55 protein-coding genes, 1 tRNA gene and 3 pseudogenes (1 of these 59 only partly in view) are annotated in these 55,962 nt (G+C 57.1%); 37 read left to right on the forward strand and 22 right to left on the reverse strand.

Features of this window, described 5'->3' with window-relative positions:
• The 5 genes from J122_RS13220 to J122_RS13240 form a co-directional block, all read left to right on the forward strand.
• Positions 1-224: helix-turn-helix domain-containing protein (locus J122_RS13220; RefSeq protein WP_061332716.1), on the forward strand; the 224-nt coding region annotated here is incomplete at its 5' end.
• Between the two features lie 130 nt (positions 225-354).
• A complete protein-coding gene (locus J122_RS13225) occupies positions 355-612 on the forward strand; it encodes a type II toxin-antitoxin system Phd/YefM family antitoxin (RefSeq protein WP_022992576.1) in 258 nt (85 codons plus the stop codon).
• Entirely contained in the window at positions 600-902 is a 303-nt protein-coding gene (locus tag J122_RS13230; protein ID WP_061332717.1) for a type II toxin-antitoxin system RelE/ParE family toxin, read from the forward strand. The genes J122_RS13225 and J122_RS13230 overlap by 13 nt, the downstream gene beginning before the upstream one ends.
• A 112-nt stretch (positions 903-1,014) precedes the next feature.
• Positions 1,015-1,293: a type II toxin-antitoxin system RelE/ParE family toxin gene (locus J122_RS13235; RefSeq protein WP_061332718.1), complete on the forward strand. Its 279-nt coding sequence runs from the start codon at positions 1,015-1,017 to the stop codon at positions 1,291-1,293.
• Complete coding sequence (locus J122_RS13240) at positions 1,293-1,586, forward strand: HigA family addiction module antitoxin (RefSeq protein ID WP_061332719.1); 294 nt, start codon at positions 1,293-1,295, stop codon at positions 1,584-1,586. Before J122_RS13235 ends, J122_RS13240 begins: the two co-directional genes overlap by 1 nt.
• A gap of 67 nt (positions 1,587-1,653) precedes the next feature.
• On the opposite strand, the gene J122_RS13245 is transcribed toward J122_RS13240, so the two are convergent.
• The 3 genes from J122_RS13245 to J122_RS13255 are packed head-to-tail and all read right to left on the reverse strand — an operon-like array spanning position 1,654 to position 2,498.
• Complete coding sequence (locus J122_RS13245; protein ID WP_061332720.1) at positions 1,654-1,854, reverse strand: BrnA antitoxin family protein; 201 nt, start codon at positions 1,852-1,854, stop codon at positions 1,654-1,656.
• A gap of 51 nt (positions 1,855-1,905) precedes the next feature.
• A complete protein-coding gene (locus tag J122_RS13250; RefSeq protein WP_061332721.1) occupies positions 1,906-2,307 on the reverse strand; it encodes a PIN domain nuclease in 402 nt (133 codons plus the stop codon).
• A complete protein-coding gene (locus tag J122_RS13255; RefSeq protein ID WP_061332722.1) occupies positions 2,304-2,498 on the reverse strand; it encodes a type II toxin-antitoxin system VapB family antitoxin in 195 nt (64 codons plus the stop codon). Before J122_RS13255 ends, J122_RS13250 begins: the two co-directional genes overlap by 4 nt.
• A 207-nt stretch (positions 2,499-2,705) precedes the next feature.
• Between J122_RS13255 and J122_RS13260 the strand changes: the two genes are divergently transcribed.
• The 3 genes and pseudogenes from J122_RS13260 (at position 2,706) to J122_RS13265 (ending at position 3,773) form a co-directional block, all read left to right on the forward strand.
• Positions 2,706-2,948 (forward strand): type II toxin-antitoxin system Phd/YefM family antitoxin, encoded by a 243-nt coding sequence (locus J122_RS13260; protein WP_061332723.1) that lies wholly within the window; start codon positions 2,706-2,708, stop codon positions 2,946-2,948.
• Positions 2,944-3,060: pseudogene (locus tag J122_RS21190) on the forward strand (type II toxin-antitoxin system YoeB family toxin); the annotation flags it as partial. The gene J122_RS13260 and the pseudogene J122_RS21190, both read left to right, overlap by 5 nt.
• 107 nt (positions 3,061-3,167) lie before the next feature.
• Positions 3,168-3,773, forward strand: coding sequence for a hypothetical protein (locus J122_RS13265; protein WP_061332724.1), 606 nt, complete (start codon positions 3,168-3,170; stop codon positions 3,771-3,773).
• Positions 3,774-3,816: 43 nt separating this feature from the next.
• Here the strand turns inward: J122_RS13265 and J122_RS13270 are convergent, their stop codons facing one another.
• The 4 genes from J122_RS13270 to J122_RS13285 form a co-directional block, all read right to left on the reverse strand.
• Positions 3,817-5,127: a methyl-accepting chemotaxis protein gene (locus J122_RS13270; protein ID WP_061332725.1), complete on the reverse strand. Its 1,311-nt coding sequence runs from the start codon at positions 5,125-5,127 to the stop codon at positions 3,817-3,819.
• Between the two features lie 131 nt (positions 5,128-5,258).
• Positions 5,259-6,467 carry an efflux RND transporter periplasmic adaptor subunit gene (locus J122_RS13275; RefSeq protein WP_061332726.1) on the reverse strand — a complete coding sequence of 403 codons (1,209 nt, stop codon included), beginning with the start codon at positions 6,465-6,467 and terminating at the stop codon, positions 5,259-5,261.
• 23 nt (positions 6,468-6,490) lie between these two features.
• Positions 6,491-8,869 carry an ABC transporter permease gene (locus tag J122_RS13280; RefSeq protein WP_061332727.1) on the reverse strand — a complete coding sequence of 793 codons (2,379 nt, stop codon included), beginning with the start codon at positions 8,867-8,869 and terminating at the stop codon, positions 6,491-6,493.
• Between the two features lie 4 nt (positions 8,870-8,873).
• On the reverse strand, positions 8,874-9,599 hold the full coding sequence (locus J122_RS13285; protein ID WP_061332728.1) for an ABC transporter ATP-binding protein: 726 nt from the start codon (positions 9,597-9,599) through the stop codon (positions 8,874-8,876).
• Positions 9,600-9,760: 161 nt separating this feature from the next.
• Between J122_RS13285 and yghU (J122_RS13290) the strand changes: the two genes are divergently transcribed.
• From yghU (J122_RS13290) to J122_RS13315, 7 genes and pseudogenes are all read left to right on the forward strand, one after another.
• On the forward strand, positions 9,761-10,633 hold the full coding sequence (gene yghU, locus J122_RS13290; protein WP_061332729.1) for a glutathione-dependent disulfide-bond oxidoreductase: 873 nt from the start codon (positions 9,761-9,763) through the stop codon (positions 10,631-10,633).
• A 159-nt stretch (positions 10,634-10,792) separates the two neighbouring features.
• Positions 10,793-10,993: pseudogene (locus J122_RS27005) on the forward strand (Lon-like protease helical domain-containing protein); the annotation flags it as partial.
• A 515-nt stretch (positions 10,994-11,508) separates the two neighbouring features.
• Positions 11,509-11,646 carry a helix-turn-helix domain-containing protein gene (locus J122_RS22520; protein WP_413772206.1) on the forward strand — a complete coding sequence of 46 codons (138 nt, stop codon included), beginning with the start codon at positions 11,509-11,511 and terminating at the stop codon, positions 11,644-11,646.
• Between the two features lie 130 nt (positions 11,647-11,776).
• Positions 11,777-12,034, forward strand: coding sequence for a type II toxin-antitoxin system Phd/YefM family antitoxin (locus tag J122_RS13300; RefSeq protein ID WP_022992576.1), 258 nt, complete (start codon positions 11,777-11,779; stop codon positions 12,032-12,034).
• Positions 12,022-12,324: a type II toxin-antitoxin system RelE/ParE family toxin gene (locus J122_RS13305; protein ID WP_061332717.1), complete on the forward strand. Its 303-nt coding sequence runs from the start codon at positions 12,022-12,024 to the stop codon at positions 12,322-12,324. The genes J122_RS13300 and J122_RS13305 overlap by 13 nt, the downstream gene beginning before the upstream one ends.
• 112 nt (positions 12,325-12,436) lie before the next feature.
• A complete protein-coding gene (locus J122_RS13310) occupies positions 12,437-12,715 on the forward strand; it encodes a type II toxin-antitoxin system RelE/ParE family toxin (protein WP_061332718.1) in 279 nt (92 codons plus the stop codon).
• Positions 12,715-13,008: a HigA family addiction module antitoxin gene (locus J122_RS13315; RefSeq protein ID WP_061332719.1), complete on the forward strand. Its 294-nt coding sequence runs from the start codon at positions 12,715-12,717 to the stop codon at positions 13,006-13,008. The genes J122_RS13310 and J122_RS13315 overlap by 1 nt, the downstream gene beginning before the upstream one ends.
• A gap of 67 nt (positions 13,009-13,075) precedes the next feature.
• Here the strand turns inward: J122_RS13315 and J122_RS13320 are convergent, their stop codons facing one another.
• Genes J122_RS13320 through J122_RS13330 form a run of 3 tightly spaced genes read right to left on the reverse strand, consistent with a single transcriptional unit; the run spans position 13,076 to position 13,920 of the window.
• The gene (locus J122_RS13320) at positions 13,076-13,276 is read right to left on the reverse strand and encodes a BrnA antitoxin family protein (RefSeq protein ID WP_061332720.1); all 201 of its coding nucleotides are present in this window, start codon (positions 13,274-13,276) and stop codon (positions 13,076-13,078) included.
• Positions 13,277-13,327: 51 nt separating this feature from the next.
• Positions 13,328-13,729 carry a PIN domain nuclease gene (locus J122_RS13325; protein ID WP_061332721.1) on the reverse strand — a complete coding sequence of 134 codons (402 nt, stop codon included), beginning with the start codon at positions 13,727-13,729 and terminating at the stop codon, positions 13,328-13,330.
• Positions 13,726-13,920, reverse strand: coding sequence for a type II toxin-antitoxin system VapB family antitoxin (locus tag J122_RS13330; RefSeq protein WP_061332722.1), 195 nt, complete (start codon positions 13,918-13,920; stop codon positions 13,726-13,728). The genes J122_RS13325 and J122_RS13330 overlap by 4 nt, the downstream gene beginning before the upstream one ends.
• Positions 13,921-14,127: 207 nt before the next feature.
• On the opposite strand from J122_RS13330, the gene J122_RS13335 reads away from it, so the two are divergent.
• The 3 genes and pseudogenes from J122_RS13335 to J122_RS13340 all read left to right on the forward strand — a co-directional run bounded on the left by J122_RS13335 (position 14,128) and on the right by J122_RS13340 (position 15,195).
• Positions 14,128-14,370, forward strand: a complete 243-nt coding sequence (locus tag J122_RS13335) for a type II toxin-antitoxin system Phd/YefM family antitoxin (protein WP_061332723.1) — start codon at positions 14,128-14,130, stop codon at positions 14,368-14,370.
• Positions 14,366-14,482, forward strand: a pseudogene (locus J122_RS21195) (type II toxin-antitoxin system YoeB family toxin); the annotation flags it as partial. The gene J122_RS13335 and the pseudogene J122_RS21195, both read left to right, overlap by 5 nt.
• Before the next feature lie 107 nt (positions 14,483-14,589).
• Positions 14,590-15,195, forward strand: a complete 606-nt coding sequence (locus J122_RS13340; protein ID WP_061332724.1) for a hypothetical protein — start codon at positions 14,590-14,592, stop codon at positions 15,193-15,195.
• Positions 15,196-15,238: 43 nt separating this feature from the next.
• On the opposite strand, the gene J122_RS13345 is transcribed toward J122_RS13340, so the two are convergent.
• The 4 genes from J122_RS13345 to J122_RS13360 all read right to left on the reverse strand — a co-directional run bounded on the left by J122_RS13345 (position 15,239) and on the right by J122_RS13360 (position 21,021).
• Entirely contained in the window at positions 15,239-16,549 is a 1,311-nt protein-coding gene (locus J122_RS13345; RefSeq protein ID WP_061332725.1) for a methyl-accepting chemotaxis protein, read from the reverse strand.
• A 131-nt stretch (positions 16,550-16,680) separates the two neighbouring features.
• Positions 16,681-17,889 (reverse strand): efflux RND transporter periplasmic adaptor subunit, encoded by a 1,209-nt coding sequence (locus tag J122_RS13350; RefSeq protein WP_061332726.1) that lies wholly within the window; start codon positions 17,887-17,889, stop codon positions 16,681-16,683.
• 23 nt (positions 17,890-17,912) lie between these two features.
• On the reverse strand, positions 17,913-20,291 hold the full coding sequence (locus J122_RS13355) for an ABC transporter permease (protein WP_061332727.1): 2,379 nt from the start codon (positions 20,289-20,291) through the stop codon (positions 17,913-17,915).
• Positions 20,292-20,295: 4 nt separating this feature from the next.
• Positions 20,296-21,021 (reverse strand): ABC transporter ATP-binding protein, encoded by a 726-nt coding sequence (locus J122_RS13360; protein WP_061332728.1) that lies wholly within the window; start codon positions 21,019-21,021, stop codon positions 20,296-20,298.
• 161 nt (positions 21,022-21,182) lie between these two features.
• On the opposite strand from J122_RS13360, the gene yghU (J122_RS13365) reads away from it, so the two are divergent.
• From yghU (J122_RS13365) to J122_RS13375, 3 genes are read left to right on the forward strand one after another with little or no spacing between them, the layout of a single operon-like run.
• The gene (yghU, locus tag J122_RS13365; protein ID WP_061332729.1) at positions 21,183-22,055 is read left to right on the forward strand and encodes a glutathione-dependent disulfide-bond oxidoreductase; all 873 of its coding nucleotides are present in this window, start codon (positions 21,183-21,185) and stop codon (positions 22,053-22,055) included.
• A gap of 9 nt (positions 22,056-22,064) precedes the next feature.
• A complete protein-coding gene (locus J122_RS13370) occupies positions 22,065-24,464 on the forward strand; it encodes a Lon protease family protein (protein ID WP_061332731.1) in 2,400 nt (799 codons plus the stop codon).
• Positions 24,454-25,311, forward strand: a complete 858-nt coding sequence (locus J122_RS13375) for a universal stress protein (protein WP_061332732.1) — start codon at positions 24,454-24,456, stop codon at positions 25,309-25,311. The genes J122_RS13370 and J122_RS13375 overlap by 11 nt, the downstream gene beginning before the upstream one ends.
• Positions 25,312-25,324: 13 nt before the next feature.
• Here J122_RS13375 and ftsH read toward each other — a convergent pair whose 3' ends face one another.
• The 3 genes from ftsH to ggt are packed head-to-tail and all read right to left on the reverse strand — an operon-like array spanning position 25,325 to position 29,279.
• The gene (gene ftsH / locus J122_RS13380) at positions 25,325-27,226 is read right to left on the reverse strand and encodes an ATP-dependent zinc metalloprotease FtsH (RefSeq protein ID WP_061332733.1); all 1,902 of its coding nucleotides are present in this window, start codon (positions 27,224-27,226) and stop codon (positions 25,325-25,327) included.
• Positions 27,223-27,471 (reverse strand): YkoF family thiamine/hydroxymethylpyrimidine-binding protein, encoded by a 249-nt coding sequence (locus J122_RS13385; RefSeq protein ID WP_061332734.1) that lies wholly within the window; start codon positions 27,469-27,471, stop codon positions 27,223-27,225. Before J122_RS13385 ends, ftsH begins: the two co-directional genes overlap by 4 nt.
• Before the next feature lie 44 nt (positions 27,472-27,515).
• Entirely contained in the window at positions 27,516-29,279 is a 1,764-nt protein-coding gene (gene ggt, locus J122_RS13390) for a gamma-glutamyltransferase (RefSeq protein WP_061332735.1), read from the reverse strand.
• A 140-nt stretch (positions 29,280-29,419) separates the two neighbouring features.
• Here ggt and purU point away from each other — a divergent pair, with 140 nt between their 5' ends.
• From purU to pyrF, 12 genes are all read left to right on the forward strand, one after another.
• Positions 29,420-30,274 (forward strand): formyltetrahydrofolate deformylase, encoded by an 855-nt coding sequence (gene purU, locus J122_RS13395; protein ID WP_058090533.1) that lies wholly within the window; start codon positions 29,420-29,422, stop codon positions 30,272-30,274.
• Positions 30,275-30,400: 126 nt separating this feature from the next.
• Complete coding sequence (gene gyrA / locus J122_RS13400) at positions 30,401-32,974, forward strand: DNA gyrase subunit A (protein ID WP_061332736.1); 2,574 nt, start codon at positions 30,401-30,403, stop codon at positions 32,972-32,974.
• Complete coding sequence (gene serC, locus J122_RS13405; RefSeq protein WP_061332737.1) at positions 32,971-34,053, forward strand: 3-phosphoserine/phosphohydroxythreonine transaminase; 1,083 nt, start codon at positions 32,971-32,973, stop codon at positions 34,051-34,053. The genes gyrA and serC overlap by 4 nt, the downstream gene beginning before the upstream one ends.
• A gap of 2 nt (positions 34,054-34,055) precedes the next feature.
• Positions 34,056-35,153 carry a prephenate dehydratase gene (pheA, locus tag J122_RS13410; RefSeq protein ID WP_061332738.1) on the forward strand — a complete coding sequence of 366 codons (1,098 nt, stop codon included), beginning with the start codon at positions 34,056-34,058 and terminating at the stop codon, positions 35,151-35,153.
• Between the two features lie 33 nt (positions 35,154-35,186).
• Positions 35,187-36,311 carry a histidinol-phosphate transaminase gene (gene hisC / locus J122_RS13415; RefSeq protein ID WP_061332739.1) on the forward strand — a complete coding sequence of 375 codons (1,125 nt, stop codon included), beginning with the start codon at positions 35,187-35,189 and terminating at the stop codon, positions 36,309-36,311.
• Between the two features lies 1 nt (position 36,312).
• Complete coding sequence (locus tag J122_RS13420) at positions 36,313-38,541, forward strand: bifunctional prephenate dehydrogenase/3-phosphoshikimate 1-carboxyvinyltransferase (RefSeq protein WP_156471763.1); 2,229 nt, start codon at positions 36,313-36,315, stop codon at positions 38,539-38,541.
• Positions 38,541-39,221 (forward strand): (d)CMP kinase, encoded by a 681-nt coding sequence (gene cmk, locus J122_RS13425; protein WP_061332741.1) that lies wholly within the window; start codon positions 38,541-38,543, stop codon positions 39,219-39,221. The genes J122_RS13420 and cmk overlap by 1 nt, the downstream gene beginning before the upstream one ends.
• Positions 39,222-39,352: 131 nt before the next feature.
• Positions 39,353-41,044 (forward strand): 30S ribosomal protein S1, encoded by a 1,692-nt coding sequence (gene rpsA / locus J122_RS13430; RefSeq protein ID WP_058090540.1) that lies wholly within the window; start codon positions 39,353-39,355, stop codon positions 41,042-41,044.
• Positions 41,045-41,176: 132 nt separating this feature from the next.
• On the forward strand, positions 41,177-41,473 hold the full coding sequence (locus J122_RS13435; protein WP_061332742.1) for an integration host factor subunit beta: 297 nt from the start codon (positions 41,177-41,179) through the stop codon (positions 41,471-41,473).
• Between the two features lie 70 nt (positions 41,474-41,543).
• On the forward strand, positions 41,544-41,846 hold the full coding sequence (locus J122_RS13440) for a LapA family protein (RefSeq protein WP_061332743.1): 303 nt from the start codon (positions 41,544-41,546) through the stop codon (positions 41,844-41,846).
• A complete protein-coding gene (gene lapB, locus J122_RS13445; protein ID WP_061332744.1) occupies positions 41,846-43,015 on the forward strand; it encodes a lipopolysaccharide assembly protein LapB in 1,170 nt (389 codons plus the stop codon). The genes J122_RS13440 and lapB overlap by 1 nt, the downstream gene beginning before the upstream one ends.
• A gap of 30 nt (positions 43,016-43,045) precedes the next feature.
• Positions 43,046-43,756, forward strand: coding sequence for an orotidine-5'-phosphate decarboxylase (gene pyrF / locus J122_RS13450; protein WP_061332745.1), 711 nt, complete (start codon positions 43,046-43,048; stop codon positions 43,754-43,756).
• A 514-nt stretch (positions 43,757-44,270) separates the two neighbouring features.
• Here the strand turns inward: pyrF and J122_RS13460 are convergent.
• A tRNA-Asn gene (locus J122_RS13460) sits at positions 44,271-44,346 on the reverse strand.
• 71 nt (positions 44,347-44,417) lie between these two features.
• The gene (locus tag J122_RS13465) at positions 44,418-45,602 is read right to left on the reverse strand and encodes a pyridoxal phosphate-dependent aminotransferase (RefSeq protein WP_061332747.1); all 1,185 of its coding nucleotides are present in this window, start codon (positions 45,600-45,602) and stop codon (positions 44,418-44,420) included.
• 191 nt (positions 45,603-45,793) lie between these two features.
• On the opposite strand from J122_RS13465, the gene uvrB reads away from it, so the two are divergent.
• Positions 45,794-47,851, forward strand: a complete 2,058-nt coding sequence (uvrB, locus tag J122_RS13470) for an excinuclease ABC subunit UvrB (protein WP_061332748.1) — start codon at positions 45,794-45,796, stop codon at positions 47,849-47,851.
• Here the strand turns inward: uvrB and rimI are convergent, their stop codons facing one another.
• Positions 47,852-48,967, reverse strand: a complete 1,116-nt coding sequence (gene rimI / locus J122_RS13475) for a ribosomal protein S18-alanine N-acetyltransferase (protein ID WP_058090591.1) — start codon at positions 48,965-48,967, stop codon at positions 47,852-47,854.
• 198 nt (positions 48,968-49,165) lie between these two features.
• Here rimI and J122_RS13480 point away from each other — a divergent pair, with 198 nt between their 5' ends.
• Positions 49,166-50,665, forward strand: coding sequence for a RimK family protein (locus J122_RS13480; RefSeq protein WP_061332749.1), 1,500 nt, complete (start codon positions 49,166-49,168; stop codon positions 50,663-50,665).
• Positions 50,666-50,678: 13 nt separating this feature from the next.
• On the opposite strand, the gene J122_RS13485 is transcribed toward J122_RS13480, so the two are convergent.
• Complete coding sequence (locus J122_RS13485; RefSeq protein ID WP_061332750.1) at positions 50,679-51,842, reverse strand: cation diffusion facilitator family transporter; 1,164 nt, start codon at positions 51,840-51,842, stop codon at positions 50,679-50,681.
• A 403-nt stretch (positions 51,843-52,245) separates the two neighbouring features.
• Here J122_RS13485 and J122_RS13490 point away from each other — a divergent pair, with 403 nt between their 5' ends.
• Entirely contained in the window at positions 52,246-53,271 is a 1,026-nt protein-coding gene (locus J122_RS13490; RefSeq protein WP_061332751.1) for a quinone-dependent dihydroorotate dehydrogenase, read from the forward strand.
• 180 nt (positions 53,272-53,451) lie between these two features.
• Here J122_RS13490 and rmf read toward each other — a convergent pair whose 3' ends face one another.
• The gene (rmf, locus tag J122_RS13495; protein ID WP_058090550.1) at positions 53,452-53,664 is read right to left on the reverse strand and encodes a ribosome modulation factor; all 213 of its coding nucleotides are present in this window, start codon (positions 53,662-53,664) and stop codon (positions 53,452-53,454) included.
• 325 nt (positions 53,665-53,989) lie between these two features.
• Between rmf and rlmKL the strand changes: the two genes are divergently transcribed.
• Positions 53,990-55,962, forward strand: partial view of a bifunctional 23S rRNA (guanine(2069)-N(7))-methyltransferase RlmK/23S rRNA (guanine(2445)-N(2))-methyltransferase RlmL gene (gene rlmKL, locus J122_RS13500; protein ID WP_061332752.1) — the 5' portion only. The gene runs 202 nt beyond the window's last position; the window shows 1,973 of its 2,175 coding nt (coding positions 1-1,973); its start codon is at positions 53,990-53,992; its stop codon lies off the right edge, out of view.

Genomic DNA, 55,962 nt, shown 5'->3' on the forward strand with positions numbered 1-55,962 from the left:
AAGCCGCACGAGTCAGTCGTGTGGAGCCAAATGAGGTCGCAGAGGCGCGCGGCAAGACTGGCCTTACACAACGAGAGTTTGCCGAGGTGCTCCACATTTCCCCGCGCACGCTACAGGAATGGGAGCAGGGGCGACGTAAACCTTCCGGGCCGGCAAAAGCGCTCATCGAGATTGCGTTTCGCCATCCGGAGGTGATTCGGGAAGACCTCGAGCTCAGGGGTTAACAAGGCCAATCACGGCGACGCCTACTGCATTGCGGCTTCGCCTTCATTTCGTAGCCGCGCATTAGCTGTGATTGCCCCACCTGAAAAGTGATACTATAGTGTCACTATTAGTCTGATTTAGGGTGAGCCCATGAAAGTTGAGCTTGTTACGAACCTCAAGCGCCAAGCCACAAAGATTCTGGCAGATCTGCACTTGTCTAAGGAGCCGATACTGATCACGGAGCATGGTCAGCCATCGGCATATCTTGTCGATGTGCAGGATTACGAGTTTATGCAGCGCCGACTTGAGCTGCTTGAGGGGCTCTCACGGGGAGAGCGTGCTGTACTTGAGGGAAGAACGTACAGTCAAAGTGAGGCCAGGGAGAAAATGAGTAAATGGCTGAAGTAATCTGGACGGAGCCTGCCCTTCAAGAACTGGATGCCATAGCTGAGTACATTGCTCTGGATAATCCTGTTGCCGCAAGTCATCTGGTCCAGGAAGTTTTCGATAAGACCGAGCGCTTGGAAGATTTTCCCCAATCCGGACGGATTCCTCCAGAGCTCCCTAATTCGGTATACAGGGAGGTAGTGGTTCCACCGTGTCGCATTTTTTATCGTGAGGATAAGAAGCGGGTTCTCGTCCTCTATGTCATGCGAGAGGAGCGACAGCTTCGGGCGTACATGCTTGGGAACAGCTAACCAGGCGCGTGACTCGGATGCCTTTGTCTCAGCTTCGCTACGTCAAAGTCACCGGTGCGCTTCGGCGTTAAGCTTGGTTGTTGCGTGGTGCGCAACATGCTAGCATTTCCTCATGATTAAATCATTCCGTCACAAAGGACTGAAGCGGTTCTACTCGACCGGCAGCACGTCTGGCATACAGCCAGATCATGCCAAGAAACTGCGCATGCAGCTAGCAGCTCTGGATACCGCCACTTCGGTGGATGATATGGATATCCCTGGTTTTCGGCTTCACCCATTGAAGGGGCTAGACAAAGGGCGGTGGTCGATTTGGGTAAGCGGAAACTGGCGCATGACGTTCGAATTTCGGGACGGCAACGCCTACATACTTGATTATGAGGATTATCACTAATGACCATGCATAATCCGCCACATCCCGGTGAATTCATTCGGGAGGTGTACCTGGCGCCTTTCGGTATCAGTTCCCGTCAGCTTGCTTCCAGTCTGGGCGTATCACCTTCCACTTTGTCTCGGTTGCTCAAAGGAAATAGTGGTATTAGCCCGGAAATGTCATTGCGGCTATCCAAGGTTCTCGGGCGTACTCCTGAGAGCTGGTTGGCAATGCAGGACATGTACGATCTTTGGGTGGCCCGCAATACGGTCAATCTGGATGGCATTCATCCCCTGGACTTCGAAGCAGCTTAACCAGTGGCTGCTGTCGGACGCGCCCACGCTGGCGCTCCGGCACGCTGCTTCGCTCAGCGTTAGCACCTCAGGTCCGACGGCTGTCGTTCACGTCGTCCGCAAGCCAAGCCTTGATCAGTGATTGATAGGGCATGTCCCGCTTGTTGGCTTCGATTTTGATCCGATCAAGCAAGGTTTCCGGCAACCGGAGTGAGATCGTCTTGGTTGAGGGTTTCAGCTTCGGGAACGATGCCGGCTTGGCCTGACTCCAATGCAGGCACTGCGACACCCCTTACATTTCGCCTTCGGCTCCATTCCATAGGCGCCCATGCTGCAGGCGTTATGTTTCTGTCAGGGCCGGCTCAAGTCCAAGATGATCAACAAAGGGGATAAAGTCGCGATCCAGGAACAACAGGGGTAGCTCCTTCTCTATGCAAAATGTCGCGATGATTACATCGGCAGTCTTTCTGATCGTGATGCTCTTTTTACGAAGCGCTCGATAATTGTCGGCACACTTGGCTGCCATATCTTTGCCAAACATTTCATGTTGATCCAGCGCCATCAGGCTTTGTTTGGTCTGACGATATTGTTTGTCGTTGCGGATGCCTTGCAGGATTTCCAGAAATATGAGGTCCCCGATAGCGACATATCCTTGGACTATCGAGGCATCCAACAGATCGGTATGTGGGTTAGTGACTCCGTTGAAATAGTCGATCCAGACGCTGGTATCCACCAGTATCATCCGGCGCTCCGCATTTCATTCAGGTCGCCTTCCCACTTGACCTTGCCGCGCAGTTTTCGAATTTCCTGCTGCTTGCTCAACTGGACCAGAAGTTTCAGGCCTTGCTCAACGGCTTCTTTTTTGGTTTTGTAGCCGGAGGCTTTGAGGGCTTCGGCCATCAACTCGTCGTCAATGACAATGTTCGTTCTCATGGTGCACCTATGTGTATGGTTTACAGTTTTTATACACAATCTAGCACTTCGGGGAAAACATAACAATCGGCTGCACAGCCACCCATTTTACGCCGCTTCGCGGCTCCAAACCGGCGCGCGAGCCGGGCGTTATGCAGGGCGTTCGTCTTGTCGTACGTACCTAAAGGCGTACACTTGGTGAAAAGTTGAACACACAAGAGGTGCGTCATGACCGGAATCACAGCAACTGAGGCGCGCAGCAACCTATATCGGTTGATCGACGAGACTGCCGAGTCCCACCAGCCAATCGTCATTATGGGTAAGCGGAACAAGGCCGTTTTGGTATCCGAGGAAGACTGGTCAGCCATTCAGGAAACACTTTATCTCCTTTCTGTACCTGGTATGCGGGAGTCTATTCGTGAGGGAATGGATTCCCCTGTGGATGAATGTGATGAGGAGCTGGGCTGGTGACCTCGCGGGGGCGTATTCGCGCCGCATCAATATTCAGCATCGTCTGGTTTACCAAGAGCTGGAAGACGAGCGGGTGGTGAAAGTTCTCAGGCTCTGGAGCCACTACGAGTAGTGCATAACCAGCCGCTTTTGCCGGGCAATTTTTCACAGCGATGCGGCTCTAAGATTGCCCCAGCCAGGATGCAATCACCAATATGTTAGCCAACTGGGAAAATAATAATGATGTTACGGCTGCGGGCGATTTTCGCTGTCATGTTTTTTTCTTGTCTGATTTCGCTGCCGGGCAAAGCTGCTGCGGCAGAGGTTGGTGCCGGGGACTGGCATGGCCTGGAGCTCGGGGTGGCCTTGAATAATTGGCGAAACAGTGGAGACAACCATGCCGGCTACCAGGTTTTGTTGGCTTTTCGGCCATCGCAGCAGCATCGCTTTCAAGCCCGTTATACCGATGTTTCCAATGATGCTTCAAATGGCTGGTCGGCTTTTAAAGACGTCATCACGCTGTGTGATCTCCGGTCCGATTGCGATTCCAGTGACAGCGAGGGCCGAACTATTCGCGAGCATGCCTTACTCTATCAATACCGTGCGTGGGGCCAGAGCAGTAGCCAGGGGGCTGCTGAGGTATGGATTGGTGGTGGCCCGGGGTGGATCAAGGAAACCCTGAGACAACAGGTAGAGGAGGCAAAGCAGGTGCGCCGGGACACCGGGGTTGCCTGGTCTACTCAGTTGGTTGGACGAGGCAGCCGTTTCTATACGGCCTTTACGTTTGAGGGCAACACTGAAATCAATGGTACCCTCGTGGGCCTTGGTTTCGGATTCGGGTTTTGAACGGTAGTTTCAGTTGATATTCAAATGACACTTCGGGAGCTGTTTACAACTCTTTGGCAAAGCGCTCAACAGCGTCCACAACCTGTTTGGCGCCTTCCTTGATTTCCAGAATCACTTCACCCGCCTGATTGGCCAGTTCCAGCCCTTGCTCTGCATTCTCCCGGGTGCGGAACATCTGGTGCATGACTTCATCCGAGAGCACCTGGTTTTTCTCGACGACGCTCACAATCTCATCCGTGGCTTGACTGGTACGGGCTGCCAATTGCCGCACTTCGTCAGCAACCACGGCAAATCCGCGTCCATGTTCGCCCGCTCTGGCAGCTTCAATCGCTGCGTTTAGCGCCAACAGGTTGGTTTGCGCGGCGATACCACCAATGGTTTGCACGATCGAGTTGATTTGCAGTGATTGTTTGCTCAGGGCTTCGATGCTTTCAGTCGCAGCCTGCATTTGAGCTGCTATTTTTTGCATCGTTTCGACGGTCTCCTGGACCACGGTCGTGCCCTTTTGGGCGCTTATATCCGTTTGCTGTGAGACGTCGTAGGCTACGCTTGCGCCCTCCCGTACTTCGGCTTCCCGTGCGACCTGATCAGTGACCACGCTGGCAAACTTTACCACCTTGGATAGGTTATCCTCGGCATCGTAGACCGGGTTATAGGTGGCCTCCAGCCATACCTCGTGGCCACGGCTGTCGATCCGTTTGAAGCGGTCTGCCACGTACTCTCCGTTATTAAGTTTTTTCCAGAAGGCGTCATATTCAGGGGAGTTGGCTTCCTCTGGCGTGCAGAATTTGCGGTGATGCTGGCCAACGAGTTCGTTGAGCTGATAGCCCATGGCCCGCTGAAACTGATTGTTTGCGGTGATAACCGTGCCGTCTAGGTTGAATTGAATAACCGCGGTGGAACGGATCAGTGCATCAATGAAGGCCTCGCTTTCTTTTCCACCTTCCACGGTTTCGGTGACGTCGCGGGCATAGCCTTGAACGTAAGCGAGCTTGCCATCCGCCCCGCGCACGGGAAACCAGTGTATGTTCAGCCACACCAGTGGGCCACTGGCGCTCAAGTAGCGGTAGTTGTCGCTAACCGGCGCGAATTCTGCCATTGCCTTGTTGAAGTTATGGAAGCAGGGCAGCTTTGAGACATAGGGCGGAACAAGATCCGACAGCGGTCGGCCAAGAAGCTGGTCTGACTGGTAGCCCAGAGTGTCGGCGAAGTCCTGGTTTACAGCGCAGACGCAGAAGTTGGAATCGAGCCTTACCGATAACATGCCGCGGTCCATCTGCTGCGCCAGCTGGCGCAGCATAGCCAATTCGGCACGTTGGTCTTGGAGTTCTTTTTTGAGCTGGCGATTAAACATCAGGAAATCCCAATGAGAGAGAGTTCCTTTTTAACGGCCTGGACAGCTGATTCTTGAGCTCTGGCTGGAAGGAAATTAAACGGCATCGGTCAGCTCTGCTCAGTGTATAGACATTCCGTTGCCAGATAGGTTCAACGAACCCGGATTCGATCTCCATCATTCAGCCCACGCTCCGGGTGCCTTACAACGCGGTCGCCTTCATCGAGCCCCGACAGGATGACGGTGCTTAGTCCGTTACCGTGGCCAGCCTCCACTGGCTGGATATTGGCGCGGTCTCCGGTAACCTTGAAAACCGCATACCCGTTGTTGTGGCGGAACAGGGCGGAGGCTGGCACTTGCAGGGCGTCTTCGGCTTGCCAAAGAATAAACTCGGCATCCACTCGGTAGCCATCGCCCAGAAGCTGCCAGTGTTCGTGGGGGCTGAGCATATCGGCAATAACTTTTACCCGTTGTTCTTCAACACCAAGTGCTGAGACATCCTGGAAGCCAACGGGCTCCACTCGCCGGATAACCGCATTGAGGGTGGGGCCGCCCCATCCTGTCAGGCGGGTGGCCAGGCCAGGCTCCAGTTTCACGGCATCGAAACTCAGTACGTCTACGACCACTTCCAGGGTGCCCGGGTCTCCCAATTCCAGTAATGGCTCTCCGGCCTGGACAATGCCTTCGCTTTTCCTGACCAGCCCGAGTACAGCACCATGAATGGGGGAACGAACCGCTACGCGCTCTGCCGGTTTGCCTCCGTTGGCGGTGGCGCTGGACACCTGCAGCCGGGTTTGCGCAGCAGCGAGTTCATGGCTGGCGACTTCTTCATCAAACCTGGCAGAGCGCAAGATAGCCTGGGCACGGGCGGCGGTGGTTCTGGCCTGTTGCAACTGTTCGTCCGAGACAAAGCTGGACGGTCTTAGTGCCAGTAATCGCTGGTATTCCTGTTGGCTGAAGTCTGCGTCGGCCTCCGCCGCGGCGGCCTTCTGGCGGATGGATTGGAGCGAAGAGCGGGCGGCAGCGACTCGGGCTTCTGCTTCAGCGCGGCTGCGGGCATCCAGAATGCTGGCGGGCATGGGGTCGATCAGGGTGAGTAACTCCCCGGGGATAACCGTGTCTCCCACGTCCAGCTCAAGCCGGTGTACAAAGCCGGTTACCGGTGATGACACCAGATAGCGGTCTTTTACCCGGGTTTTACCTTCTTCCCGCACGGTTACCTCCAGCGGGCCCCGTTGCGCGGTAGACAGGTCTACCCAAACCGGCTCTGGCCTCAAGATAAACGCGAAAGTCACCACGGTCAGTGCTGCCATCAGTGACCAGAAAAGTCTTTTGCCGGTGATGTGGTTACGCACGGCCATGAGGTGTTCCCTGCAAGTTGAGTTTATTCACGGGTTTTCAGTACGGCCACCAGGTCCAGTTTACGGAGCCTGCGCCAGGTGATGAAGCCGGAGATCAGGGCAGAGGCGATCACTACGTTGGCTGCCGGTGCCAGGGTTTTACCGGTGATGATCAGTGGCACCCGGTATAATTCGGTTTGCATGGCTGTTACCACGAGCTGGCCAAGCCCAGTGCCGATGGCCCAGCCCAGTGGTATGCCCAATATCAACAATACCGCAAGCTCCCCCAATAGTATGTGGGACACTTCGTTATGGCTGTATCCCAGTACACGCAGGCTGGCCAGATCTCGCGCTCGCTCTGCCAGTGAGATTCGGGCGGTGTTGTAGATCACGCCAAACGCGATGGTGCCGCCTAGCAAGCTGATAATGAAGGTGTAGGTCAGGAAGGTTTTGGCCAGGGTTTCAAAGAAGCTGTCGAGCATGGCCTGGCGTAGATTCAGGGCCATCACTTTGGGCGTGTCGCGTAGTTCCTGGTAGACCGTTTCGGTGAGGTCTGGGTCCAGGTTCATCAGTATCTGGTTGATGGCGGGGCCTTCTCTCAACGCCCGGTTCATGGCGCCCAGGTTCATATAGGCACCCACGCCCAGAAATTCGCTGGTGACGCCGGAAACGGGCAGGTTCAGGGTAGGGCGCTGGCCTTCCAGTACGCGCACGGTCACCGTGTCGCCGAGCCGTAGGCCTAATGAGTCTGCCAGGAAATCGGTCAGCAGTATGCCGGCCTGGGGGACGTTGACGTCCTGAAGCTGGTGGTCGACCACAAATTGCAGTTTGGCGTCGTCAGGGATGCCGGTCAGCGCGGTTCGCCAGCGCCGGTGGCCGTTAATCAGCTCTACCGCCGTTACCCGCCGGCCTTCGGTGTACCAGATGCCGGGAAGCCGGGCTAAGCCGTACATAGCTGACTGGCTTACCGGGTCTGTCAGGCTGACGGTGAGGTCCTGTTTCTGAACCTTGGCAAATTGGGTGTGCACCATCAGCGAGACCGAACTGAACTGAAAATTGCCCACCACCACAATCGCGGTGGCCATGGCAATCCCGGTGATCGAGAGCAGGGTTCGGCCGGGTCGCCGTGACAGGTGCCGTACGATCATGCGAGAAGGCTGGGTAAACCGGACCCAGCCCAGCAGGCGTTCCGGTGTACTGATTCGAAAGCGGGCCGGGCCTTCCGGCTGCATGGCCTGGGCTGGAGGCAGCATGGCAGCCGCGCGAATAGCGCGCCACCCGCCAAGCCACGCGACGCCCAAACTGGTGGCGGCGAGCAGCAACACCCATATTGGGTTGATTCGGAACAGCAGCTCGGGAAAGCGGTAAAAGTCCATATAGAGTTCACCCAGCGCCCGCCCGAGCCAAAGCCCGGCTAATGTGCCAATGGCCAGTCCAATCAGGGCAATAACGAGTACCAGTTGGCTGTAATGCCAGCCAATCTGTTGATTGCTGTACCCAAAGGCCTTGAGCACCGCGATGATTTCTCGCTGAGTGCTGATCAACCGGCTGACCACCACGTTCAGCAGGAACATGGCAACGCCCAGGAAAATAGCAGGGAAGATGGTGGCCATGGCTTTGAGCTGCTCAAGCTCATCACTCAAAAAACGATGAGAGAATTGGTCTTCACGGCTGAAGGCGCCGGCACTGCCGTAGCGGTCAAGTAACCGATCCAGGCGGTCGATCACATCCTCAACCGGGTGATTAGGGGCTGTTTGCAGTACCAGGCTGTTAAAGGCCCCTCGCATGTCCATGGCGGAGGCCAGTGCCTCCTCGGGCATCCAGATGACGCCGTATCGCTCGTAGTCCGGCAACATCCCACCGGGTGGAATGACATAGATGAATTCCGGTGATTCCGCGATGCCCACGATGGTCAGCCGTTGTTGTCGGCCGTTGATAATGCCGGTTATCCGATCATCCAGTTGCAGGTCGTGGGCATCGGCAAAGCTTCCGATAATCGCCACTTCGTCGGTGCGGCTGGCATCCGGTAACCGTCCTTGGCGTAGGTAGAGTTGATTGACGGCGGGTTGCCCGGTGGCAGGCACTGAAACCAGCCGTGCGGATACAGGGTCATGAAAACCGGCCACGTCGAGTTTGGCAACGCCTTCCACCCGCGCGCTCAGGCGCGTGACACCGGGGACTTCAGAAACCTGCATCAGTACCTGTGTAGGCGCTCGTTTGAGGTTTACGAACACGTCGGCAAACTGGTGTTCCTGGTAGTACTGGTCACGCGTTGCGGTGAGCGACGCGTAATTCACCAGCGACAACAGGCAAACCGCAATGCCGCCGGCAATCACAAGGGCAATGGCCAGCATCTGGCCGCGCATCTGCCAGATTTCGCGGCGCAGCTTGGTGTGGAGGATGCTGGTACCAAAGAGAGCCATGGCGCTACCAGCTCAGGGTTTTCGGGTCTTGCCGGTGGGCATTGTGCTGCTCACCGCTGATCAGACCATCTGAGAGGGTGATCACCCGGTCTGCCATCAGGGCAATAGAGGCGTTGTGGGTGATGATCACTGTGGTGGTGCCAGTTTCCCGGTTGGCTTTCTCCAGAGCCTCGAGTACCAGAACACCTGTAGCGGAATCGAGGGCGCCTGTGGGCTCGTCACACAGCAACACGTTAGGCTGTTTGGCTATGGCCCGGGCAATGGCAACCCGTTGCTGTTCGCCGCCAGACAACTGGGCCGGGAAATGATCGGCCCGGTTGGCAAGCCCGACCAGTTCCAGTGCCTGGTCCGGCGCCATGGGGTTGCGGGCGATTTCGGTAACAGCGACGACGTTCTCCCGGGCGGTCAGGCTTGGGATGAGGTTGTAGAACTGGAAAACAAAGCCCACGTAATCCCGGCGGTAGCGGGTGAGTTCCTTGTCGGTGGCCCGGGCAAGGTCCGTTTCCAGGTACCGGACTTCACCGCTGGTCGGTATATCCAGGCCGCCGAGAATATTCAGCAGTGTCGATTTGCCAGAGCCGGAGGCACCCAGCATGACCACCAGTTCACCGGCGTAAAGGTCGAGATCCACTCCGCGCAGGGCGTGCACCTGTACTTCACCCTGCTGGTAGGTTTTGGTTAGGCCGCGGGTGTGGAATACCGGAGCGCCTGATAGCGCGGATGCAGCCATAATACGACTCCCTTCGTAAACAACAGATCACGACCAGTATAGCCTGTTGGGAACTCCCGGATTTGATCCGGCGCATTCTCAATGCGAACACAGGTGCTAACGGCAGGGGCAATCAGGTAAAGTCGGCCAATAGCTTACTCACCGTCAATCGGAGACCAAACATGAGTGATTCAACCTATACGCCTCCAAAGGTCTGGAAATGGGACAGCAGTAACGGTGGCAGGTTTGCCAACATTAATCGTCCCGTTGCCGGGCCTACCCACGACAAAGCGTTGCCGGTGGGGGAGCATCCATTCCAGCTGTATTCCCTGGCCACGCCCAATGGCGTGAAAGCGACGGTGATGTTTGAGGAGTTGCTGGAGAAGGGTATCAAAGAGGCAGAGTACGATGCCTGGCTGATCAACATCATGGAAGGAGATCAGTTCAGCAGCGGGTTTGTTGAGGTAAACCCGAATTCCAAGATTCCGGCGTTGCTGGACCGCAGCGAGAACCCGGCCGTGCGGGTGTTTGAATCCGGATCTATTCTTTTCTATCTGGCGGAAAAGTTCGGTGCCTTTTTACCAACAGACCGGGCCCGGCGCACAGAGACGATGAACTGGCTGTTCTGGCAGATGGCCAGCGCACCGATTTTGGGTGGTGGTTTCGGGCATTTTTATGCCTATGCCCCTGAAAAATACGAGTACCCGATCAACCGTTACACCATGGAGGTGAAGCGGCAACTGGATGTGCTGGATCGCCAGTTGGCGGATAACCAGTACATCGCCGGTGATGAATATACCATTGCCGATATGGCAATCTGGCCCTGGTATGGCTCGCTGGTGAAGAACACGGTGTACGAGGCGGCGGAGTTCCTGGAGGCCCACACCTACACGAACATTTTGCGTTGGACAGATGAGCTGGCCAAGCGCCCCGCAGTGCAGCGTGGCCGCATGGTAAACCGGGCCTGGGGTGAGCTGTCTTCCCAGCTGCACGAGCGGCATGATGCCAGTGACTTTGATTTGCGTACCCAGGACAAGCTGGACGGCGAAAAGTAAGGAGGAACAATGGCGCTACCTGCGGCGTTAACCGAAGACCAGATTTACCACCGTTGCCCGTTGGACAAGTTGAACTTTGAGACAACGGCAACGCTGGAGGAACTGGAACTTCCTTTTGGGCAGGAGCGCCTGCTGCGCGCGATGGAGTTTGGCGCCAGCATGGAGGCCAATGGTTTTAACCTGTTTGTACTGGGGCCATCCGGAGCGGGTAAGCACGAACTGGTCAGGCAATTCCTCGACAAGCACGCCGAAGGCCAGCCGGTGCCATCCGACTGGTGCCACGTGTTCAACTTTCAGCAATCCGACAAACCAAAGGCCATTGAGTTGCCGCCGGGCGAAGGCGGGGTATTCAAGCGTGATATGAGTGACCTGGCAGCGGAGCTGAAAACCGCCATCCCGGCTACCTTTGAAAGTGAGGAGTATCAGGCTCGCATTCAGGAGCTTCAGGAAGAGGTGACGCGTCGTCAGCAGAAGGGCCTGTTCGCCATCCAGGAAGAGGCGAACGCGAACAATATAGCCATGCTGACAACCCCGGCCGGCTTTACCTTTGCGCCCATGCGTAACGGCGAAGTGATTGAGCCGGAGGAATACAAGACCTTCTCTGATGATGAGAAGGCGCTGGTGGAGGCCAAGGTTGAAGACCTGCAGAAGAAACTGCAGCAGGCTATCCAGCAAGTGCCGCGGCTGCGCAAGGAAGTGCGGGAGCGTATCCATTCTCTGAACGAAGAGATGGTTCAGCTGACCCTGGGCGGCCCCATTGGCGAATTGCGCGAGAAGTGGTCGCACCTGCCGGAGGTGGAGTCAGTCGTGTGGAGCCAAATGAGGTCGCAGAGGCGCGCGGCAAGACTGGCCTTACACAACGAGAGTTTGCCGAGGTGCTCCACATTTCCCCGCGCACGCTACAGGAATGGGAGCAGGGGCGACGTAAACCTTCCGGGCCGGCAAAAGCGCTCATCGAGATTGCGTTTCGCCATCCGGAGGTGATTCGGGAAGACCTCGAGCTCAGGGGTTAACAAGGCCAATCACGGCGACGCCTACTGCATTGCGGCTTCGCCTTCATTTCGTAGCCGCGCATTAGCTGTGATTGCCCCACCTGAAAAGTGATACTATAGTGTCACTATTAGTCTGATTTAGGGTGAGCCCATGAAAGTTGAGCTTGTTACGAACCTCAAGCGCCAAGCCACAAAGATTCTGGCAGATCTGCACTTGTCTAAGGAGCCGATACTGATCACGGAGCATGGTCAGCCATCGGCATATCTTGTCGATGTGCAGGATTACGAGTTTATGCAGCGCCGACTTGAGCTGCTTGAGGGGCTCTCACGGGGAGAGCGTGCTGTACTTGAGGGAAGAACGTACAGTCAAAGTGAGGCCAGGGAGAAAATGAGTAAATGGCTGAAGTAATCTGGACGGAGCCTGCCCTTCAAGAACTGGATGCCATAGCTGAGTACATTGCTCTGGATAATCCTGTTGCCGCAAGTCATCTGGTCCAGGAAGTTTTCGATAAGACCGAGCGCTTGGAAGATTTTCCCCAATCCGGACGGATTCCTCCAGAGCTCCCTAATTCGGTATACAGGGAGGTAGTGGTTCCACCGTGTCGCATTTTTTATCGTGAGGATAAGAAGCGGGTTCTCGTCCTCTATGTCATGCGAGAGGAGCGACAGCTTCGGGCGTACATGCTTGGGAACAGCTAACCAGGCGCGTGACTCGGATGCCTTTGTCTCAGCTTCGCTACGTCAAAGTCACCGGTGCGCTTCGGCGTTAAGCTTGGTTGTTGCGTGGTGCGCAACATGCTAGCATTTCCTCATGATTAAATCATTCCGTCACAAAGGACTGAAGCGGTTCTACTCGACCGGCAGCACGTCTGGCATACAGCCAGATCATGCCAAGAAACTGCGCATGCAGCTAGCAGCTCTGGATACCGCCACTTCGGTGGATGATATGGATATCCCTGGTTTTCGGCTTCACCCATTGAAGGGGCTAGACAAAGGGCGGTGGTCGATTTGGGTAAGCGGAAACTGGCGCATGACGTTCGAATTTCGGGACGGCAACGCCTACATACTTGATTATGAGGATTATCACTAATGACCATGCATAATCCGCCACATCCCGGTGAATTCATTCGGGAGGTGTACCTGGCGCCTTTCGGTATCAGTTCCCGTCAGCTTGCTTCCAGTCTGGGCGTATCACCTTCCACTTTGTCTCGGTTGCTCAAAGGAAATAGTGGTATTAGCCCGGAAATGTCATTGCGGCTATCCAAGGTTCTCGGGCGTACTCCTGAGAGCTGGTTGGCAATGCAGGACATGTACGATCTTTGGGTGGCCCGCAATACGGTCAATCTGGATGGCATTCATCCCCTGGACTTCGAAGCAGCTTAACCAGTGGCTGCTGTCGGACGCGCCCACGCTGGCGCTCCGGCACGCTGCTTCGCTCAGCGTTAGCACCTCAGGTCCGACGGCTGTCGTTCACGTCGTCCGCAAGCCAAGCCTTGATCAGTGATTGATAGGGCATGTCCCGCTTGTTGGCTTCGATTTTGATCCGATCAAGCAAGGTTTCCGGCAACCGGAGTGAGATCGTCTTGGTTGAGGGTTTCAGCTTCGGGAACGATGCCGGCTTGGCCTGACTCCAATGCAGGCACTGCGACACCCCTTACATTTCGCCTTCGGCTCCATTCCATAGGCGCCCATGCTGCAGGCGTTATGTTTCTGTCAGGGCCGGCTCAAGTCCAAGATGATCAACAAAGGGGATAAAGTCGCGATCCAGGAACAACAGGGGTAGCTCCTTCTCTATGCAAAATGTCGCGATGATTACATCGGCAGTCTTTCTGATCGTGATGCTCTTTTTACGAAGCGCTCGATAATTGTCGGCACACTTGGCTGCCATATCTTTGCCAAACATTTCATGTTGATCCAGCGCCATCAGGCTTTGTTTGGTCTGACGATATTGTTTGTCGTTGCGGATGCCTTGCAGGATTTCCAGAAATATGAGGTCCCCGATAGCGACATATCCTTGGACTATCGAGGCATCCAACAGATCGGTATGTGGGTTAGTGACTCCGTTGAAATAGTCGATCCAGACGCTGGTATCCACCAGTATCATCCGGCGCTCCGCATTTCATTCAGGTCGCCTTCCCACTTGACCTTGCCGCGCAGTTTTCGAATTTCCTGCTGCTTGCTCAACTGGACCAGAAGTTTCAGGCCTTGCTCAACGGCTTCTTTTTTGGTTTTGTAGCCGGAGGCTTTGAGGGCTTCGGCCATCAACTCGTCGTCAATGACAATGTTCGTTCTCATGGTGCACCTATGTGTATGGTTTACAGTTTTTATACACAATCTAGCACTTCGGGGAAAACATAACAATCGGCTGCACAGCCACCCATTTTACGCCGCTTCGCGGCTCCAAACCGGCGCGCGAGCCGGGCGTTATGCAGGGCGTTCGTCTTGTCGTACGTACCTAAAGGCGTACACTTGGTGAAAAGTTGAACACACAAGAGGTGCGTCATGACCGGAATCACAGCAACTGAGGCGCGCAGCAACCTATATCGGTTGATCGACGAGACTGCCGAGTCCCACCAGCCAATCGTCATTATGGGTAAGCGGAACAAGGCCGTTTTGGTATCCGAGGAAGACTGGTCAGCCATTCAGGAAACACTTTATCTCCTTTCTGTACCTGGTATGCGGGAGTCTATTCGTGAGGGAATGGATTCCCCTGTGGATGAATGTGATGAGGAGCTGGGCTGGTGACCTCGCGGGGGCGTATTCGCGCCGCATCAATATTCAGCATCGTCTGGTTTACCAAGAGCTGGAAGACGAGCGGGTGGTGAAAGTTCTCAGGCTCTGGAGCCACTACGAGTAGTGCATAACCAGCCGCTTTTGCCGGGCAATTTTTCACAGCGATGCGGCTCTAAGATTGCCCCAGCCAGGATGCAATCACCAATATGTTAGCCAACTGGGAAAATAATAATGATGTTACGGCTGCGGGCGATTTTCGCTGTCATGTTTTTTTCTTGTCTGATTTCGCTGCCGGGCAAAGCTGCTGCGGCAGAGGTTGGTGCCGGGGACTGGCATGGCCTGGAGCTCGGGGTGGCCTTGAATAATTGGCGAAACAGTGGAGACAACCATGCCGGCTACCAGGTTTTGTTGGCTTTTCGGCCATCGCAGCAGCATCGCTTTCAAGCCCGTTATACCGATGTTTCCAATGATGCTTCAAATGGCTGGTCGGCTTTTAAAGACGTCATCACGCTGTGTGATCTCCGGTCCGATTGCGATTCCAGTGACAGCGAGGGCCGAACTATTCGCGAGCATGCCTTACTCTATCAATACCGTGCGTGGGGCCAGAGCAGTAGCCAGGGGGCTGCTGAGGTATGGATTGGTGGTGGCCCGGGGTGGATCAAGGAAACCCTGAGACAACAGGTAGAGGAGGCAAAGCAGGTGCGCCGGGACACCGGGGTTGCCTGGTCTACTCAGTTGGTTGGACGAGGCAGCCGTTTCTATACGGCCTTTACGTTTGAGGGCAACACTGAAATCAATGGTACCCTCGTGGGCCTTGGTTTCGGATTCGGGTTTTGAACGGTAGTTTCAGTTGATATTCAAATGACACTTCGGGAGCTGTTTACAACTCTTTGGCAAAGCGCTCAACAGCGTCCACAACCTGTTTGGCGCCTTCCTTGATTTCCAGAATCACTTCACCCGCCTGATTGGCCAGTTCCAGCCCTTGCTCTGCATTCTCCCGGGTGCGGAACATCTGGTGCATGACTTCATCCGAGAGCACCTGGTTTTTCTCGACGACGCTCACAATCTCATCCGTGGCTTGACTGGTACGGGCTGCCAATTGCCGCACTTCGTCAGCAACCACGGCAAATCCGCGTCCATGTTCGCCCGCTCTGGCAGCTTCAATCGCTGCGTTTAGCGCCAACAGGTTGGTTTGCGCGGCGATACCACCAATGGTTTGCACGATCGAGTTGATTTGCAGTGATTGTTTGCTCAGGGCTTCGATGCTTTCAGTCGCAGCCTGCATTTGAGCTGCTATTTTTTGCATCGTTTCGACGGTCTCCTGGACCACGGTCGTGCCCTTTTGGGCGCTTATATCCGTTTGCTGTGAGACGTCGTAGGCTACGCTTGCGCCCTCCCGTACTTCGGCTTCCCGTGCGACCTGATCAGTGACCACGCTGGCAAACTTTACCACCTTGGATAGGTTATCCTCGGCATCGTAGACCGGGTTATAGGTGGCCTCCAGCCATACCTCGTGGCCACGGCTGTCGATCCGTTTGAAGCGGTCTGCCACGTACTCTCCGTTATTAAGTTTTTTCCAGAAGGCGTCATATTCAGGGGAGTTGGCTTCCTCTGGCGTGCAGAATTTGCGGTGATGCTGGCCAACGAGTTCGTTGAGCTGATAGCCCATGGCCCGCTGAAACTGATTGTTTGCGGTGATAACCGTGCCGTCTAGGTTGAATTGAATAACCGCGGTGGAACGGATCAGTGCATCAATGAAGGCCTCGCTTTCTTTTCCACCTTCCACGGTTTCGGTGACGTCGCGGGCATAGCCTTGAACGTAAGCGAGCTTGCCATCCGCCCCGCGCACGGGAAACCAGTGTATGTTCAGCCACACCAGTGGGCCACTGGCGCTCAAGTAGCGGTAGTTGTCGCTAACCGGCGCGAATTCTGCCATTGCCTTGTTGAAGTTATGGAAGCAGGGCAGCTTTGAGACATAGGGCGGAACAAGATCCGACAGCGGTCGGCCAAGAAGCTGGTCTGACTGGTAGCCCAGAGTGTCGGCGAAGTCCTGGTTTACAGCGCAGACGCAGAAGTTGGAATCGAGCCTTACCGATAACATGCCGCGGTCCATCTGCTGCGCCAGCTGGCGCAGCATAGCCAATTCGGCACGTTGGTCTTGGAGTTCTTTTTTGAGCTGGCGATTAAACATCAGGAAATCCCAATGAGAGAGAGTTCCTTTTTAACGGCCTGGACAGCTGATTCTTGAGCTCTGGCTGGAAGGAAATTAAACGGCATCGGTCAGCTCTGCTCAGTGTATAGACATTCCGTTGCCAGATAGGTTCAACGAACCCGGATTCGATCTCCATCATTCAGCCCACGCTCCGGGTGCCTTACAACGCGGTCGCCTTCATCGAGCCCCGACAGGATGACGGTGCTTAGTCCGTTACCGTGGCCAGCCTCCACTGGCTGGATATTGGCGCGGTCTCCGGTAACCTTGAAAACCGCATACCCGTTGTTGTGGCGGAACAGGGCGGAGGCTGGCACTTGCAGGGCGTCTTCGGCTTGCCAAAGAATAAACTCGGCATCCACTCGGTAGCCATCGCCCAGAAGCTGCCAGTGTTCGTGGGGGCTGAGCATATCGGCAATAACTTTTACCCGTTGTTCTTCAACACCAAGTGCTGAGACATCCTGGAAGCCAACGGGCTCCACTCGCCGGATAACCGCATTGAGGGTGGGGCCGCCCCATCCTGTCAGGCGGGTGGCCAGGCCAGGCTCCAGTTTCACGGCATCGAAACTCAGTACGTCTACGACCACTTCCAGGGTGCCCGGGTCTCCCAATTCCAGTAATGGCTCTCCGGCCTGGACAATGCCTTCGCTTTTCCTGACCAGCCCGAGTACAGCACCATGAATGGGGGAACGAACCGCTACGCGCTCTGCCGGTTTGCCTCCGTTGGCGGTGGCGCTGGACACCTGCAGCCGGGTTTGCGCAGCAGCGAGTTCATGGCTGGCGACTTCTTCATCAAACCTGGCAGAGCGCAAGATAGCCTGGGCACGGGCGGCGGTGGTTCTGGCCTGTTGCAACTGTTCGTCCGAGACAAAGCTGGACGGTCTTAGTGCCAGTAATCGCTGGTATTCCTGTTGGCTGAAGTCTGCGTCGGCCTCCGCCGCGGCGGCCTTCTGGCGGATGGATTGGAGCGAAGAGCGGGCGGCAGCGACTCGGGCTTCTGCTTCAGCGCGGCTGCGGGCATCCAGAATGCTGGCGGGCATGGGGTCGATCAGGGTGAGTAACTCCCCGGGGATAACCGTGTCTCCCACGTCCAGCTCAAGCCGGTGTACAAAGCCGGTTACCGGTGATGACACCAGATAGCGGTCTTTTACCCGGGTTTTACCTTCTTCCCGCACGGTTACCTCCAGCGGGCCCCGTTGCGCGGTAGACAGGTCTACCCAAACCGGCTCTGGCCTCAAGATAAACGCGAAAGTCACCACGGTCAGTGCTGCCATCAGTGACCAGAAAAGTCTTTTGCCGGTGATGTGGTTACGCACGGCCATGAGGTGTTCCCTGCAAGTTGAGTTTATTCACGGGTTTTCAGTACGGCCACCAGGTCCAGTTTACGGAGCCTGCGCCAGGTGATGAAGCCGGAGATCAGGGCAGAGGCGATCACTACGTTGGCTGCCGGTGCCAGGGTTTTACCGGTGATGATCAGTGGCACCCGGTATAATTCGGTTTGCATGGCTGTTACCACGAGCTGGCCAAGCCCAGTGCCGATGGCCCAGCCCAGTGGTATGCCCAATATCAACAATACCGCAAGCTCCCCCAATAGTATGTGGGACACTTCGTTATGGCTGTATCCCAGTACACGCAGGCTGGCCAGATCTCGCGCTCGCTCTGCCAGTGAGATTCGGGCGGTGTTGTAGATCACGCCAAACGCGATGGTGCCGCCTAGCAAGCTGATAATGAAGGTGTAGGTCAGGAAGGTTTTGGCCAGGGTTTCAAAGAAGCTGTCGAGCATGGCCTGGCGTAGATTCAGGGCCATCACTTTGGGCGTGTCGCGTAGTTCCTGGTAGACCGTTTCGGTGAGGTCTGGGTCCAGGTTCATCAGTATCTGGTTGATGGCGGGGCCTTCTCTCAACGCCCGGTTCATGGCGCCCAGGTTCATATAGGCACCCACGCCCAGAAATTCGCTGGTGACGCCGGAAACGGGCAGGTTCAGGGTAGGGCGCTGGCCTTCCAGTACGCGCACGGTCACCGTGTCGCCGAGCCGTAGGCCTAATGAGTCTGCCAGGAAATCGGTCAGCAGTATGCCGGCCTGGGGGACGTTGACGTCCTGAAGCTGGTGGTCGACCACAAATTGCAGTTTGGCGTCGTCAGGGATGCCGGTCAGCGCGGTTCGCCAGCGCCGGTGGCCGTTAATCAGCTCTACCGCCGTTACCCGCCGGCCTTCGGTGTACCAGATGCCGGGAAGCCGGGCTAAGCCGTACATAGCTGACTGGCTTACCGGGTCTGTCAGGCTGACGGTGAGGTCCTGTTTCTGAACCTTGGCAAATTGGGTGTGCACCATCAGCGAGACCGAACTGAACTGAAAATTGCCCACCACCACAATCGCGGTGGCCATGGCAATCCCGGTGATCGAGAGCAGGGTTCGGCCGGGTCGCCGTGACAGGTGCCGTACGATCATGCGAGAAGGCTGGGTAAACCGGACCCAGCCCAGCAGGCGTTCCGGTGTACTGATTCGAAAGCGGGCCGGGCCTTCCGGCTGCATGGCCTGGGCTGGAGGCAGCATGGCAGCCGCGCGAATAGCGCGCCACCCGCCAAGCCACGCGACGCCCAAACTGGTGGCGGCGAGCAGCAACACCCATATTGGGTTGATTCGGAACAGCAGCTCGGGAAAGCGGTAAAAGTCCATATAGAGTTCACCCAGCGCCCGCCCGAGCCAAAGCCCGGCTAATGTGCCAATGGCCAGTCCAATCAGGGCAATAACGAGTACCAGTTGGCTGTAATGCCAGCCAATCTGTTGATTGCTGTACCCAAAGGCCTTGAGCACCGCGATGATTTCTCGCTGAGTGCTGATCAACCGGCTGACCACCACGTTCAGCAGGAACATGGCAACGCCCAGGAAAATAGCAGGGAAGATGGTGGCCATGGCTTTGAGCTGCTCAAGCTCATCACTCAAAAAACGATGAGAGAATTGGTCTTCACGGCTGAAGGCGCCGGCACTGCCGTAGCGGTCAAGTAACCGATCCAGGCGGTCGATCACATCCTCAACCGGGTGATTAGGGGCTGTTTGCAGTACCAGGCTGTTAAAGGCCCCTCGCATGTCCATGGCGGAGGCCAGTGCCTCCTCGGGCATCCAGATGACGCCGTATCGCTCGTAGTCCGGCAACATCCCACCGGGTGGAATGACATAGATGAATTCCGGTGATTCCGCGATGCCCACGATGGTCAGCCGTTGTTGTCGGCCGTTGATAATGCCGGTTATCCGATCATCCAGTTGCAGGTCGTGGGCATCGGCAAAGCTTCCGATAATCGCCACTTCGTCGGTGCGGCTGGCATCCGGTAACCGTCCTTGGCGTAGGTAGAGTTGATTGACGGCGGGTTGCCCGGTGGCAGGCACTGAAACCAGCCGTGCGGATACAGGGTCATGAAAACCGGCCACGTCGAGTTTGGCAACGCCTTCCACCCGCGCGCTCAGGCGCGTGACACCGGGGACTTCAGAAACCTGCATCAGTACCTGTGTAGGCGCTCGTTTGAGGTTTACGAACACGTCGGCAAACTGGTGTTCCTGGTAGTACTGGTCACGCGTTGCGGTGAGCGACGCGTAATTCACCAGCGACAACAGGCAAACCGCAATGCCGCCGGCAATCACAAGGGCAATGGCCAGCATCTGGCCGCGCATCTGCCAGATTTCGCGGCGCAGCTTGGTGTGGAGGATGCTGGTACCAAAGAGAGCCATGGCGCTACCAGCTCAGGGTTTTCGGGTCTTGCCGGTGGGCATTGTGCTGCTCACCGCTGATCAGACCATCTGAGAGGGTGATCACCCGGTCTGCCATCAGGGCAATAGAGGCGTTGTGGGTGATGATCACTGTGGTGGTGCCAGTTTCCCGGTTGGCTTTCTCCAGAGCCTCGAGTACCAGAACACCTGTAGCGGAATCGAGGGCGCCTGTGGGCTCGTCACACAGCAACACGTTAGGCTGTTTGGCTATGGCCCGGGCAATGGCAACCCGTTGCTGTTCGCCGCCAGACAACTGGGCCGGGAAATGATCGGCCCGGTTGGCAAGCCCGACCAGTTCCAGTGCCTGGTCCGGCGCCATGGGGTTGCGGGCGATTTCGGTAACAGCGACGACGTTCTCCCGGGCGGTCAGGCTTGGGATGAGGTTGTAGAACTGGAAAACAAAGCCCACGTAATCCCGGCGGTAGCGGGTGAGTTCCTTGTCGGTGGCCCGGGCAAGGTCCGTTTCCAGGTACCGGACTTCACCGCTGGTCGGTATATCCAGGCCGCCGAGAATATTCAGCAGTGTCGATTTGCCAGAGCCGGAGGCACCCAGCATGACCACCAGTTCACCGGCGTAAAGGTCGAGATCCACTCCGCGCAGGGCGTGCACCTGTACTTCACCCTGCTGGTAGGTTTTGGTTAGGCCGCGGGTGTGGAATACCGGAGCGCCTGATAGCGCGGATGCAGCCATAATACGACTCCCTTCGTAAACAACAGATCACGACCAGTATAGCCTGTTGGGAACTCCCGGATTTGATCCGGCGCATTCTCAATGCGAACACAGGTGCTAACGGCAGGGGCAATCAGGTAAAGTCGGCCAATAGCTTACTCACCGTCAATCGGAGACCAAACATGAGTGATTCAACCTATACGCCTCCAAAGGTCTGGAAATGGGACAGCAGTAACGGTGGCAGGTTTGCCAACATTAATCGTCCCGTTGCCGGGCCTACCCACGACAAAGCGTTGCCGGTGGGGGAGCATCCATTCCAGCTGTATTCCCTGGCCACGCCCAATGGCGTGAAAGCGACGGTGATGTTTGAGGAGTTGCTGGAGAAGGGTATCAAAGAGGCAGAGTACGATGCCTGGCTGATCAACATCATGGAAGGAGATCAGTTCAGCAGCGGGTTTGTTGAGGTAAACCCGAATTCCAAGATTCCGGCGTTGCTGGACCGCAGCGAGAACCCGGCCGTGCGGGTGTTTGAATCCGGATCTATTCTTTTCTATCTGGCGGAAAAGTTCGGTGCCTTTTTACCAACAGACCGGGCCCGGCGCACAGAGACGATGAACTGGCTGTTCTGGCAGATGGCCAGCGCACCGATTTTGGGTGGTGGTTTCGGGCATTTTTATGCCTATGCCCCTGAAAAATACGAGTACCCGATCAACCGTTACACCATGGAGGTGAAGCGGCAACTGGATGTGCTGGATCGCCAGTTGGCGGATAACCAGTACATCGCCGGTGATGAATATACCATTGCCGATATGGCAATCTGGCCCTGGTATGGCTCGCTGGTGAAGAACACGGTGTACGAGGCGGCGGAGTTCCTGGAGGCCCACACCTACACGAACATTTTGCGTTGGACAGATGAGCTGGCCAAGCGCCCCGCAGTGCAGCGTGGCCGCATGGTAAACCGGGCCTGGGGTGAGCTGTCTTCCCAGCTGCACGAGCGGCATGATGCCAGTGACTTTGATTTGCGTACCCAGGACAAGCTGGACGGCGAAAAGTAAGGAGGAACAATGGCGCTACCTGCGGCGTTAACCGAAGACCAGATTTACCACCGTTGCCCGTTGGACAAGTTGAACTTTGAGACAACGGCAACGCTGGAGGAACTGGAACTTCCTTTTGGGCAGGAGCGCCTGCTGCGCGCGATGGAGTTTGGCGCCAGCATGGAGGCCAATGGTTTTAACCTGTTTGTACTGGGGCCATCCGGAGCGGGTAAGCACGAACTGGTCAGGCAATTCCTCGACAAGCACGCCGAAGGCCAGCCGGTGCCATCCGACTGGTGCCACGTGTTCAACTTTCAGCAATCCGACAAACCAAAGGCCATTGAGTTGCCGCCGGGCGAAGGCGGGGTATTCAAGCGTGATATGAGTGACCTGGCAGCGGAGCTGAAAACCGCCATCCCGGCTACCTTTGAAAGTGAGGAGTATCAGGCTCGCATTCAGGAGCTTCAGGAAGAGGTGACGCGTCGTCAGCAGAAGGGCCTGTTCGCCATCCAGGAAGAGGCGAACGCGAACAATATAGCCATGCTGACAACCCCGGCCGGCTTTACCTTTGCGCCCATGCGTAACGGCGAAGTGATTGAGCCGGAGGAATACAAGACCTTCTCTGATGATGAGAAGGCGCTGGTGGAGGCCAAGGTTGAAGACCTGCAGAAGAAACTGCAGCAGGCTATCCAGCAAGTGCCGCGGCTGCGCAAGGAAGTGCGGGAGCGTATCCATTCTCTGAACGAAGAGATGGTTCAGCTGACCCTGGGCGGCCCCATTGGCGAATTGCGCGAGAAGTGGTCGCACCTGCCGGAGGTGGTTGCCTACCTGGATGCGGTTCGGGAAGACGTGGTAGAACACGCCGAAGCCTTCCAGGATAGTGAGAACGGCGCCCCCGCCGGGTTGCTCAATCGTTACCGGGTGAACCTGTTGGTGGATAATTCGGAAACGCAGGGCGCCCCGGTGGTGTATGAGGACCTGCCCAATCACCAGCACCTGACCGGTCAGATTGAGCATCGTGCTCACCAGGGTAACCTGTACACGGACTTCACATTGATCCGGGCCGGTTCGCTGCATCGGGCCAACGGCGGTTTTCTGATCCTGGATGCCCGCCGCATTCTGACCCAGCCCATGGCCTGGGAAAGCCTGAAGCGTATCCTGTTTTCCAATGAAATTCGTATTGAATCCCTGGAGCGCCTGTACGGCCTTGCCACTACCGTCAGTCAGCAGCCTGAACCGATCCCGCTGAAAGTGAAAGTGGTGCTGGTGGGCGACCGGACCCTGTATTACCTGTTGGCACACTACGACCCGGACTTCCTCGACCTGTTCAAGGTTGAGGCAGATTTCGAGGATGATCTGGACCGGGACGGAGAGAGCTATCAGCTCTACGCCAGAATGCTTGCCACCATGGCCACATCTGTAAAGGCCCGGCCAATGGACAAGCCCGCCGTGGGGCGTTTGATTGAGCATGCCAGTCGCCTGGCTGGTGACCAGAAAAAACTGACCGCCCATGACCGGGTATTGAAAGACCTGCTCAGCGAGGCAAATCACTGGGCTGCCCGTGCTGACAGCAAGCACATTGGCATCGGGCATATTCAACAGGCGATTGATGAGCGGGAGTTCCGCGCCAGCCGCATTCGGGAACGTAGCCTGGAGCAGATCTACCGGGGTGTGGTGATGATTGCCACAGACGGTGAGCAGGCGGGGCAGGTGAACGGCTTGTCTGTGTTGCAGATAGGTGCCACCCGTTTTGGTCAGCCTACCCGCATCACGGCCACCGCCCGGCCCGGCAAAGGCCAGGTGGTGGATATTGAGCGTGAGGCGAAACTTGGCGGGCCCATTCACAGTAAGGCGGTGATGATCTTGTCCCGCTTTCTGGCAGGCCGCTATGCGCCCATGGGTGATTTATCCCTGTCTGCGAGCCTCGCCTTCGAGCAATCCTACGGTGGCGTGGAAGGGGATTCAGCCTCGGTAGCGGAAACCTGTGTGCTGTTGTCTGCCATTACCGGCGTGCCGCTGAAACAGTCGTTGGCGGTGACCGGCTCCATGAACCAGCACGGTGAGGTTCAGGCAGTGGGAGGGGTGAATGAGAAAATTGAGGGCTTCTTCAATGTCTGCAAGAAAAACGGTGGGGTAAATGGCCACGGCGTGTTGCTACCCGCCAGTAACGTTGAGCACCTGATGTTGAATGAGGAGGTGCGCACGGCGGTTAGGGAGGGCGTGTTTGCCATTTACCCGATGACCCACATTGATCAGGCCATTGAGCTGATGACCGGCATGGCGCCAGGCTCGCCTGATGATGAGGGCGGTTATCCGGAAGGGTGCTTCAACCGTCGCGTGGCTGATCGTTTGGCTGAGTATGCAAAGGTAGGGCAAAAGAAGGAAGACGCCCAGGATAACGACAGCGGAGGCAAGAACGGTGACCGCTGAGCAACAGCTTCCGGTTGAGCCAGTGGGCCGGGTGCTGATTCTGTTGGATGGTTCAAGGTTAAGTTTGGCGGCTCTGGAGGCCGCGGCGGACATTGCCCATGCCCGCAAAGCCGAAGTGCTGGGGGTGTTCGTCGAGGAGGTGAACCTGTTGCGTAGCGCGGGTTATGGGTTCACAAGGGAAGTGGGCAGAAATTCCGGCGTCGCGCGGCCAATGGACCTTGCGGCTATTGAGGCCCGGATGCGCTCGCTGGCGGAGCAGGCGAGAAGATCGCTGGAGCGTGCCATGGCGCAACGGGGGCTTGCCCAGGCGCTCACCTTGTGTCGTGGCCGTGTGGCAGATGAAGTACTGAATCTGGCGCGGCCGGGGGATTTGCTGGTGTTAGGCCGCGTGGGCTGGTCTGGCAGTCCGGGCTCTCGCCTTGGGTCCACGGCCAGGGTTCTGGTGAGCCAGGCGCTCGGGGATGTGTTGTTGTGGGCCGATCCGCCCATGCGGTCCCGAAATCGCATTGTGGTGTTGCTGAATCACGATCAAGGGGCGAACCATCGGGCTGTCAGGGTTGGCGCTGAGCTGGCAAGGCGTAACCGGCAGCCGTTGACGATCCTGGTGCGAACCGAAACCGGCCGTGATGAGCGTATCGCCGAGGATTTGCTGGCCTATATGGAAAGCGAGGGTATTACCGCCCGGGTCAGTTTCTTGCCCATGGCCAGTGCCGGAGCTGTTGCACGGGTGATCAGGGAGGAAGGCGCCTCGCAACTGGTGCTTAGCCGGCAGTGCAGCCTGTTCCGTGAGCAGGGTGCAGATACCCTGCTGATTGAAATGAACCTGCCGGTGACGGTAACACCCTGAAGCCAGAGGAGAATCATGCGATTTTCCGGTCGCCGGCTTTGCTCAACACCTCGGTGATTTCCTCGGTTGACAGGGTTTCGTGTTTCATCACCGCCTTGGCCAAGGCGTCCAACTCCTTGCGGTGTTCCTTGAGGAAGTTGACGGTGTAGGATTCCAGGTCCATGAGTTGCGACTGGATTTCCGAATCAATCAGGTCGGCCAGCTTTTCACTGTACTCCCGGGGGGCACCCATCTCCCGTCCCAAGAATACATGCTCCTCACCAATACCCAGTCCCAGTGGGCCCACTTTCTCACTCATGCCCCACTGGCCGATCATTCGGCGCAGCAATTTTGTGGCTTCTTTAAGATCGTTCTGGGCACCGGTGCTGACTTCGCCATAGATGATTTTCTCGGCGGAGCGGCCGCCCAGCATGACTTTGATGCGATCCCGCAGGTAGCTTTCGGTGTAGTTGTATTTGTCTTCCCGAGGAGTTTGTTCGGTTACGCCCATGGCCATGCCATGGGGGATGATGGTGATCTTGGTGAGTGGGTCGGCCTTGGGCATGTAATAGGCCATGATGGCGTGTCCGCACTCGTGGTAGGCCACCACTTCCCGTTCTTCCGGCGTTAGCTGGGCATCCCGCTCCTCGCCCAGAATCAGTCGGTCCCGGGCCTGCTCAAAGCAGTGGGCGTTAACCTCGTCCAGATTTTCCCTGGCGGCGGTCAGGGCCGCTTCGTTGACCAGGTTTTTCAGGTCTGCGCCGGAGAAACCGGTGGTGCGGGCCGATAACTGCGCAAGGTCCACATCGGCGGCCAGCGGCACTTTGCGCACGTGCACTTTGAGGATGGCTTCCCGGGCCTCTTTGTGCGGGCGATCCAGGGTGATCTTGCGGTCGAACCGGCCGGGGCGGAGCAGGGCGCTGTCCAGTACGTCCGGGCGGTTGGTGGCTGCCAGCACCAAAACATTCTCGTGGGCTTCGAAGCCATCCATCTCGGTCAGGATCTGGTTCAGGGTCTGTTCCCGCTCATCGTGTCCGCCGCCCAGGCCTGCGCCCCGGGAGCGACCAATGGCATCCAGCTCGTCGATAAAAATCAGTGCTGGTGCCTCCTTGCGGGCATTCTGGAACATGTCCCGAACCCGTGCGGCACCCACGCCAACAAACATCTCGATAAATTCCGAGGCGCTGATGCTGAAGAAGGGTACTTCCGCCTCGCCAGCAATGGCCCTCGCCAACAGGGTTTTACCGGTTCCAGGCGGCCCCACCAGCAGCACGCCTTTGGGCATGACCGCCCCGAGGCGCCGGTATTTCTCGGGCGATTTCAGGAAGTCGATGATCTCCGCAATGTCGCGCTTGGCGGATTCTATGCCTGCCACGTCATCCAGGGTGGTAGTTGAGGTTTCCTTGCGAGCCCGGCGGGCCCGGGACTTGGCATAGTCGAATGGTCCGCCACCTTGGGTCATTCGTTTTTGTGCCGCCCCCCAGAACCAGAACATCAGCGCCAGCAACAGTATCCAGGGCAGGAAGCCAAGAATCAGGTCCTGCCACCAGGGCCGGCCCGATGGCGCACCACGAATGACAACCTCTTGCCGCTCCAGCAATGACAGCAGATCCGGATCGTCAACCGGTGGCCGTAACGTCAGGAAATTCTCTGTGCTGCGCCCGGTATCGGAACTGAACCGGGCGGCACCGGCCTCGGTAAACCGGCCACGGATTTCTTCGTTGCGCAGGGTGACTTCCTGCACCTGCCCGTTCAGTACCGCTTCTTTAAACTCGGAATAGGCCAGTTCCTGCTGCTGCGAGCGACCGGTGTCCTGTAGCCACAAAAACATCAGGAAAAAGGCAGCGCTCAGCCACAGGAATGAATACTGGTTCGGTATGGCTGGTTGAGGCTTGTCGTTGTTATCGGGTTTGCCTGGTTCGTTCGGGTTGGTCATCTCGGCCTCCGGTCGCCCTCCATGATCTTGGCCACGAACACCGATTTTCCGTAGGTTTCGAAAGACCACTTCATGGTATCGGACAGCACAGTCATTACTTCATCATAGTCGCCGAAAATTTCGGTGCTCATACGCCCAGGATAGACTTCCAGGCCGGTTTGTTTCAGGCGATCAATCAGATCCCAGATCGGTTGCTTGTAATCGTCTTTAAGCGGATAACAGCTCAGCTGTACAGAAAGATACATGATTTGCCTCCCAAACAGTCTGAGGCGGGTCAATTCCCGCCCGGTTAAAAGCCCATCGCCGATGACGTGCTCCGGCGTGGATCGGCACCGCCGTAGAGGGTGCCATCGTCTCCAATCATAATACTCTGGATAGCGCCCATGGCGGCGCTGGTGGTGACCTCATGGCCTTTGGCCTCCAGCAGGCGGATGGTGTCCGGGCTGATGCCCTGTTCCATGCGGATTTCATCAGGCAGCCACTGATGGTGGATGCGCGGCGCGGCAACAGCGGTCTGGATGTTCATGTTGTGGTCTATCACATTCATCAGAACCTGCAGGGTGGTGGTGATGATGCGGGAGCCGCCCGGGCTGCCGGTTACCAGGAAGTTGCGGTTGTTTTTGCGCACCACGGTCGGGGACATGGAGCTGAGCATGCGTTTGCCCGGTTCGATCTTGTTGGCCTCGCCGCCGATCAGGCCGTAGGCATTGGGCTCACCCGGCTTGGCGCTGAAATCATCCATTTCGTTATTGAGCAGGAAACCAGCGCTCGCAACGGTAATGCCGGAACCATAGCTGAAGTTGATGGTGTAGGTGTTGGATACCGCATTGCCCCAGCGGTCCACCACGGAAAAATGAGTCGTCTCGGGGCTTTCATGGGCAGCCGGCTGGCCGGGTTTGATATCGCTGGCGGGCCGTGCTTTGTCCGGGTTGATGCCTTTTCGCAGCTTTGCCGCATAGGCCCTGCTGGTCAGCCCGCGCAGCGGAACCTCCACGAAATCGGTATCGCCCAGGTATTCAGCCCGGTCGGCATAGGCCAGTTTCATGGCCTCGGCCATGTGATGAATGGTCGCGGCGGAATTGTGGCCCATCTCTGTGATGGGGAAGCCCTCAAGGATGTTGAGGATCTGGATGATATGGGTGCCGCCGGAGGAGGGTGGCGACATGGAGTAGATGTCGTAACCACGATATTGGCCATGTACCGGTTGCCGGACGGCGGGCCGATAGGCTTTGAGGTCATCCAGGGTGATCAGGCCATCGTGGCGTTGCATCTCATCAACAATCAACTGGGCGGTCTTCCCCTGGTAAAAACCCGCTGGGCCATGCTCTGCAATGCGTTTAAGGGTGTCAGCCAGGTCGGGTTGTCTGAATAGTTCACCTGGTTGCGGTGCCGAACCGTCCTCCTTATAAAAGGTCGCCTTGGTAGCGGGCCAGCGTTGCAGGCGTTCTCTGGCTTGTTCCAGGCCTTCGGTGAAACGATGGGGAACCACGAAGCCCTCTTGCGCAAGCTGGATGGCCGGGGCCAAGGCTTCCTTTAATGAGAGAGTGCCGTGTCGTTCCAATGCCAGGGCCAGGCCGGCGACCGTGCCGGGAACGCCAGCGGCCTGGTGGCTAAACCGGCTGCGTTGGCTGATGACGTTGCCCTCGTCATCCTGGAACATGGTTTCGCTGGCGCCGGCCGGGGCGGTTTCCCGGTAGTCGATGGCCTCTGGCGCGCTGCCGTCACCGGGCGCATATAAAAGAAAGCCACCACCACCGATGTTGCCGGAGCGGGGCTGGGTTACCGCCAAAGCAAAACCTGCCACAACTGCTGCATCCATGGCGTTGCCGCCGTCTTTGAGAACCTGCAGGGCCACCTCGCTGGCCAGGGTGTGACTGGTGGCTACCATGCCCTGAGTGGCCTGAACCGGGTGGAATCGCTCGCCCTCAAGGATGGCCTGATTGCTGGCGTAGGCGGCATTCAGTACCAGTAACGCTATCAATGCGGCTGTCAGGCCCCACAGGCGCCTCAGTGGAATTCTTGGCCGGGGGCTGTGGATCACTCTGTGTGTCATTGGATTCCTCGTTTCTGGCTGCCAGATAGGCTATCATAGCCGGTCATTTTTACCGGTGCGCTCAGGCACGCCACCGCAGGCGGATGTCTGTGGTTTTCCGGCGCACCCGCTTTCCCGGATTCAAGTTAAGGAAAGGCTTAATGGAGCATACCTATCGTCTTGTTATTTCCTGCCCGGACCGGGTAGGGATTGTTGCCAAGGTGAGTAATTTTCTGTCCACCTACAACGGCTGGATTACCGAGGCGAGCCACCATTCAGACACTCAGTCTGGCTGGTTCTTCATGCGTCACGAGATCAAGGCTGAGTCGATCCCCTTCGGGCTTGATCAGTTCCGCGCCGCGTTCGAACCGATTGCCCGCGAATTCAACATGCGCTGGCACATCGCCGATTCCGCCCGGCCCAAACGCGTCATCCTGATGTGCAGCAAAGAATCACACTGTCTGGCGGACCTCCTGCACCGCTGGCACAGCAAGGAACTGAACGCCGAAATGGTGGCGGTTATTTCCAACCACGATGACCTTCGCCGGATGGTGGAATGGCACGATATTCCCTATCACCATATACCGGTCAGTAAGGAAAACAAGGCAGAAGCTTTTGCTCACATTGAAGAGCTTTTCCAGAAGTACGATGCCGACGTGGTGGTGCTGGCGCGTTACATGCAGATTCTGCCGGCTGAGCTGTGCGAAAAGTACGCTGGCAAGGTGATCAACATTCACCACAGCTTCCTGCCGTCGTTTGCCGGGGCCCGCCCGTATCACCAGGCCTACAGCCGGGGCGTGAAGCTGATCGGGGCCACCTGCCACTACGTGACCCAGGACCTGGACGAAGGTCCGATCATTGAGCAAGACGTGATTCGCATCAGCCACAGCGATTCCATTGAAGATATGGTTCGGCTGGGCAAAGACGTTGAAAAGAACGTGCTGGCCCGCGGCCTTCGGTCTCATATCGAAGACCGCGTGATTACCTACGAAAACAAGACCGTAGTGTTCGATTAAGGCTGTGCCACAGTCGCCCCTCGGGGCAGTGGACTGTGGTATGCTTGGCGGCTTGTTGAAGAATAAAGACGGGGCCCGGAAACGGCCCCGGTACGACTTCCAGATAACGCAAAGGAACCTTTCTCGATGGGTGAGTTAGCCAAAGAGATCCTGCCGGTCAATATTGAAGACGAATTGAAGCAGTCCTACCTCGATTACGCCATGAGCGTTATCGTCGGCCGGGCTCTGCCAGACGTGCGTGACGGCCTCAAGCCGGTGCACCGTCGGGTGCTGTTCGCCATGTCCGAGTTGGGTAACGACTGGAACAAGGCATACAAGAAATCCGCCCGTGTGGTGGGTGACGTTATCGGTAAATATCACCCCCATGGTGATTCAGCCGTTTACGACACCATTGTTCGTATGGCTCAGCCGTTCTCCTTACGATACCCGCTGGTGGATGGTCAGGGTAACTTCGGGTCCATCGACGGCGACAACGCCGCCGCCATGCGTTACACCGAAATCCGCATGGAGAAAATTGCCCATTCGCTGCTGGCGGACCTGGACAAGGAAACCGTGGATTTCGTCGACAACTACGACGGCACCGAGCGTATTCCGGAAGTCCTGCCTACCCGTGTACCGAACCTGCTGGTCAATGGTTCTTCCGGTATTGCCGTGGGTATGGCGACCAATATTCCGCCCCACAACCTGACCGAAGTGGTCAATGGTTGTCTGGCGCTGATTGATAATCCAGACCTGTCCATCGACGAGCTGATGGAATTCATTCCGGGCCCGGATTTCCCGACTCAGGGCATCATCAACGGCCGTGCCGGTATCGTTGAAGCCTACCGCACTGGTCGTGGCCGCATTTACATCCGCGCCCGCCACGAGATTGAGCACGACAAGAAAACCAATCGTGACGCCATCATCATCACCGAACTGCCTTACCAGCTGAACAAGGCCCGGTTGATTGAAAAGATTGCTGAACTGGTTAAAGAGAAGCGCCTGGAAGGCATCACCGAGCTGCGTGATGAATCCAACAAGGAAGGCATCCGGGTGGTGATCGAGCTTCGCCGTGGTGAAAACCCCGAAGTGATCGTGAATAATCTGTTTGCCCACACTCAGCTGCAAACCGTGTTCGGTATCAACATGGTGGCGCTGATCAACGGCGAGCCGAAGATTCTGAACCTGAAGGAAATGCTCGATGCGTTCGTTCGCCACCGCCGTGAAGTGGTGACGCGCCGGACCATCTATGAGCTGCGCAAGGCCCGCGAGCGCGGGCATATCCTGGAAGGTCTGACGGTTGCCCTGGCCAACATCGATGAAATGATCGAGCTGATCAAAGCATCACCGAGCTCTGTGGAAGCCAAAGAAAAGCTGATGTCCAAGGGCTGGGTGCCGGGTGATGTTCTGGCCATGCTGGAGCGTGCCGGTGAAGACGCCTGCCGCCCGGACAATCTGCCGGAGATCTACGGCCTGCGCGATGGCCTTTATTACCTGTCTCCGGAGCAGACCCAGGCCATTCTGGATATGCGTCTGCACCGCCTGACCGGCCTGGAAACCGAAAAACTCCAGAATGAGTACAAGGATATCCTCGAGAAGATCGCCGGCCTGCTGGAAATTCTGGCAGACCCGGACCGCCTGATGCAGGTCATCCGCGAAGAGCTGGAAGCCGTGGTAGCCGAGTTCGGTGACGAGCGCCGTACCGAGATCACCAGTTCGCAGCGCGACCTGACGATTGCTGACCTGATCGATGAAGAAGACCTGGTGGTCACCATTTCCCACAGTGGTTATGCCAAGACCCAGGCCGTGGAAGATTACCAGGCCCAGCGCCGCGGTGGCCGGGGTAAGGCAGCAACCTCGATGAAAGACGAAGACTTCATCGAGAAGCTGCTGGTGGCCAACTCCCACGATACGATTTTGTGTTTCTCTAACCGTGGCAAAGTGTATTGGTTGCGGGTGTTCGAGATTCCCCGGGGCAGCCGTGGTTCCCGTGGTCGGCCGATGGTCAACATTCTGCCGCTGGAAGAAGATGAACGTATCACTACGTTCCTGCCGGTGCGGGATTACCCGGAAGATCAGTTTGTGCTGATGGCCACCTCTGCCGGTGTGGTCAAGAAAACCCCGCTGCCGAACTTCTCCCGTCCGCGCAGCAGTGGTCTGATTGCTTTGAACCTGGACGAAGGCGATACCCTGATTGGCGCGGCCATTACCGATGGTTCCGCCGAAGTGATGCTGTTTTCCACTGCGGGCAAAGCCGTTCGTTTCCAGGAGGAGCAGGTACGCCCGATGAGCCGGACCGCCCGTGGTGTACGTGGTATCAAGATGCCGGAAGGCCACCATGTTGTGTCCCTGATCATCCCGCAGGAAGGCGGTGTGATTCTTACTGCCAGTGAGCACGGCTATGGCAAGCGTACCGCCATTGATGAGTTCCCGGCATACAGCCGTGGCAGTCAGGGCGTTATCGCCATGCAGTGTTCAGAGCGTAACGGCAACCTGGTGACGGCGCTTCAGCTGTTTGAAGGCGACGAGATGATGCTGATCTCCGACAAGGGCACCCTGGTGCGTACCCGCACTGATGAGGTTTCGGTGCTCAGCCGCAACACCCAGGGTGTGCGCCTGATTCGCCTGTCTCAGGAAGATGAGCGCCTGGTGGGTGTGGAGCGTATTGCAGAGTCTGATGACGACGACGTCGAAGTAGAAGGCGAGGAAACCGAAGAATGAGCAGGGCGTTTAATTTCTGTGCCGGTCCGGCCACCTTGCCGGAAGCCGTGCTGAAGCAGGCTCGTGACGAGATGCTGGATTGGCGTGGCACCGGTATGTCGGTTATGGAAATGAGCCATCGTAGTGACGAGTTTGTGGCCATTGCCGATGCGGCTGAGAAGGACCTTCGGGAACTTGCAGGCATTTCAGATGATTACGCCGTACTCTTCATGCAGGGTGGAGCTTCCAGTCAGTTCTCCACCATTCCGCTGAACCTGCTGGGTGACAAGTCCTCGGCCGATTACGTGAACACCGGTATCTGGTCCAAAAAGGCCATTGCTGAGGCCAAGCGCTATGGTAACGTGAATGTGGTGGCCAGCTCCGAGGATGGCGGGTTTACCTCCATTCCGGATCAGTCAACCTGGAACACCCGTGCCGACGCCGCTTACCTGCACTACACCCCCAATGAAACCATCGGTGGCCTGGAATACGACTTCATTCCGGACAGCGGCAGGGTGCCGCTGGTGGCGGATATGTCGTCCACCATGCTGTCACGCCCGGTGGATATCAACAAGTTCGGGCTGATTTACGCTGGCGCCCAGAAGAACATCGGGCCGTCGGGCCTGGTGGTGGTCATTATCCGCAAAGACTTGCTGGGTAAGGCTCGTAAGGAAACGCCGACCATGATGAACTATCAGGTCATCGCGGATAACGGCTCCATGTACAACACCCCGGCCACCTATTCCTGGTACCTGTCTGGCCTGGTGTTCAAGTGGCTGAAAGAGCAGGGTGGCGTGAAAGCCATGGGCGAAATCAACGCCCGTAAAGCCCGGAAGTTGTATGACTTTATCGACACCAATGATTTCTACGCCAACCCCATTGAGCCGCGCTTCCGTTCCTGGATGAACATACCGTTTACCCTGGCGGACGATACTCTCAATGGTGAGTTCCTGAAAGGTGCAGAAGCGCGCCGGTTGCTCAACTTGCAGGGGCACCGCTCTGTGGGTGGTATGCGCGCCAGTATCTACAACGCCATGCCGGAAGAGGGCGTGGATGCGTTGATTGACTATATGGCGGAATTTGCGAAGGAGCGGGGCTGATCATGACGGATGAGAAGACCCGCCTGGGCGAACTGCGGGACGAAATAGACAGCCTTGATCAACAGATCATGCAGTTGATCAGTGCTCGCGCCAAGTGTGCCCAGGAAGTGGCCAATGTGAAGATGGCTGCCAATCCTGGCCAGAACGTGTTCTTCTACCGTCCCGAACGGGAAGCCCAGGTGCTGCGCCGCATCAAGGAGCAGAACCCGGGGCCGCTGCCGGCCGAAGAGATGGCCCGATTGTTCCGGGAAATCATGTCTGCCTGCCTGGCGCTGGAAAAACCGATGCACATCGCGTTCCTGGGGCCCTTGGGCACCTTTACCCAGGCGGCGGCGCTCAAACACTTTGGCCATTCGGTTATCAGCGTTCCGCTGCCAGCCATTGACGCAGTGTTCCGTGAGGTGGAATCCGGTGCGGCCCAATACGGTGTGGTGCCGGTGGAGAACTCCACCGAAGGCATGGTCAACCACACGCTGGATATGTTTATTTCCTCGCCGTTGAAGATTTGCGGTGAGGTGCAGCTGCGCATACACCACCATTTGCTGGTCGCCCCCAAACACAAAGACCAGGACATTACCCGCATCTATTCCCATCAGCAGTCGTTTGCCCAGTGCCGCCAGTGGCTGGATACGCACCGCTACGGCATTGAGCGAATCACCGTTTCCAGCAATGCGGAAGCAGCCCGCCGTGCGGCGGAAGAGCCCGGCTCCGCCGCGATTGCCGGCGATATGGCCGCCGAGCTGTACGGCCTCGAAAAGCTGTCCAGCAGCATTGAGGACCGCCCGGACAACACCACCCGCTTCCTTATTATCGGGCGCGAAGAGGTGCCGGCCAGCGGCCAGGACAAGTCATCCGTACTGGTTTCCATGCGCAACAAACCTGGCGCCCTGTATGCGGTGCTGGAGCCTTTCCATCGCCATGGCATCAGCTTGACTCGCATCGAAACCCGGCCGTCGCCCAGCGGTACCTGGGCCTATGTGTTCTACATCGATTTCGAGGGGCACGTGGAAGATGAGCAGGTAAAGAAAGTGTTGTCAGAAATCGACCAGGAAGCCGTGGAGCTGAAGCGCCTGGGCTCCTATCCCATCGGCGTGCTTTGATTCCTGAACAGACCTCAACGGGAGGAAAGTTGAATGGCAGTGGATTACCAGAGTCTTGCGGTAAAAGGTGTTCAGGCTCTGTCTCCGTATCAGCCCGGTAAGCCCATTGAGGAGCTTGCCCGGGAACTGGGGTTGAATCCCGCGGAGATCATCAAGCTGGCCAGCAACGAGAACCCTCTGGGGCCCAGCGAGAAGGCCCTGGCGGCCGCTCGTAAAGCGCTGGAAGAACTTTGCCTGTACCCTGATGGCAACGGCTTTGAGCTGAAACAGGCACTGGCCAACCGGTTCGGCGTGGGTATGGATCAGATTACCTTGGGTAACGGCTCTAATGATGTGCTCGAGGTGATTGCCCGCTGTTTTGCCGACACCGAGAGTGAAGTGGTGTTTTCCCAATATGCCTTTGCGGTTTATCCCATCGTTACCCAGGCCATTGGTGCCAAAGGGGTGCCGGTTCCCGCCAAAGAGTGGGGGCACGATCTGGATGCCATGGCGGCGGCGGTGACCGAACGCACCAAGCTGGTGTTTGTGGCCAACCCCAACAATCCTACCGGAACCGTGCATACCGCCAGAGCCATTGAGTCGTTTCTGGATAAAATCCCGGAGCGGGTGCTGGTGGTTTTGGATGAAGCCTACTGCGAGTACCTGACCGGCGAGGAATACCCGGATGGCATCAAGCTACTTGAACGTTATCCGAACCTGATCGTCTGTCGCACCTTCTCCAAAGCCTGGGGCCTGGCCGCGTTACGGGTTGGCTATGCCATAAGCTCGCCCGCCATTGCTGATATCCTGAACCGGGTGCGGCAGCCGTTTAATGTTGACTCGGTCGCCCTTGCGGCGGCCACGGCGGTTTTGCAGGATGAAGCCTATCTGAATCGTTCCCGGGAAGTGAATGCGGCTGGCCTGCGTCAGCTATCGGAAGCCTTTGAATTAATAGGCCTGCCTTATATCCCATCTGCGGGTAATTTTATTGCCGTTGAAGTGGGTGATCAGGCCCAGGGAATCTATCAGTCGCTACTGTCTCATGGTGTGATTGTTCGCCCGATTGCCGGCTATGGCATGCCGCTTCACCTGCGGGTGTCGGTGGGGCTCCCAGAGGAAAACGAGCGATTCCTGGATGCCTTGTCCCAGTCCCTGGCGGCTGCCGGGCAGGGGGGCTGAGGTGGCTGATAACCAGCCTCTTTTTCAGCGTGTTGCTGTCATTGGCCTTGGGCTGATAGGTGGTTCCCTCGCCAGCGCCATTCGCAGCCACAACCTGGCGCGGGTTGTCGTGGGCTTTGATCAAAAACCGGAAGACGCGGCACTGGGCGTGGACCTCGGTGTTATTGACCAGGCAGCGACCACCCTGGAACAGGCGGTGCGAGGCAGTGATCTGGTGGTCCTGGCCGTGCCGGTGCGGGCAACGCGGGTGGTGCTTGAACAGATAAGACCCTGGCTGGCGAGTGACGCAGTGTTGACCGATGTCGGCAGCACCAAGTCCAGTTTCGTCGCAGATGTTAAAGCCGTATTCGGCAAACTGTCGCCAAGAGTGATCCCCGGGCATCCGATTGCCGGCTCAGAGAAAAGTGGTATCCGGGCGGCCAACCCGGACCTGTTCGCCAATCACAAAGTCATTCTGACCCCGGCCGACGATGCCGATGCGGCGGCGCTTTCAGGGCTAACGGCTCTGTGGGAGGGCACCGGTGCAACGGTCCTGACCATGTCGGTGGCGTATCACGACGAAGTGTTGGCGGCCACCAGTCATTTGCCCCATCTCATTGCTTTTTCCCTGGTGGACACCCTGGCGGGCGAAGACCAGAATATGGACATTTTCCGGTACGCCGCCGGTGGCTTCCGGGACTTCACCCGCATTGCCGCCAGTGATCCGGTAATGTGGCATGACATTTTTTTGTCAAACCGCGATGCCGTGTTGCGCGTGATTGATCATTTTACCCAAGACCTGGATCAGCTCAGGGCGGCCATTGCCAATGGCGATGGCGCAACCCTGCTGCGGGTTTTCAGTCGCGCCAAAGCGGCGCGGGAACATTTTTCGAAGATGCTTTCAGGACAGGCTTACGTGACTAACAATACCGACAAGCAGGTTATTTTTTCTATGCAGCCCGGCGGTACCGTTCGGGGTGACATTCGGGTTCCGGGTGACAAATCCATGTCGCACCGGTCGATCATGCTGGGTGCCCTGGCCGAAGGTATTACCGAGGTGAAGGGCTTTCTGGAAGGCGAAGACAGCCTGGCCACCTTGCAGGCATTCAGGGATATGGGCGTAACCATTGAGGGCCCGGAAGACGGCTTCGTGCGCATTCATGGCGTGGGTATGCACGGGCTCCAGGCACCGCGCGGCCCTCTGTACCTGGGTAACTCCGGTACGGCTATGCGCCTGTTCTCTGGCCTGCTGGCGGCGCAGCCGTTTGACTCCGAGTTAACCGGCGATGCCAGCTTGTCCAAGCGCCCAATGGGCCGGGTTGCTGACCCGCTGCGTGCGATGGGTGCGGTGATTGATACCGCCGAGGGTGGTCGCCCACCGCTCAGGATCCGCGGCGGTAACCCGTTGACCGGTATCCACTATGAAATGCCGGTTGCCAGTGCCCAGGTCAAGTCCTGCCTGCTGCTGGCGGGCCTGTACGCCGAAGGCGTGACGTCGGTAACTGAACCCGCACCGACCCGTGACCATACCGAACGAATGCTGGAGGGCTTCGGTTACCACGTTCACCGCGATGGTGCCACAGCCAGCGTCACCGGTGGTGGCAAGCTGACTGCCTGCGCCATTGACGTGCCGGCGGATATTTCCTCGGCGGCATTCTTCCTGGTGGCGGCGAGTATCGCACCGGATTCCGACCTGACCCTGCGCCATGTTGGCATGAACCCGACACGGGTAGGGGTGATCAATATCCTTCGCCAGATGGGTGCCAACATTGAGGTACTCGAAGAGCGGGTGATTGGCGGCGAGCCCGTGGCTGACCTGCGTGTTCGGTCCGCAGAGCTGCGCGGTATTGATATTCCGGAAGACCAGGTGCCGCTGGCGATCGACGAATTTCCGGTGCTGTTTATTGCTGCAACCTGCGCCAAGGGCCGCACCGTGTTGCGTGGGGCAGAAGAGCTTCGGGTAAAAGAAAGTGACAGGATTCAGGTCATGGCGGACGGGCTTGCGGCTCTGGGCGTTGAAACCACGGTTACTCCGGATGGTATTGTCATCGAGGGCGGCCAGACCATTGGTGGCGGCACGGTTGAAAGCCATGAAGATCACCGGATCTCCATGTCGTTCGCCGTTGCCTCTCTGCGAGCCACTGGCCCTATCCGCATCAACGATTGTGCAAATGTGGCTACGTCGTTCCCGGGCTTTGTTGACCTGGCCAAACAGACTGGCATTCAAATCAGTACAGAAGGCGAGTTTTAATGACCCAAAGCAAGGCACCGGTAATCGCCGTTGATGGTCCCGGAGGTTCCGGTAAAGGTACCATCACTCAGATGCTGGCCAGAAAGCTTGGCTGGCATCTGCTCGACAGTGGGGCGCTTTATCGGTTGACGGCATTGGCGGCTATGCGACAGGGCGTGGCATTGAATGACGAAGCCGGTCTGGTAAAGGTGGCGGCCACCCTGGATGTGGCTTTCGAGCCCACCGGCGAAGGCCACCCGGTAAAGGTGGTGCTGGCAGGTGAGGACGTAACCTCGGAAATCCGCACTGAAACCTGTGGCGACAATGCCTCAAAGGTGGCGGTGATACAGCCGGTGCGGGATGCGCTGTTGCAACGCCAGCGGGATTTTCGGCAGCTGCCCGGGCTGGTGGCAGATGGTCGGGATATGGGAACGGTGGTTTTCCCCGATGCGCCGGTAAAGATATTCCTGACCGCCAGTGCCGAGGAGCGGGCGCGGCGCCGTTATAATCAGTTGAAGCAAGCAGGGGTCGATGTTAACATTGACGCCCTTTTGGAAGAGATACGGGTGCGTGACGATCGGGATATGAACCGGTCAGCGGCCCCTCTCAAGCCTGCAGATGATGCGCAAGTCATTGATTCTACGGGTTTGAGTATAGAAGAGGTGTTAGACAGGTGTATGGCCGCAGCAGGTCAGGCCTGACTACACCTTTTTGTTGTTGGAATGCCGGAAACAGCGCTAAATTGCCAGCCGCTGGCTGATTCCGGAAATCGTTAACAGACCGTGTTGCTGGCGGCACGGAGCACACTTGCGTTGATCATATAGGGCACATAATGAGCGAGAGCTTTGCGGATCTTTTCGAAGAAAGTTTGAAAGAAATCGATATGCAACCAGGTTCCATTGTTCAGGGAACCGTTGTAGACGTCGATAACGACTGGGTCACCGTTAACGCCGGACTGAAGTCCGAAGGCGTTATCCCCGCCTCCCAGTTCCTGAACGAAAAAGGCGAGTTGGAAGTAGCTATCGGCGACGTTGTCGATGTGGCTCTCGATGCAGTTGAAGACGGTTTCGGTGAAACCCGTCTGTCCCGTGAGAAGGCCAAGCGCGCTGAAGCCTGGAAGGTACTTGAGAAGTCCTTCGAAGCGGAAGAAGTGGTCAAGGGTATTATCAATGGCAAGGTCAAAGGTGGTTTCACTGTTGATCTGGCTGGCATCCGTGCCTTCCTGCCGGGTTCCCTGGTAGACGTTCGTCCGGTTCGCGACACTGCGCACCTGGAGAACAAAGAACTCGAATTCAAGGTTATCAAGCTGGACCAGAAGCGTAACAACGTGGTTGTTTCCCGCCGCGCCGTTCTGGAAGCTGAAAACAGCGAGCAGCGCGAAGCTCTGCTGGAAACCCTGACCGAAGGTCTGGAAATCAAGGGTATCGTCAAGAACCTGACCGACTACGGCGCGTTCGTAGATCTGGGCGGTGTTGACGGCCTGCTGCACATCACCGATATGGCCTGGAAGCGCATCAAGCATCCGAGCGAAATCGTGAATGTGGGCGACGAAATCAATGTTAAGGTCCTGAAGTTTGATCGCGAGCGTAACCGCGTATCTCTGGGTCTGAAGCAGCTGGGTGAAGATCCGTGGGTAGAAATCAAGGCCCGTTACCCTGAAGGTGCCAAGGTTACTGCACGCGTTACCAACCTGACTGACTACGGCTGCTTTGCCGAGCTGGAAGAGGGTGTTGAAGGTCTGGTTCACGTATCCGAAATGGATTGGACCAACAAGAACATCCATCCGTCCAAGGTTGTTCAGGTAGGCGACGAAGTTGAAGTGATGATCCTGGATATCGACGAAGAGCGTCGTCGTATTTCCCTGGGCATCAAGCAGTGCGTTGCCAACCCGTGGGAAGACTTCTCCGGCAAGTTCAACAAGGGCGACCGTATCTCCGGCAAGATCAAGTCAATCACTGACTTCGGTATCTTCATCGGCCTGGACGGTGGCATCGACGGTCTGGTTCACCTGTCTGACATCAGCTGGAACGAGACTGGCGAAGAAGCCGTTCGCGAGTACAAGAAAGGCGACGAAGTTGAAACCGTTATCCTGTCTGTTGATCCAGAGCGCGAGCGCATCTCCCTGGGTATCAAGCAACTGGAAAGCGATCCGTTCGCCGAGTTCGTTCAGCTGAACGACAAGGGCTCCATCGTTAAGGGTACTGTTTCTGCAGTAGACGCCAAAGGCGCTACCATTGCCCTGAACGAGGAAGTTGAGGCGGTACTGAAGGCTTCTGAAATCAGCCGTGACCGCGTTGAAGACGCGCGTAACGTTCTGAAAGAAGGCGAAGAAGTTGAAGCGAAGATCATCAGCATCGATCGCAAGAACCGCGTAATCAACCTGTCTGTCAAGTCCAAAGACGTTGAAGACGACAAGCAGGCTCTGGAAAACGTACGTAGCAAAACTGCAGAATCCTCTGGTGCGACCACCATCGGTGATCTGATCAAAGAGCAGATGCAGCAGCAAAACGCCAATAAGGATTAATTTTCCGGTTGGCATCAAAAAAACGGGCTCTAAGAGCCCGTTTTTTTTGTGTTTTTTTCTGGTTTGGCTAAACTAGAGGCACTGGGACCCGGTAATTGACTGCGGAATAATAATGACAGAGGGAAACGCCTCATGACGAAGTCCGAACTGGTTGAACTGATTGCCTCCAAGCAAACACAGCTCTCCGTCAAGGATGTGGAGTTAGCGGTTAAGACCATCATCGAGCATATGTCTCAGGCCCTTGCCGATGGTCAGCGTATTGAAATCAGGGGATTTGGCAGCTATTCCCTGCACCACCGGGCAGCCCGAACCGGGCGTAATCCGAAAACTGGTGAAGCGGTGCAACTGCCTGCCAAGTATGTTCCGCACTTCAAGCCCGGCAAAGAATTGCGTGAGCAGGTGAATGACAGCTTGAAGAAGGGTTTTTAAACCCGGTTCCAGGCAATGCTGATGGAACACCGCACTATCGGGCCTGGCGCCCGTCTGGAGAGATATTGACATGGCAGGACTGCAGAAGATCCTAATCACCGTTCTGGTTCTGGTTCTGATACTCCTGGCGCTGGTGTTTTCTCTGAACAATCAGATGGCCGTTTCGCTCAATTTCCTGTTGTTTGAAACGCAGCCCCATGGTGTTGCCGTCTGGATTATCATGTCGTTTGTGATTGGCGCCCTTGTGGGGGTGTTGATTACCTTACTTGCCACATTCCGTACGTCGGTGTCCCGGCGGACTCTCAAAAAAAGACTCGAGCGTGCTGAGCACGCATTAGAGAAATCCAGGGCACAGAACGACCGGGCAATTTGATGGAAATAGTTCTACAGTGGCTGCTTCTGACGGTAGCGGTCGCTGCCGGCTGGGTGGTCGGCAGGTTTGGTAGCCAGGGCAAGCGCCGCTCCCGGGCCATTTCCGATGAAGATTCCGTTCGCGACCGTCTGCAATTCCTGTTTACCAACTACTCTGACCAGGCTGTGGACAACTTTGTGCAGTCCCTGGCCGTCAATAAAGATACCGTTAGCCTGCATCTGTCTATCGGGAGCCATTTCCGCAATAAGGGCGAAACCGATCGCGCCATTCTGATCCACCAAAACCTGCTGGCCCGGCCCGAACTGCCGGCGCGCTATACGCCCCAGGTTACCCTGGAGCTGGCAATGGATTATCTCAATGCCGGCCTGCACGATCGGGCGGAAGCCCTGCTGCATCAGTTGATGGGAGACCGGGAGTACGGCCGCCGCGCTGCTACGGCCTTGATCGAGCTGTATCAGCAGGAGCGGGAGTGGGAAAAGGCTGCCCAGGTGGCACAGACCCTTACCCGTAGCGACGCAGATCCTGCGATGGTCAAAACACTGGCGTACATTACCTGCGAGTTGTCCGATGCGGCCCTGGCCAAAGACGATCGCTGGACTGCCCAGAAACTGGCCAAGGAGGCCCTCGACTACGACCGCTCCTGTGTTCGCGCAACCTTGTTGCTGATGAAACAGCAGATCCGCCAGGGCAACTTCCGCGAAGCCGGCAATCAAAGCCTGAAGGTGTTTGAACAGAACCCGGAGTTTGGTCCGGAGGCCATCGACCGCCTGATGAAGCTCGAGCGGGAACACGGTGATGTAGGCAGGCTGGTCAAAAAACTCCGCAAACTCTATGAGCAGTATCCGAGTACCAGTTTGTTGCTGGCGCTGGTGGAATCGGTGGAGCGTTCCTTTGGTCGCCCCGCTGCTATTGATCTGCTCCGGCAGGAGCTGGAAATTCGGCCTTCTGTTCGTGGCCTGCTCCGGCTGGTGGAAATGGCCGGCTATGAAAAAGGCATGACCACAGACGAAGGCCGCCTTGTCAGCCGTATTGGCCACCTGATTCTCGCCAACCGGCCGGTTTACCGTTGCGTCAGTTGCGGTTTCTCAGGCCAGCAGCTGCACTGGCTTTGCCCCAGCTGTAAGCAGTGGGAAACGGTGCGTCCCATCCAGGGCGTTGAAGCCGAATAATGTTTTAACCTTTTGAACCGGAACCTGACCGTGCAAAACCTTAATGACCCGAAAATCATCGTTGCCCTGGACTTCCCCTCCCAGAACCCGGCCCTGGCGCTGGCTGATCAGCTGGACCCGGCCAAATGCCGGTTGAAAGTAGGCAAAGAGTTGTTCACCCGTTCCGGCCCGGAATTGGTCAAATCACTGCAGGGCAGGGGCTTTGACGTGTTCCTGGATCTGAAATTCCACGACATCCCGAACACCACTTCCGCGGCGGTTGCTGCGGCGGCGGATCTGGGTGTGTGGATGGTAAATGTGCATGCCTCGGGTGGTGAGAAAATGATGGTTGCCTGCCGCGAGCGCCTGGAGTCGTTCGGGGCGGATAAGCCGCTGCTGATCGCCGTCACGGTGCTGACCAGTATGTCCGATGCGGACCTGGCCGGTATCGGCATCACCGGTTCCGCAGAGGTCCACGTTTCCCGCCTGGCCACCCTGACCAGAAACTGCGGCCTGGACGGCGTCGTCTGCTCCGCCCAGGAGGCGCCCAGACTGAAAACAGAGCAGGGCGCCGACTTCCAGCTAATCACCCCGGGAATCCGCCCGTTGACCGCCGATAAAGGTGACCAACAGCGCATCATGACCCCAACCGACGCCCTCAAAGCCGGCTCCGACTACCTCGTCATCGGCCGCCCCATCACCCAGGCGCCCGACCCTCTGGCTGCCCTTGAGGCCATTCACGCTGAGGTGATCTCGGTCTGACCTTGTTCGGGTGGTTGAGCTGTGGCCCTAGCCTGCTTGTTTTGGTGGGGCTGCAGTGTGGGACGGCCTTTCCAAAAAACGCTACGAGCACATCCATGTGCGCTTCGCTCCGGCCATCCATGGCCTCCGAGATTTTTGGAAAGGCCGTCCCACACTGCCGTTCAGGCAGCGCAAGAATAGTCACGTAGATGCCTAGCACTGTGGAATGCAGCCTGTCAGAGCTCATAAGATTTCGACTGGACAGTCACTAAACAACCGGACTATGCCACCGAGCATAAAAAGGAACGGATGGATACCCCTCCCGAAAATCTCGTAGGCCATGGATGGCCGGAGCGAAGCGCACATGGATGTGCTCGTAGCGTTTTTCGGGAGGGGTATCCATCCGTTCCCACCCGCTAAACTCAAAGGCTGGGGCAGGAGTCAGGCAAACCGCCAAAAGTTGCAGGCAATAGAAACAAGCGAGAGCAAACGAAAAAGCCCGCTAATTCAAAGAACTAGCGGGCTTTCGGAATAGTGGCTCCCCGACCTGGGCTCGAACCAGGGACAAACGGATTAACAGTCCGTTGCTCTACCAACTGAGCTATCGGGGAACGTCGTCATGTGACGAGGCGCGTATATTAAGTTGGCTATACCGCCTCGTCAACCCTCTGACTAAAAATTTTTAGCCAAGCGCCTTCCGCAAACGCTCAACCGCCTTCTGCAGATTATCCATGCTGGTGGCAAAGCTCAGACGCATGTGGCCCGGGCTGCCGAAGGCAGAACCCGGAACCAGGGCTACGCCCGCTTCGGTCAGCAGCTTCTCGGCAAACTCAACGTCTGTGTTCACGCCGTCAGTGGCATTGATTGCGCCCTGGAAGCTTGGGAACACATAGAAGGTGCCGTCACCATTCAGGCATTCAACGCCAGGCAGCTTGTTCAGGGCGGCTACCAGCCAGTCGTGGCGTTCCTTGAACGCCTTGACCATCTCGCCCACACACTCCTGCGGGCCGTCCAGGGCTGCCTGGGCGGCGGCCTGGGAGATAGAGGCCGGGTTGGAGGTGCTCTGGGACTGGATTTTCTTCATCGCGCCGATGATCTTCGCCGGGCCTGCGGCGTAGCCGATACGCCAGCCAGTCATGGAGTAGGCCTTGGACACACCGTTCAGTACGAAGGTACGGTCATACAGCTCCGGGCAGGCGTTCAGGATGTTGCAGAACGGTTTGCCAGTCCACAGGATCGGCTCGTACATGTCGTCGGTGGCAATCATGATATTCGGGTGCTTTTTCAGCACCTCGCCAATCGCCTGCAGCTCTTCCAGGGTGTAAGCCATGCCGCTGGGGTTGGACGGGCTGTTGATCACAAACAGGCGGGTGCGCTCGGTAATAGCGTTTTCCAACTGCTTGGGGGTGATCTTGAAGCGGGTCTCGGCAGAGGTTTCGATAATCACCGGCTTGCCTTCAGCCACCAGCACCATGTCCGGGTAGGAAACCCAGTAAGGCGCAGGGATAATGGCTTCGTCGCCCGGGTTCAATGTGGCCAGGGCAAGGTTGAAAAAGCTCTGTTTGCCACCACTGCTTACCAGGATCTGGTTGGCTTCATATTCCAGGCCGTTGTCCCGTTTGAACTTCGCAATAATCGCTTTCTTCAGGGCCGGCGTACCATCAACGGCGGTGTACTTGGTCTGGCCGTTGTTAATGGCTTCAATGGCTGCCTGTTTGATGTGCTCGGGGGTGTCGAAGTCCGGCTCGCCAGCACCCAGGCCAATAATATCCTGACCGGCCGCGCGGAGTTCTGCGGCTTTGTTGGTGACTGCGAGGGTGGGGGAAGGCTTGATCGCCTGTACTCGGCTGGAAAGTTGAAGGTCCAAACTTGAGCTCCTTAAAGCTGCGTCTTATGGGCTGCGATCGGCCGGGCAACTATGGAGCCAAAGGTGCTGGCTGTTTTTCTCCCAGCCGTCGATCGCACAGATGGTATCATGAAGCAGCCAGAACACTAAATTTCTTGTAGGGGTTGTGCCGTATTGCGGCCGGCGCCGAACCCGGAGGTTAATCGCCAGTTATGGCCAGTAAATCAGCCACTGTTTCCCGTGAAGGTGTGTTCCGAGTTGATTCCCCATATCAGCCGGCCGGTGACCAGCCCAAGGCGATCGCCGGGCTGGTGGACGGCATTCATTCCGGGCTTGCGCACCAGACGTTGCTGGGGGTGACTGGCTCAGGCAAGACGTTCACCATTGCCAATGTGATCCAGGACGTGCAGCGGCCCACCATCATCATGGCCCATAACAAGACCCTGGCGGCGCAGTTATACGGCGAGTTCAAGGAGTTCTTTCCGGATAACGCGGTGGAGTATTTCGTGTCTTACTACGATTACTACCAGCCGGAAGCCTATGTGCCGTCGTCTGACACCTTCATCGAGAAAGATGCCTCCATCAACGAACACATTGAACAAATGCGCCTGTCTGCTACCAAGGCTCTGTTGGAGCGGCCGGATGCCATTATCGTTGCCACGGTATCTTCCATTTACGGTTTGGGTGATCCGGAATCCTACCTGAAGATGATGCTGCACCTGGACCGGGGTGATCAGATAGATCAGCGCTCGATTCTGCGCCGGCTGGCAGAGCTGCAGTACACCCGTAATGATATCGAGTTCCACCGCGCCAACTACCGGGTTCGGGGCGATGTGATTGATGTGTTCCCGGCGGAATCGGAGCGGGAGGCCATTCGCATCGAGTTGTTTGACGATGAAGTGGAAAACCTCAGCTACTTCGATCCGCTGACCGGTGAGGTACTGCGCCGTGTGCCACGGGTAACCATCTATCCGAAGTCTCACTATGTGACGCCCCGACAGAAGGTGCTGGATGCGGTCGAGAATATCCGTGCTGAGCTGGACGTGCGTTTGCAGCAGTTGCGGGATAACCACCGGCTGGTGGAGGCCCAGCGCCTTGAGGAACGCACCCGCTACGACATGGAAATGATGATGGAGCTGGGTTACTGCAACGGCATCGAGAACTACTCCCGCTACCTGTCTGGTCGCGCGCCTGGCGAGCCGCCTCCCACCTTGTTTGACTACCTTCCGCCGAACGCTTTGCTGGTGGTGGACGAGTCCCACGTGACCATTCCGCAGATTGGTGCCATGTATAAAGGTGACCGGTCCCGGAAGGAAACGCTGGTGGAGTATGGTTTTCGCCTGCCGTCGGCACTGGATAACCGGCCCATGCGGTTTGAGGAGTGGGAGCGGATTGCCCCCCAGATGATCTTCGTGTCGGCCACGCCGGGTAACTATGAGGCGGAGCACGCCGGCCAGGTGGTGGAGCAGGTGGTTCGGCCGACCGGCCTGCTGGACCCGGTGATCGAGGTGCGGCCAGCGTCTACCCAGGTGGATGACCTGCTCTCGGAAATCCACGCACGGGTGGCGGTGGAGGAGCGGGTGCTGGTCACTACCCTGACCAAGCGCATGGCCGAAGACCTTACCGATTTCCTTATGGAACACGACATTCGCGTTCGGTATCTGCACTCAGACATCGACACCGTAGAGCGTGTTGAGATTATCCGGGATTTACGCCGGGGCGAGTTTGATGTGCTGGTGGGCATCAACCTGTTGCGGGAAGGCCTGGATATGCCGGAAGTGTCTCTGGTGGCGATTCTGGATGCAGACAAGGAAGGCTTCCTGCGCAGCGAACGCTCGTTGATCCAGACCATTGGCCGCGCCGCCCGTAACCTCAATGGCAAAGCCATTCTATACGGGGACCGCATTACCGGCTCCATGCAGCGAGCCATTGACGAAACCGAACGCCGGCGAGCGAAGCAGACGGCCCATAACGAAGAGCACGGTATTACCCCGAAAGGCCTGAACAAGAAGATCGCCGATGTCATGGAGGGAGCCACTGGCGGTGGGCGCGGTCGCCGTAAGGCGGAACGTCCGGGCCAGAAGGCCGCGGAAGAGGCGGAAGGCTATATGGTCAAGGCAGGCAAGCGCTCTCCGGAAGAGTTGCTCAAGGAAGTGACGCGCCTGGAGGATGACATGTACAAGGCCGCCGCCGACCTGGATTTCGAAACCGCAGCGCGATTGCGGGACCAGATCTCCGAACTCAAGGAAGCGGCGATTCGTACCGGCTGATCAGGGCCGTTTCGGCCCGACGATCACGGCCGCCTGCAAGGGTTGGTTGCGGCCGTAGCTGGACATCTTGCCAAATACCCGTTTGTCGACAGGCAAATATTGTTTGTCGGCGACGGTCTCGCCCACGTCAGTGTCGATTTCCGGGTCGTGCAGGTACACAAAGTCTTCATCCATGGCGCACACGGTCACCCAGTGGGGTACACGACTGCGGTTGAGCTGCCAGGTACTGATCAGGATGACCGGGATGCGGCCCTCGTGCAGGGCGGCTTCCATGGCTTCCAGGGTCAGTGGGTCGTGGTGCAGCTGGATGCCGGTCTGGCCAATGTCGTGCAGGAAGCCTTCGTGCACCAGTTCCAATACCCGCTTTTTATCGTCGTTACGCACGGTATCCTTAAACAGGGCGCCTTCCTGACTGATCCAGGCGCTGGCCTCAAAGCCTCGGTGCCAGGCTGACAAGGCCAGGCCATGGGGCCCGCAGCCACCGTGACCGGCGAGCATGAAGATCGTCGTGGCCTCTCGCCAGATCTTCAATTCTTCCAGGGTGTTCAGCTGCTGGTCTTCGTCCAGGGCAGCCATGGCCATGATCAGGGCAGAGGGACCGCAGGTAAACTCGGTGGTTTGGGGGTAATAGGGTACCGGGAGATACTCTCGGGAAGGCTCGTAATAAAGAATACGCCGTTCGAAGCGCAGGGCATCGCCATGGTCTTCGTAATAGTCCCGGTAGGTACCGAATTGGCGATAGCCCAATCGTTTGTATAGATTGATGGCACCGGCGTTATCTTCCCGAACCTCCAGGCGCATGATGATGCGGTCTGCCTCTACGGCTTCCTTCTCCGCTTCCCGCACCAATTGCTCGCCCACGCCTCTGCCACGAACGGTTGGCGATACAGCGATTGAATAAATCCGCGCCAAACGGGTGGCGGCATTCATCAATACCAGGCAATAGCCCACCAGCTCGGAGCCTTGCTCCGCCACTATCAGGCGGTCCCTTGGCATTTCCAGAAACCGTCGGAAACTGCGTCGGGAAATACGGTCTTCGGTAAAACACCGATTTTCCAGCTGCACCAGGGCAGTCAGATCGTCGGCGACTGCTTGTCGAAGCAAAACATCATGCATGGTTAACAAATCCCGGTCGCGAAAATCGCAGAAGCTGGCGAGCACTTCCACCGCAGCTATTATGGTAGAGACAGGTTGGTTTCGATAGCGGGCGATCATGCGTAAAAGCACGCATCCGGCCTGGATTGTACCAGACGTCACAGCGGCGTATTGTTGCGCCCATTACCCGGCTGAACCTTTCAGGGAGGAATGCCTTTAATGTCCCGTTTGTTAATCGTTGTGGACCGTGCCAAAGACTGGTCACCCTATTACCCCAGCGAGGATGTACTGACCTTTGATCAGTATCTGAATTTTGCTGCCCCCGCCAATAGCCGGGTGCGTGTCATCAACCTGTGCCAGAGCGCGAAATACCTGAGCCGGGGTTATTACTGCTCTTTGTTGGCAGAGGCCCGGGGCCACCATGTGGTGCCCTCGGTGATGACCTTGAACGATTTAAGCCGCAAGGGCTTGTTCTCGCTGGAGCTGGAGGAGCTGGATCACAGCGTCATTCGTTGGCTGGAGCAGGAAGCGCGGGAAATTGACCCGGCCACTGATGAGCGGGATGCCACCCACGAAGTGCGCATTCGCACCTATTTTGGCCAGGCAGAGCATGTGGATCTCAAGCCGGTAGCCCGGGCCTTGTTTGAGCGCTTTCCCTGCCCGATTCTGGAAGTGGTGTTCCGCCACCGCAAGCAGTGGCAGATCGAATCCATGAAACCGGCCGCCCCGGCGGATCTGGATGAGCGCGAACAGGATGTGTTTGCGGCGGCGCTCGACCGTTTCAGCAGCATGATCTGGCGCAAGCCGAGAACGCGTCGGCGCTATCGTTTTGATCTGGCCATGCTGGTGAACCCGGAAGAGGAAATGCCCCCGAGTGATGAGGCCGCCCTAAAAAGATTTGAGCGGGCAGGGCGAAAGCTGGGTATCAATGTAGAAAGAATTACCCGTCGGGACTACATGCGGTTGCCGGAATACGATGGCCTGTTCATTCGGGAAACCACCGCGATTGATCACCACACCTACCGATTTGCCCGCAAGGCAGAGGCGGAAGGCATGGTGGTCATCGATGACCCGGTCTCGATACTACGGTGTACCAACAAGGTGTTCCTGGCGGACCTGCTCAAGAACAACAAGGTGCCAACCCCAAAAACACTGATCCTGTCCAAAGATCAGAAAGATGCGGTTGATCAGGTGGTCAGTGAGCTGGGTTTCCCGGTGGTCATCAAGATTCCGGACGGCGCCTTCTCAAGGGGCGTGGCCAAAGCCAAGGATGAGAAAGAGCTGAGGGCGGGCCTTAAAGAGCTGTTCAAGCAATCAGCACTGGTGTTGGCCCAGGAGTATTTCTACACCGAGTACGACTGGCGCATTGGTGTGTTGGGCGGCCGCGCCATCTATGCCTGCAAATACATGATGGTGAAGGGGCACTGGCAGATCTACCAACACGGTGGCGCGGCGGTGGAAAGCGGCGGGTTTGAAACCATGCCCACCTATGAGGTGCCCCGGAATGTCATCCAGGCGGCGCTGAACTCCACCCGACTGATCGGTAATGGACTGTATGGGGTGGACATCAAACAGGCCGGCAACCGGGTGGCCGTCATTGAGGTAAACGACAACCCCAGCATCGATTCCGGTGTGGAAGACAAATTCCTGGGCGGCGAGCTTTATACCCTGGTCATGCAGGAGTTCCTGTCCCGCATGGAAGAAAACCGGCGCCGGTAATACCGGCGCTTGATCAGCTTGCAGACACCCAAACCCGGACTGAACCAAACCAGGGATAGGGTGCCAGCACCTCCCGGACGCTTTCGGTGGTCAACGCGGGTGCGGGATGCTGTTCGTCCAGGAAGACTTCGAGATGAACCCGGTTTTTGAGGTAATGTAGTCTCAGCCGGCTATGTGGTGGCAGCTCACCGAGCTGCTGCGACAGCAGGTGGCGGATATCCTCGCGGCTGGGTAAGTGTGGGTCGGTCTGATGCGGTGTGTGTTCGTCGTTCTCGGCATCAATATGAAAGTTGATGTCCCGGATATTATCGATGGCGTCCCTCATGCCGGAAACCACCTTCATGCCGATCTGGTGTCCCTCAGAAACGCTTATCTCAGGCCGAACAACCAGGTGGACATCCAGTAGTATGTCGTGACCCATACGCCGGCTGCGTAGCTCGTGAACATTGCGCACGCCGTCTGTGTCCATGGCAATGGCTCGCAACACCCGGGTATCTTCCGCAGACAGTCCGGTATCGACGAGTTCCTTGACGCTGTCCCAGGTGAATTTCCAGCCAATATGAATAATGATGCCGGAGATAACCACAGCGGCAAGGGTATCCAGCCAAACATATCCGACCATGGCACCGACAGTGGAAACCAGAACAACGACCGATGAAAATGCGTCTGTCCGGCTGTGCCAGGCGTTTGCGATCAGCAGGTCGGATCGAATTTTGATGCCCACATGGCGGGTATAACGGTAGATCCATTCCTTGGAGGCGACCGATATCCCCGCAGCAACCAGAACCGGCCAGCCCGGTACCGCGAGATCCTCTCCGGAGACCAGGCGCAGAATGTTCTCCCAGGCAAGGGCTGCGCCCACGGCAATCAGTATGCTCCCCAGCAGGAGTGTGCCAAGCGTCTCGATGCGCTGATGTCCGTAGGGATGGTCATCATCCGGGCCTTTACGTGACAGCCGCATCACTGCGAGAACAACCCAGTCGGAGACAACGTCGGTAAACGAGTGGATGCCATCCACCACCAGGGCGTGGGAATGAAAAAGAGTGCCGCCAATAATTTTTATCACACCAAGGACTGCATCCAGGACCATGCCAATAATAGTGACCCGGGAGGCGGCGTGTTTTTCCTGTTGCAAGTCCTTGTCAGTCCGTAGATGGGCCTTTGGGGGCTGATCCATGGCTCAGGCTCCGATCATTCTGTTGGTAGCCAGTATAGCAGCAGGAATGGAAAATTTGGGGAGAATTAATCGGGAAACGCAGGTCGATTTATGCACATGATGACAAAGTCGTTACCCACTACCACTTTGTAACCAAAGTCGTCAAATGGTTATTTTGTCTTTTTAAGTCATTGATTTTAAAATAAAAATTAACTGATCAAAAAATGATCAATTTGTAGGCTGGCGCAGTTATCAAGGGGTCGAGACGCTTGCCCCGACATTTTCAACAGAGTTATCCACAGATTCCGTGGAAAAGCCCCGCCAGCCGCTGAGGCATGGGCTTTTACGTTGTATTGAAGGTTCGGGAGGATGGTGTGGAAAACTTCCGGTATACTCCGGCCACCCCTCGGCAAGGAGCTCCAAGATGTACAGCATGCTACGTAATTTACTTTTCCGGCTGCCCCCGGAACAGGCCCATAATGCTGCCCTCAGGGGGCTGGATCTGGCCTACAAAACCGGCATTATAAATATTGTTTCAAAGCGCCCGGAGCCGTGCCCGGTTAATGTCATGGGGCTGGAGTTCCCCAATCCGGTAGGCCTGGCCGCCGGCCTGGACAAAAATGCTGACCACCTGAATGCCCTGGGAACCCTGGGTTTCGGGTTCATTGAAGTGGGCACCGTCACACCCCTGGCACAGCCGGGCAACCCCAAGCCGCGGATGTTCCGCCTGCCCGAAAACCAGGCCATCATCAACCGCATGGGCTTTAATAATGAAGGCCTTGGTCATCTGGTGAGCAATGTTGAGAAGCGTCGTTATCGCGGTATCCTGGGCATTAACGTGGGCAAGAACAAAGATACCCCGAACGAGCAGTCCGAACAGGACTACCGTAAGGGCATCGCCGCAGTTTACCCCCATGCCGACTACATCACGGTAAACGTGTCGTCGCCAAATACCCCGGGGCTGCGTGATCTGCAGTTCGGCGACTCGTTGAAGCAGCTATTGCACGCGATCAAAGACGAACAGGCGATCTGCGAGAAAAATATTGGTCGTTATGTACCGGTGGCTGTGAAGATTGCCCCGGATATGGATGATGCAGGCATTCGCTTTGTCGCCGGGGCATTACTCGAGGCGGGCCTGGATGGTGTGATTGCCACAAACACCACTATCAGCCGGGAAGCGGTTCAAGGACACAAGCACGAGCAGGAAGCTGGCGGTTTGAGTGGTGCACCGGTGCGCGAGGCGTCTTTACGGGTTATTCAGGGGTTGTACGCCGAGTTGGGGGACAGAATACCGATTATTGGCGTTGGCGGTATCACTGATGGCGAGAGTGCGGCCGAGAAAATCCGGGCAGGGGCGAAACTGGTGCAAATCTACACCGGCTTTATTTACAAAGGCCCAGCTTTGATTAACGAAGCAGTAGAAGCGATCAGGAAAGAACAGCATAAGTAGTGAGGCCAGAAAGAAGGCGGGCCCGCTGAGCGGGCCCTTGCGGGGAACGAACCCCGTAGCGCTTCTTCGCATGGTACGGGGCGGGAGGCCCCGTTTTGGTTGCTCTGGTTACTGCGTCAGATTGTGGTGTAGCTACAACTAAAAAGAGATCAGGTTAAACGGGGTATGCCAACACCGCGGTCACGTTGCGGTTACGTTGGCAAGTTTGTGGATGCCGGAGACGCCGGTCATGCCCTCCCAGTTATCTGTGCGGCCTTCTCGCCACCCGTTCAGCCATTCCTGGCGCACCTCTGCTTGGTCTAACGGGCAGCTGTCTTTGGATTTGCCGGACACGCCAGCGAGATAACCCCGCTTGAATGCACGAGCGTACATGTCTCTCTTCTGTCTTTTCATGCCGTTCCTCACTGATGGATTAACAGAACAAGCGTGTACACATCTGCCGTGGCCATGGTAAAGAAGGCACCCGTCCGGGATAACCCACTATTGCCAGTTCCGGCCAGAGCAGTCAGGATCCTGTTAACGGAAGCACGGTTATGTTGGCTTCCAGAACGACGCGTCAACTACAAGGTAAGACGAACCTTGCGCGGATGTACACTATTTATTTCATCTATATGAAGCTTTTCTTATAGGTTTGTGAAATAACGATGACGGCCCGAATTCGGGTTTTGCTGCTATTCCGGCGGCTTACCGGCTCTATCCAGAAAACCAGGAGTTGATTTTGTCCAAGCATGTCTTTTTCGTAACCTGTCCCAAGGGTGTTGAGTATCTCCTGGCCGATGAGCTGGAAAGCTTTGGCCTGGCTCATGTGCGCAACGCGCCGGCGGGCGTCTGGGTAGAAGGGGAGCTGGAAGCCGGATATCGCGCCTGTTTGTGGTCCCGGCTGGCCAACCGGGTCATCCTGCACATTGCTGAGGTGGATGCCCGTAGTGCTGACGAACTTTATGAGGGCGTGGTGTCTTTAGACTGGCAATCGCACATTCCCGTCAACGGCAGCTTTCGAGTGACTTTCCTGGGGCAGAACGAAGAAATTCGGAACACACAGTTCGGTGCCCAGAAAGTCAAAGACGGTATCGTAGACAGCATTCGGGGCGCAGGCCTGCCGCGGCCCTCGGTCGCACCAAAAGATCCGGATGTCACCATCTCTGCTCGCCTGAACCGGGGGCGGCTGTCGGTTGGGCTGGACCTTAGCGGGCATAGCTTGCACATGCGGGGATACCGTACTGAACAGGGTCTTGCGCCGTTGAAGGAAAATCTCGCGGCCGCGTTGCTGCTGCGGGCCGGATGGCCGGAAATTGCCGCCGCCGGCGGCGACTTTGTTGATCCCATGTGTGGCTCCGGAACGCTGGTGATTGAAGCAGCGTTGATGGCGCTGGACATTGCGCCGGGCCGAAAGATTGAGCGTTTTGGTTTTGAAAAATGGCCAGGGCATCAGCCGGAACTTTGGCTGGCATTGCGCCAGGAAGTCGAGCGCCGCGCACATGAAGGCAAAAACAAGCGCATACCGGCGTTTGCCGGTTTCGATCAGGACGACCGGGTGATCGACACGGCCCGCAACAACCTGCGCCGGGCTGGTCTGGACAACATCGTAAGCGTAGAGCCCCGGCCGGTATCGGCGTTTGAGCGGCAGCTGGACTGGGCGGATAAGGGCCTGGTGCTGACCAATCCTCCCTATGGTGAACGCCTGAGCGAGCGCAAAGAGCTGGCCGCGCTTTATCAAACCCTCGGTGAAACCGTCTTGCGTGAACTGCCGGGGTGGCGCCTGGCCGTGTTCACCGGTGCACCGGAATTCGGTAAATCCATTGGCCTGCGAAGCTTCAAGCAATACAAATTGTTTAATGGCAAGTTGCCAGCGCAGCTGTTGTTGTTCGAGGTGCAGCCTGAAAACGCCCGCACACCGCGAGACCCGGCTGCGCCCGGGCAGGTTATGCCACGCATCGCCAACCCCGAACGGGCAGACATGCTACGTAATCGCCTTAAGAAGAACCTGAAAACCATCGGCCAGTGGGCGCGGAAGCAGAATGTCAGCTGCTACCGGCTTTACGATGCCGATATGCCTGAATACGCGTTGGCCATCGACCTATACGATGGCAGGGTGCACGTGCAGGAGTACCTGGCCCCGAAGTCTATCGATGAAAAAGCCGCCCGGGAACGTCTGGCCGAGGCTCTGGCGGTCATACCGGAGGTGCTGGACGTTGCCCCCGAGAATCTGGTGTGCAAACAACGCCAGCGTCAAACCGGCACCAAACAGTATGAGAAACAGGCCGCAACCGGCGAATACTTCAACGTGCACGAACACGGCTGCACCCTGAAGGTAAACCTGAAAGACTACCTCGACACCGGCCTGTTCCTGGATCACCGCCCGGTGCGCCACTGGATTCAGCAGCATGCCCGTGGCAAACGCTTTCTGAACCTGTTCTGTTACACCGGCGCAGCCACGGTACACGCAGCCGTTGGCGGCGCCAGCCGGTCCCTGAGCCTGGATATGTCAAAAACCTACGTGAGCTGGGCCCAGGACAACCTGGCCCTGAACGGCGCCGACCTGCGCAAGCACGTGGTAGAGCAGGCGGACTGCCTGTCCTGGCTGGCGGACCGCAAAACCGCCAACCAGACCTTCGACCTGATCTTCATGGACCCGCCCACGTTCTCCAATTCCGCCCGAATGGCCGGTGTTCTGGATATCCAAAGGGATCA

The sequence above is a fragment of the Marinobacter excellens LAMA 842 genome (genome assembly GCF_001574445.1).
In the GTDB taxonomy this organism is placed as follows: domain Bacteria; phylum Pseudomonadota; class Gammaproteobacteria; order Pseudomonadales; family Oleiphilaceae; genus Marinobacter; species Marinobacter shengliensis.

What these genes read in the sequence shown, in the direction of transcription:
- J122_RS13225 (WP_022992576.1), top strand. Translation starts at nt 355, where the DNA reads ATGAAAGTTGAGCTTGTTACGAACCTCAAGCGCCAAGCCACAAAGATT.
- J122_RS13230 (WP_061332717.1), top strand. Translation starts at nt 600, where the DNA reads ATGGCTGAAGTAATCTGGACGGAGCCTGCCCTTCAAGAACTGGATGCC.
- J122_RS13235 (WP_061332718.1), top strand. Translation starts at nt 1,015, where the DNA reads ATGATTAAATCATTCCGTCACAAAGGACTGAAGCGGTTCTACTCGACC.
- J122_RS13240 (WP_061332719.1), top strand. Translation starts at nt 1,293, where the DNA reads ATGACCATGCATAATCCGCCACATCCCGGTGAATTCATTCGGGAGGTG.
- J122_RS13250 (WP_061332721.1), bottom strand. Translation starts at nt 2,307, where the DNA reads ATGATACTGGTGGATACCAGCGTCTGGATCGACTATTTCAACGGAGTC.
- J122_RS13255 (WP_061332722.1), bottom strand. Translation starts at nt 2,498, where the DNA reads ATGAGAACGAACATTGTCATTGACGACGAGTTGATGGCCGAAGCCCTC.
- J122_RS13260 (WP_061332723.1), top strand. Translation starts at nt 2,706, where the DNA reads ATGACCGGAATCACAGCAACTGAGGCGCGCAGCAACCTATATCGGTTG.
- J122_RS13265 (WP_061332724.1), top strand. Translation starts at nt 3,168, where the DNA reads ATGATGTTACGGCTGCGGGCGATTTTCGCTGTCATGTTTTTTTCTTGT.
- J122_RS13270 (WP_061332725.1), bottom strand. Translation starts at nt 5,127, where the DNA reads ATGTTTAATCGCCAGCTCAAAAAAGAACTCCAAGACCAACGTGCCGAA.
- J122_RS13275 (WP_061332726.1), bottom strand. Translation starts at nt 6,467, where the DNA reads ATGGCCGTGCGTAACCACATCACCGGCAAAAGACTTTTCTGGTCACTG.
- J122_RS13280 (WP_061332727.1), bottom strand. Translation starts at nt 8,869, where the DNA reads ATGGCTCTCTTTGGTACCAGCATCCTCCACACCAAGCTGCGCCGCGAA.
- J122_RS13285 (WP_061332728.1), bottom strand. Translation starts at nt 9,599, where the DNA reads ATGGCTGCATCCGCGCTATCAGGCGCTCCGGTATTCCACACCCGCGGC.
- yghU (WP_061332729.1), top strand. Translation starts at nt 9,761, where the DNA reads ATGAGTGATTCAACCTATACGCCTCCAAAGGTCTGGAAATGGGACAGC.
- J122_RS13300 (WP_022992576.1), top strand. Translation starts at nt 11,777, where the DNA reads ATGAAAGTTGAGCTTGTTACGAACCTCAAGCGCCAAGCCACAAAGATT.
- J122_RS13305 (WP_061332717.1), top strand. Translation starts at nt 12,022, where the DNA reads ATGGCTGAAGTAATCTGGACGGAGCCTGCCCTTCAAGAACTGGATGCC.
- J122_RS13310 (WP_061332718.1), top strand. Translation starts at nt 12,437, where the DNA reads ATGATTAAATCATTCCGTCACAAAGGACTGAAGCGGTTCTACTCGACC.
- J122_RS13315 (WP_061332719.1), top strand. Translation starts at nt 12,715, where the DNA reads ATGACCATGCATAATCCGCCACATCCCGGTGAATTCATTCGGGAGGTG.
- J122_RS13325 (WP_061332721.1), bottom strand. Translation starts at nt 13,729, where the DNA reads ATGATACTGGTGGATACCAGCGTCTGGATCGACTATTTCAACGGAGTC.
- J122_RS13330 (WP_061332722.1), bottom strand. Translation starts at nt 13,920, where the DNA reads ATGAGAACGAACATTGTCATTGACGACGAGTTGATGGCCGAAGCCCTC.
- J122_RS13335 (WP_061332723.1), top strand. Translation starts at nt 14,128, where the DNA reads ATGACCGGAATCACAGCAACTGAGGCGCGCAGCAACCTATATCGGTTG.
- J122_RS13340 (WP_061332724.1), top strand. Translation starts at nt 14,590, where the DNA reads ATGATGTTACGGCTGCGGGCGATTTTCGCTGTCATGTTTTTTTCTTGT.
- J122_RS13345 (WP_061332725.1), bottom strand. Translation starts at nt 16,549, where the DNA reads ATGTTTAATCGCCAGCTCAAAAAAGAACTCCAAGACCAACGTGCCGAA.
- J122_RS13350 (WP_061332726.1), bottom strand. Translation starts at nt 17,889, where the DNA reads ATGGCCGTGCGTAACCACATCACCGGCAAAAGACTTTTCTGGTCACTG.
- J122_RS13355 (WP_061332727.1), bottom strand. Translation starts at nt 20,291, where the DNA reads ATGGCTCTCTTTGGTACCAGCATCCTCCACACCAAGCTGCGCCGCGAA.
- J122_RS13360 (WP_061332728.1), bottom strand. Translation starts at nt 21,021, where the DNA reads ATGGCTGCATCCGCGCTATCAGGCGCTCCGGTATTCCACACCCGCGGC.
- yghU (WP_061332729.1), top strand. Translation starts at nt 21,183, where the DNA reads ATGAGTGATTCAACCTATACGCCTCCAAAGGTCTGGAAATGGGACAGC.
- J122_RS13370 (WP_061332731.1), top strand. Translation starts at nt 22,065, where the DNA reads ATGGCGCTACCTGCGGCGTTAACCGAAGACCAGATTTACCACCGTTGC.
- ftsH (WP_061332733.1), bottom strand. Translation starts at nt 27,226, where the DNA reads ATGACCAACCCGAACGAACCAGGCAAACCCGATAACAACGACAAGCCT.
- J122_RS13385 (WP_061332734.1), bottom strand. Translation starts at nt 27,471, where the DNA reads ATGTATCTTTCTGTACAGCTGAGCTGTTATCCGCTTAAAGACGATTAC.
- ggt (WP_061332735.1), bottom strand. Translation starts at nt 29,279, where the DNA reads ATGACACACAGAGTGATCCACAGCCCCCGGCCAAGAATTCCACTGAGG.
- purU (WP_058090533.1), top strand. Translation starts at nt 29,420, where the DNA reads ATGGAGCATACCTATCGTCTTGTTATTTCCTGCCCGGACCGGGTAGGG.
- gyrA (WP_061332736.1), top strand. Translation starts at nt 30,401, where the DNA reads ATGGGTGAGTTAGCCAAAGAGATCCTGCCGGTCAATATTGAAGACGAA.
- serC (WP_061332737.1), top strand. Translation starts at nt 32,971, where the DNA reads ATGAGCAGGGCGTTTAATTTCTGTGCCGGTCCGGCCACCTTGCCGGAA.
- pheA (WP_061332738.1), top strand. Translation starts at nt 34,056, where the DNA reads ATGACGGATGAGAAGACCCGCCTGGGCGAACTGCGGGACGAAATAGAC.
- hisC (WP_061332739.1), top strand. Translation starts at nt 35,187, where the DNA reads ATGGCAGTGGATTACCAGAGTCTTGCGGTAAAAGGTGTTCAGGCTCTG.
- cmk (WP_061332741.1), top strand. Translation starts at nt 38,541, where the DNA reads ATGACCCAAAGCAAGGCACCGGTAATCGCCGTTGATGGTCCCGGAGGT.
- rpsA (WP_058090540.1), top strand. Translation starts at nt 39,353, where the DNA reads ATGAGCGAGAGCTTTGCGGATCTTTTCGAAGAAAGTTTGAAAGAAATC.
- J122_RS13435 (WP_061332742.1), top strand. Translation starts at nt 41,177, where the DNA reads ATGACGAAGTCCGAACTGGTTGAACTGATTGCCTCCAAGCAAACACAG.
- J122_RS13440 (WP_061332743.1), top strand. Translation starts at nt 41,544, where the DNA reads ATGGCAGGACTGCAGAAGATCCTAATCACCGTTCTGGTTCTGGTTCTG.
- lapB (WP_061332744.1), top strand. Translation starts at nt 41,846, where the DNA reads ATGGAAATAGTTCTACAGTGGCTGCTTCTGACGGTAGCGGTCGCTGCC.
- uvrB (WP_061332748.1), top strand. Translation starts at nt 45,794, where the DNA reads ATGGCCAGTAAATCAGCCACTGTTTCCCGTGAAGGTGTGTTCCGAGTT.
- rimI (WP_058090591.1), bottom strand. Translation starts at nt 48,967, where the DNA reads ATGCATGATGTTTTGCTTCGACAAGCAGTCGCCGACGATCTGACTGCC.
- J122_RS13480 (WP_061332749.1), top strand. Translation starts at nt 49,166, where the DNA reads ATGTCCCGTTTGTTAATCGTTGTGGACCGTGCCAAAGACTGGTCACCC.
- J122_RS13485 (WP_061332750.1), bottom strand. Translation starts at nt 51,842, where the DNA reads ATGGATCAGCCCCCAAAGGCCCATCTACGGACTGACAAGGACTTGCAA.
- J122_RS13490 (WP_061332751.1), top strand. Translation starts at nt 52,246, where the DNA reads ATGTACAGCATGCTACGTAATTTACTTTTCCGGCTGCCCCCGGAACAG.
- rmf (WP_058090550.1), bottom strand. Translation starts at nt 53,664, where the DNA reads ATGAAAAGACAGAAGAGAGACATGTACGCTCGTGCATTCAAGCGGGGT.